The sequence below is a fragment of the Paractinoplanes globisporus DSM 43857 genome (genome assembly GCF_000379645.1).
GTDB lineage: Bacteria > Actinomycetota > Actinomycetes > Mycobacteriales > Micromonosporaceae > Actinoplanes > Actinoplanes globisporus.
In genome coordinates this window covers 1-56,317 of sequence record NZ_KB903334.1, presented here as the reverse complement: position 1 = coordinate 56,317, position 56,317 = coordinate 1, and the positions used below count along the sequence as shown (strand labels likewise).

55 protein-coding genes and 1 riboswitch are annotated in these 56,317 nt (G+C 70.5%); of the genes, 32 read left to right on the top strand and 23 right to left on the bottom strand.

The window, feature by feature from the left end:
* A partial coding sequence (locus A3CQ_RS0141085; RefSeq protein ID WP_026206771.1) for a hypothetical protein occupies positions 1–276 on the top strand: 276 nt, incomplete at its 5' end.
* 5 nt (positions 277–281) lie between these two features.
* On the opposite strand, the gene A3CQ_RS0141080 is transcribed toward A3CQ_RS0141085, so the two are convergent.
* Positions 282–2,186 (bottom strand): APC family permease, encoded by a 1,905-nt coding sequence (locus A3CQ_RS0141080; protein WP_020516802.1) that lies wholly within the window; start codon positions 2,184–2,186, stop codon positions 282–284.
* Positions 2,187–2,438: 252 nt separating this feature from the next.
* Between A3CQ_RS0141080 and kdpF the strand changes: the two genes are divergently transcribed.
* The 8 genes from kdpF to A3CQ_RS0141035 are packed head-to-tail and all read left to right on the top strand — an operon-like array spanning position 2,439 to position 12,180.
* A complete protein-coding gene (gene kdpF, locus A3CQ_RS55840) occupies positions 2,439–2,528 on the top strand; it encodes a K(+)-transporting ATPase subunit F (protein ID WP_020516801.1) in 90 nt (29 codons plus the stop codon).
* Complete coding sequence (gene kdpA / locus A3CQ_RS0141065) at positions 2,528–4,174, top strand: potassium-transporting ATPase subunit KdpA (RefSeq protein ID WP_020516800.1); 1,647 nt, start codon at positions 2,528–2,530, stop codon at positions 4,172–4,174. The genes kdpF and kdpA overlap by 1 nt, the downstream gene beginning before the upstream one ends.
* Positions 4,171–6,285: a potassium-transporting ATPase subunit KdpB gene (gene kdpB, locus A3CQ_RS0141060; protein ID WP_020516799.1), complete on the top strand. Its 2,115-nt coding sequence runs from the start codon at positions 4,171–4,173 to the stop codon at positions 6,283–6,285. Before kdpA ends, kdpB begins: the two co-directional genes overlap by 4 nt.
* Positions 6,286–6,289: 4 nt before the next feature.
* Positions 6,290–7,144, top strand: a complete 855-nt coding sequence (locus tag A3CQ_RS0141055) for a potassium-transporting ATPase subunit C (protein ID WP_020516798.1) — start codon at positions 6,290–6,292, stop codon at positions 7,142–7,144.
* A 1-nt stretch (position 7,145) separates the two neighbouring features.
* The gene (locus A3CQ_RS0141050) at positions 7,146–9,602 is read left to right on the top strand and encodes a DUF4118 domain-containing protein (protein WP_020516797.1); all 2,457 of its coding nucleotides are present in this window, start codon (positions 7,146–7,148) and stop codon (positions 9,600–9,602) included.
* A complete protein-coding gene (locus A3CQ_RS0141045) occupies positions 9,599–10,306 on the top strand; it encodes a response regulator (RefSeq protein WP_020516796.1) in 708 nt (235 codons plus the stop codon). Before A3CQ_RS0141050 ends, A3CQ_RS0141045 begins: the two co-directional genes overlap by 4 nt.
* Positions 10,307–10,312: 6 nt before the next feature.
* Positions 10,313–11,455, top strand: a complete 1,143-nt coding sequence (locus A3CQ_RS0141040; RefSeq protein ID WP_020516795.1) for an NHL repeat-containing protein — start codon at positions 10,313–10,315, stop codon at positions 11,453–11,455.
* Positions 11,455–12,180 (top strand): LamG-like jellyroll fold domain-containing protein, encoded by a 726-nt coding sequence (locus A3CQ_RS0141035; protein ID WP_020516794.1) that lies wholly within the window; start codon positions 11,455–11,457, stop codon positions 12,178–12,180. The genes A3CQ_RS0141040 and A3CQ_RS0141035 overlap by 1 nt, the downstream gene beginning before the upstream one ends.
* On the opposite strand, the gene A3CQ_RS0141030 is transcribed toward A3CQ_RS0141035, so the two are convergent.
* From A3CQ_RS0141030 to A3CQ_RS55835, 3 genes are read right to left on the bottom strand one after another with little or no spacing between them, the layout of a single operon-like run.
* Positions 12,166–12,726, bottom strand: coding sequence for a DUF1707 SHOCT-like domain-containing protein (locus tag A3CQ_RS0141030; protein ID WP_020516793.1), 561 nt, complete (start codon positions 12,724–12,726; stop codon positions 12,166–12,168). The two genes, A3CQ_RS0141035 and A3CQ_RS0141030, sit on opposite strands and share 15 nt — an antisense overlap.
* A gap of 9 nt (positions 12,727–12,735) precedes the next feature.
* Entirely contained in the window at positions 12,736–13,458 is a 723-nt protein-coding gene (locus tag A3CQ_RS0141025) for an ABC transporter permease (RefSeq protein ID WP_020516792.1), read from the bottom strand.
* The gene (locus A3CQ_RS55835) at positions 13,455–14,147 is read right to left on the bottom strand and encodes an ABC transporter ATP-binding protein (RefSeq protein WP_020516791.1); all 693 of its coding nucleotides are present in this window, start codon (positions 14,145–14,147) and stop codon (positions 13,455–13,457) included. Before A3CQ_RS55835 ends, A3CQ_RS0141025 begins: the two co-directional genes overlap by 4 nt.
* A gap of 111 nt (positions 14,148–14,258) precedes the next feature.
* Between A3CQ_RS55835 and A3CQ_RS55830 the strand changes: the two genes are divergently transcribed.
* Positions 14,259–15,368 carry a sensor histidine kinase gene (locus A3CQ_RS55830; protein WP_020516790.1) on the top strand — a complete coding sequence of 370 codons (1,110 nt, stop codon included), beginning with the start codon at positions 14,259–14,261 and terminating at the stop codon, positions 15,366–15,368.
* Positions 15,365–16,027, top strand: a complete 663-nt coding sequence (locus tag A3CQ_RS0141010; protein ID WP_020516789.1) for a response regulator transcription factor — start codon at positions 15,365–15,367, stop codon at positions 16,025–16,027. The genes A3CQ_RS55830 and A3CQ_RS0141010 overlap by 4 nt, the downstream gene beginning before the upstream one ends.
* On the opposite strand, the gene A3CQ_RS0141005 is transcribed toward A3CQ_RS0141010, so the two are convergent.
* The 6 genes from A3CQ_RS0141005 to A3CQ_RS0140980 all read right to left on the bottom strand — a co-directional run bounded on the left by A3CQ_RS0141005 (position 16,008) and on the right by A3CQ_RS0140980 (position 23,417).
* Entirely contained in the window at positions 16,008–16,613 is a 606-nt protein-coding gene (locus A3CQ_RS0141005; protein ID WP_026206769.1) for a LutC/YkgG family protein, read from the bottom strand. The genes A3CQ_RS0141010 and A3CQ_RS0141005 overlap by 20 nt on opposite strands.
* Positions 16,610–18,034 carry a lactate utilization protein B gene (locus A3CQ_RS0141000; protein ID WP_020516787.1) on the bottom strand — a complete coding sequence of 475 codons (1,425 nt, stop codon included), beginning with the start codon at positions 18,032–18,034 and terminating at the stop codon, positions 16,610–16,612. The genes A3CQ_RS0141005 and A3CQ_RS0141000 overlap by 4 nt, the downstream gene beginning before the upstream one ends.
* Complete coding sequence (locus A3CQ_RS0140995; RefSeq protein WP_020516786.1) at positions 18,031–18,759, bottom strand: (Fe-S)-binding protein; 729 nt, start codon at positions 18,757–18,759, stop codon at positions 18,031–18,033. Before A3CQ_RS0140995 ends, A3CQ_RS0141000 begins: the two co-directional genes overlap by 4 nt.
* Positions 18,760–18,773: 14 nt before the next feature.
* Positions 18,774–20,162: a rhamnulokinase gene (locus A3CQ_RS0140990; protein ID WP_020516785.1), complete on the bottom strand. Its 1,389-nt coding sequence runs from the start codon at positions 20,160–20,162 to the stop codon at positions 18,774–18,776.
* Positions 20,159–22,189 (bottom strand): bifunctional rhamnulose-1-phosphate aldolase/short-chain dehydrogenase, encoded by a 2,031-nt coding sequence (locus A3CQ_RS0140985; protein WP_026206768.1) that lies wholly within the window; start codon positions 22,187–22,189, stop codon positions 20,159–20,161. Before A3CQ_RS0140985 ends, A3CQ_RS0140990 begins: the two co-directional genes overlap by 4 nt.
* Before the next feature lie 190 nt (positions 22,190–22,379).
* Positions 22,380–23,417, bottom strand: a complete 1,038-nt coding sequence (locus tag A3CQ_RS0140980) for a LacI family DNA-binding transcriptional regulator (RefSeq protein ID WP_020516783.1) — start codon at positions 23,415–23,417, stop codon at positions 22,380–22,382.
* Positions 23,418–23,573: 156 nt separating this feature from the next.
* Between A3CQ_RS0140980 and A3CQ_RS0140975 the strand changes: the two genes are divergently transcribed.
* The 6 genes from A3CQ_RS0140975 to rhaI are packed head-to-tail and all read left to right on the top strand — an operon-like array spanning position 23,574 to position 29,691.
* On the top strand, positions 23,574–25,079 hold the full coding sequence (locus A3CQ_RS0140975; RefSeq protein WP_020516782.1) for a sugar ABC transporter ATP-binding protein: 1,506 nt from the start codon (positions 23,574–23,576) through the stop codon (positions 25,077–25,079).
* Positions 25,076–26,089: an ABC transporter permease gene (locus A3CQ_RS0140970; protein ID WP_026206767.1), complete on the top strand. Its 1,014-nt coding sequence runs from the start codon at positions 25,076–25,078 to the stop codon at positions 26,087–26,089. Before A3CQ_RS0140975 ends, A3CQ_RS0140970 begins: the two co-directional genes overlap by 4 nt.
* A complete protein-coding gene (locus A3CQ_RS0140965) occupies positions 26,082–27,098 on the top strand; it encodes an ABC transporter permease (protein WP_026206766.1) in 1,017 nt (338 codons plus the stop codon). The genes A3CQ_RS0140970 and A3CQ_RS0140965 overlap by 8 nt, the downstream gene beginning before the upstream one ends.
* Before the next feature lie 18 nt (positions 27,099–27,116).
* Positions 27,117–28,190: a rhamnose ABC transporter substrate-binding protein gene (gene rhaS, locus A3CQ_RS0140960; protein WP_020516779.1), complete on the top strand. Its 1,074-nt coding sequence runs from the start codon at positions 27,117–27,119 to the stop codon at positions 28,188–28,190.
* 5 nt (positions 28,191–28,195) lie between these two features.
* Positions 28,196–28,519, top strand: coding sequence for an L-rhamnose mutarotase (locus A3CQ_RS0140955; RefSeq protein ID WP_020516778.1), 324 nt, complete (start codon positions 28,196–28,198; stop codon positions 28,517–28,519).
* Between the two features lie 5 nt (positions 28,520–28,524).
* Entirely contained in the window at positions 28,525–29,691 is a 1,167-nt protein-coding gene (gene rhaI, locus A3CQ_RS0140950) for an L-rhamnose isomerase (RefSeq protein ID WP_020516777.1), read from the top strand.
* Between the two features lie 22 nt (positions 29,692–29,713).
* Here rhaI and A3CQ_RS0140945 read toward each other — a convergent pair whose 3' ends face one another.
* A complete protein-coding gene (locus A3CQ_RS0140945; RefSeq protein WP_020516776.1) occupies positions 29,714–30,226 on the bottom strand; it encodes a metallophosphoesterase family protein in 513 nt (170 codons plus the stop codon).
* A gap of 425 nt (positions 30,227–30,651) precedes the next feature.
* Here A3CQ_RS0140945 and A3CQ_RS0140940 point away from each other — a divergent pair, with 425 nt between their 5' ends.
* A complete protein-coding gene (locus A3CQ_RS0140940; protein ID WP_020516775.1) occupies positions 30,652–31,239 on the top strand; it encodes a hypothetical protein in 588 nt (195 codons plus the stop codon).
* A 596-nt stretch (positions 31,240–31,835) separates the two neighbouring features.
* Entirely contained in the window at positions 31,836–34,043 is a 2,208-nt protein-coding gene (locus A3CQ_RS0140935; protein ID WP_020516774.1) for a discoidin domain-containing protein, read from the top strand.
* On the opposite strand, the gene A3CQ_RS0140930 is transcribed toward A3CQ_RS0140935, so the two are convergent.
* Positions 34,040–34,849 (bottom strand): substrate-binding domain-containing protein, encoded by an 810-nt coding sequence (locus A3CQ_RS0140930; RefSeq protein ID WP_020516773.1) that lies wholly within the window; start codon positions 34,847–34,849, stop codon positions 34,040–34,042. The genes A3CQ_RS0140935 and A3CQ_RS0140930 overlap by 4 nt on opposite strands.
* 131 nt (positions 34,850–34,980) lie before the next feature.
* Here A3CQ_RS0140930 and A3CQ_RS0140925 point away from each other — a divergent pair, with 131 nt between their 5' ends.
* The 3 genes from A3CQ_RS0140925 to A3CQ_RS0140915 are packed head-to-tail and all read left to right on the top strand — an operon-like array spanning position 34,981 to position 37,817.
* Entirely contained in the window at positions 34,981–36,030 is a 1,050-nt protein-coding gene (locus A3CQ_RS0140925; RefSeq protein WP_211216780.1) for a sugar ABC transporter substrate-binding protein, read from the top strand.
* A 3-nt stretch (positions 36,031–36,033) separates the two neighbouring features.
* Positions 36,034–37,047, top strand: coding sequence for an ABC transporter permease (locus A3CQ_RS0140920; protein ID WP_020516771.1), 1,014 nt, complete (start codon positions 36,034–36,036; stop codon positions 37,045–37,047).
* A complete protein-coding gene (locus tag A3CQ_RS0140915) occupies positions 37,044–37,817 on the top strand; it encodes an ATP-binding cassette domain-containing protein (protein WP_020516770.1) in 774 nt (257 codons plus the stop codon). The genes A3CQ_RS0140920 and A3CQ_RS0140915 overlap by 4 nt, the downstream gene beginning before the upstream one ends.
* 26 nt (positions 37,818–37,843) lie before the next feature.
* Here the strand turns inward: A3CQ_RS0140915 and A3CQ_RS0140910 are convergent, their stop codons facing one another.
* Positions 37,844–38,221, bottom strand: coding sequence for a YybH family protein (locus A3CQ_RS0140910; RefSeq protein WP_020516769.1), 378 nt, complete (start codon positions 38,219–38,221; stop codon positions 37,844–37,846).
* Positions 38,222–38,287: 66 nt separating this feature from the next.
* Between A3CQ_RS0140910 and A3CQ_RS55825 the strand changes: the two genes are divergently transcribed.
* Entirely contained in the window at positions 38,288–39,340 is a 1,053-nt protein-coding gene (locus A3CQ_RS55825) for a helix-turn-helix transcriptional regulator (protein WP_020516768.1), read from the top strand.
* An 11-nt stretch (positions 39,341–39,351) separates the two neighbouring features.
* Here A3CQ_RS55825 and A3CQ_RS55820 read toward each other — a convergent pair whose 3' ends face one another.
* From A3CQ_RS55820 to A3CQ_RS59770, 3 genes are all read right to left on the bottom strand, one after another.
* Positions 39,352–39,597 carry a hypothetical protein gene (locus A3CQ_RS55820; protein WP_157296928.1) on the bottom strand — a complete coding sequence of 82 codons (246 nt, stop codon included), beginning with the start codon at positions 39,595–39,597 and terminating at the stop codon, positions 39,352–39,354.
* Positions 39,598–39,731: 134 nt separating this feature from the next.
* Entirely contained in the window at positions 39,732–40,112 is a 381-nt protein-coding gene (locus tag A3CQ_RS0140895; RefSeq protein ID WP_020516766.1) for a hypothetical protein, read from the bottom strand.
* Between the two features lie 79 nt (positions 40,113–40,191).
* Entirely contained in the window at positions 40,192–40,656 is a 465-nt protein-coding gene (locus A3CQ_RS59770) for a hypothetical protein (protein ID WP_020516765.1), read from the bottom strand.
* 580 nt (positions 40,657–41,236) lie between these two features.
* Here A3CQ_RS59770 and A3CQ_RS0140885 point away from each other — a divergent pair.
* Entirely contained in the window at positions 41,237–44,017 is a 2,781-nt protein-coding gene (locus A3CQ_RS0140885) for an AfsR/SARP family transcriptional regulator (RefSeq protein WP_020516764.1), read from the top strand.
* 8 nt (positions 44,018–44,025) lie between these two features.
* On the opposite strand, the gene A3CQ_RS0140880 is transcribed toward A3CQ_RS0140885, so the two are convergent.
* The 5 genes from A3CQ_RS0140880 to A3CQ_RS0140860 form a co-directional block, all read right to left on the bottom strand.
* Positions 44,026–44,793 carry a hypothetical protein gene (locus A3CQ_RS0140880; protein ID WP_020516763.1) on the bottom strand — a complete coding sequence of 256 codons (768 nt, stop codon included), beginning with the start codon at positions 44,791–44,793 and terminating at the stop codon, positions 44,026–44,028.
* A 5-nt stretch (positions 44,794–44,798) separates the two neighbouring features.
* Positions 44,799–45,377, bottom strand: a complete 579-nt coding sequence (locus tag A3CQ_RS0140875; protein ID WP_020516762.1) for a TIGR03086 family metal-binding protein — start codon at positions 45,375–45,377, stop codon at positions 44,799–44,801.
* The gene (locus A3CQ_RS0140870) at positions 45,364–45,837 is read right to left on the bottom strand and encodes an SRPBCC domain-containing protein (protein ID WP_020516761.1); all 474 of its coding nucleotides are present in this window, start codon (positions 45,835–45,837) and stop codon (positions 45,364–45,366) included. Before A3CQ_RS0140870 ends, A3CQ_RS0140875 begins: the two co-directional genes overlap by 14 nt.
* The gene (locus A3CQ_RS0140865) at positions 45,830–46,165 is read right to left on the bottom strand and encodes an ArsR/SmtB family transcription factor (protein WP_020516760.1); all 336 of its coding nucleotides are present in this window, start codon (positions 46,163–46,165) and stop codon (positions 45,830–45,832) included. Before A3CQ_RS0140865 ends, A3CQ_RS0140870 begins: the two co-directional genes overlap by 8 nt.
* Before the next feature lie 85 nt (positions 46,166–46,250).
* A complete protein-coding gene (locus A3CQ_RS0140860; RefSeq protein ID WP_020516759.1) occupies positions 46,251–47,669 on the bottom strand; it encodes a glycine hydroxymethyltransferase in 1,419 nt (472 codons plus the stop codon).
* Between the two features lie 20 nt (positions 47,670–47,689).
* A riboswitch (ZMP/ZTP riboswitch) is annotated at positions 47,690–47,782 on the bottom strand.
* Positions 47,783–47,822: 40 nt separating this feature from the next.
* Between A3CQ_RS0140860 and A3CQ_RS61395 the strand changes: the two genes are divergently transcribed.
* From A3CQ_RS61395 to A3CQ_RS0140820, 7 genes are all read left to right on the top strand, one after another.
* Positions 47,823–48,182: a TetR/AcrR family transcriptional regulator gene (locus A3CQ_RS61395; RefSeq protein WP_157296926.1), complete on the top strand. Its 360-nt coding sequence runs from the start codon at positions 47,823–47,825 to the stop codon at positions 48,180–48,182.
* 166 nt (positions 48,183–48,348) lie between these two features.
* The gene (locus A3CQ_RS0140845) at positions 48,349–49,014 is read left to right on the top strand and encodes a pyridoxine/pyridoxamine 5'-phosphate oxidase (protein ID WP_020516756.1); all 666 of its coding nucleotides are present in this window, start codon (positions 48,349–48,351) and stop codon (positions 49,012–49,014) included.
* A gap of 23 nt (positions 49,015–49,037) precedes the next feature.
* Positions 49,038–49,691: an HAD family hydrolase gene (locus tag A3CQ_RS0140840; protein WP_020516755.1), complete on the top strand. Its 654-nt coding sequence runs from the start codon at positions 49,038–49,040 to the stop codon at positions 49,689–49,691.
* A gap of 41 nt (positions 49,692–49,732) precedes the next feature.
* Positions 49,733–51,304, top strand: coding sequence for a cation:proton antiporter (locus tag A3CQ_RS0140835; RefSeq protein ID WP_020516754.1), 1,572 nt, complete (start codon positions 49,733–49,735; stop codon positions 51,302–51,304).
* A gap of 96 nt (positions 51,305–51,400) precedes the next feature.
* Positions 51,401–52,222 (top strand): helix-turn-helix transcriptional regulator, encoded by an 822-nt coding sequence (locus tag A3CQ_RS0140830; RefSeq protein WP_020516753.1) that lies wholly within the window; start codon positions 51,401–51,403, stop codon positions 52,220–52,222.
* Between the two features lie 31 nt (positions 52,223–52,253).
* Positions 52,254–52,979, top strand: a complete 726-nt coding sequence (locus tag A3CQ_RS0140825) for an SDR family NAD(P)-dependent oxidoreductase (protein ID WP_020516752.1) — start codon at positions 52,254–52,256, stop codon at positions 52,977–52,979.
* A 4-nt stretch (positions 52,980–52,983) separates the two neighbouring features.
* Positions 52,984–53,817 carry an NAD(P)H-binding protein gene (locus tag A3CQ_RS0140820; RefSeq protein ID WP_020516751.1) on the top strand — a complete coding sequence of 278 codons (834 nt, stop codon included), beginning with the start codon at positions 52,984–52,986 and terminating at the stop codon, positions 53,815–53,817.
* A 132-nt stretch (positions 53,818–53,949) separates the two neighbouring features.
* Here A3CQ_RS0140820 and A3CQ_RS0140815 read toward each other — a convergent pair whose 3' ends face one another.
* Positions 53,950–55,179, bottom strand: a complete 1,230-nt coding sequence (locus A3CQ_RS0140815) for an SLC13 family permease (protein ID WP_020516750.1) — start codon at positions 55,177–55,179, stop codon at positions 53,950–53,952.
* 32 nt (positions 55,180–55,211) lie between these two features.
* Positions 55,212–55,619, bottom strand: coding sequence for an ATP-binding protein (locus tag A3CQ_RS0140810; RefSeq protein WP_020516749.1), 408 nt, complete (start codon positions 55,617–55,619; stop codon positions 55,212–55,214).
* 321 nt (positions 55,620–55,940) lie between these two features.
* Here A3CQ_RS0140810 and A3CQ_RS55805 point away from each other — a divergent pair.
* Positions 55,941–56,317 (top strand): sigma-70 family RNA polymerase sigma factor (locus tag A3CQ_RS55805; RefSeq protein ID WP_020516748.1); only part of this gene is annotated, 377 nt, incomplete at its 3' end.

The window sequence follows — 56,317 nt, the reverse complement described above, 5'->3', positions numbered from 1 at the left end:
GCCGTGCTGGGCGCCGGCGACGGCTTCTACTACGAGGGCTTCCTGCGGGCCGACGCCGCGCCGCCGGTCTACGACGACGCCTCGCTGCGCCACCTGTGGCGATCGTCGGCCCGGCTGCTCGGCTGGGACTACGCCGCGACGAAGAGCGCGGCGAACGGCTCGGCGAACGGCTCGGCGAACGGCTCGGCGAACGGCTCGGCGAACGGCTCGGCGAACGGCTCGGCGAACGGCTCGGCGAACGGCTCGGCGAAGAATGCCGTGAAGCCGGCGGCCTGAGGAGCTCAGCCGACGTGGACGTGCGGGCGCCGCTGCCGATCGGGCTCGGCCTGCCGGAGGATCTCCCGGGTCACCGGGGCCACCTCACCCTGCCCGAAGATCAGGTAGCGGATCACGTTCGCGAACGGGTTGCCCTCGGTCCACTCGAAGTAGATGTGCGGCCGCCGGTGCGAGGTGTCGCGGATCCACAGCAGCAGCGCCGCGAGCGCGCTCGGCACCGACGAGCTGGCCAGCGAGAGCACCCGGTACCGGTGGTGCATGACCTCCCCCCGTACGTGCAGATCGGTCTCGAAATCGGAGGCGTCGGTGACGGTGACCTCGACGAAGATGACGTCACGGTCATCGGCCATGTCGTTGTCGGCCAGGATCTGGGCGATCTTGTCGCTGTACTCGCGGGCATCGCGGCGGTCCGGCTCGTTGGCGACGAGCCGGATCTGCCGGCGGCCGCACTCGCGCAGGAAGCCCAGGGCGACCTCGTCGGCGTCGATGTGGCTGACCCGCAGCTCGAAGGCGCGATAGATCCGGGAGAGCAGCGAGACCACGAGGATCGCACCGATGAAACAGGCCGCGATCTTCACGCCGTCCGGCCGCTCGGCGACGTTGGCGACGGTGGTGTACGCGAAGATCAGCGCGATGATCCCGAACGCGATCCGGCGACCCTTCTGCCCGCGATGGTGGGCGGAGAGGGTCACCGCCGTCGCGGCCGAGGTGATCACCACGAGGACGCCGGTGGCGTAGGCGCCGCCCTGCGCGTCCACGTCCGCGTCGAAGATCCAGGTGATGAGGAACGCGATACCCGTGAAGACCAGCACCATCGGGCGCACGGCCCGGGCCCAGGACGGCGCCATGCCGAACCGCGGCAGGTAGCGCGGCACCAGGTTGAGCAGGCCGGCCATGGCCGAGGCGCCGGCGAACCAGAGAATGGCGATCGTCGAGACGTCGTAGACCGTGCCGAAGCCGCTGCCCAGGTTCTGGTGGGCGAGGTAGGCCAGGGCGCGGCCGTTCGCCGGGCCGCCGGGCTCGAACGCCTCCTGCGGGATGAGCACGGTGGTGACCAGGCTGCTGGTGATCAGGAAGACGCTCATGATCCCGGCGGCCGTGGTGAGCAGCTGCTTCGCGCCGCGGATGCGGGCCGGCAGGTCGCCCTTGATGTGCGGCATGACCGCCACCCCGGTCTCGAAGCCGGAGAGGCCGAGCGCCAGCTTGGGGAAGACGATCAGCGCGATGCCGACCACGAGCAGCGGATTCCCGTGCTGCTGGGTGAGCGCGTCGGTCCAGTTCCCGACGGCGGACGCGTGGGTGATCACCTGCCAGAGCCCGTCGCCGACCACCACGACGTTGAGCGCGAGATAGACGCCGACCAGCCCGACCGCGATCCCGATCGCCTCGGTGAAGCCCTTGAGGAAGACGCCGCCGAGCAGGGCGACGAGCAGCAGCGTGATGATCACCTCGTGCCCGCGCAGGGACGAGGGCAGGAACGGGTTCTCGTCGATGTGGGCGGTGGCGTCGGCCGCCGACAGGGTGATCGTGATGATGAAGTCGGTGGCCGCGAAGCCCAGCAGCACCAGGACGAACAGCTTGCCCTTCCAGAACGAGAGCAGCTTGACCAGCATCGCGATCGAGCCCTCGCCGTTCGGGCTGTCGGCCGCCACCCGGCGGTAGACCGGCAGCGCGCCGAGCAGCGTGACCAGCACCAGCACGAGCGTGGCGATCGGCGAGAGCACGCCGGCCGCGAGCGCGGCGATGCCCGGTTGGTAGCCCAGGGTGGAGAAGTAGTCCACGCCGGTGAGGCACATGACCTTCCACCACGAGTGCGGCTTCTCACCGGGCTGGCTGTGCGGACCTTCGTGGTGCTCCGCTGATTCGTTCAGTCCGGAGAGCAGCCAGTTCCGGAACTCTGTCGCGGTCACGCGGCCGATGTTTTCACCCGGTCAGCGGCTCCGGCCAAGATCGCGCGTCAAAAGCGTGTGAAAAAACGGTGGCGGCTCGTATGCACCGCATTAACACCCCTGTTCGCTTGGCGACGACCGAGATTCGCTGCAACAGCAACGCGAAAACCCCTACGTCCAGGAGCCGAATCTCATGGCTGATCTCGTGTTCGTCGTGCTCACGGTGGTGCTGTTCGCAGCGCTGACCGTGCTGATCCGGGCGGTCGAACGCTGGTGAGCGCCGTCAACCTCATCGGTGGAATCGTCGCCGTCCTGCTGGCCGCCTTCCTGGTGGCCGCACTCCTGTTCCCGGAGAAGTTCTGATGGCCGGCTGGCTCTTCGTCATCACGCTGCTGCTCGCGCTGGTCGCGGTGCACAGACCGTTCGGTGACTACATGTACAAGGTCGTGTCCGGGCGGCGTAACAACGTCGTGGAACGCGGCATCTACCGGCTCGTCGGGGTCGACCCGAGCGCCGAGCAGACCTGGGGTGTCTACGCCCGCAGCGTGCTCGCGTTCTCGGCGGTCTCGATCCTTTTCCTCTACCTGTTCCTCCGGATCCAGGACAAGCTCTGGCTGTCGCTCGGGTTCGCCGGGGTGCCGACGCACATCGCCTGGAACACGGCGGTCAGCTTCGTCACCAACACCAACTGGCAGGCGTACTCCGGCGAGTCGACCATGGGCCACCTGGTGCAGATGGCCGGCCTCGCGGTGCAGAACTTCGTCTCGGCGAGCGTCGGCATCGCCGTGGCGGTCGCCCTCATCCGCGGCTTCGCCGGCCGTAAGACCGGGACGCTGGGCAACTTCTGGGTCGACCTGACCCGGATCACGCTGCGCGTCCTGCTGCCGATCTGTGTGCTGGCCACGCTGGTCTTCATGATCGCCGGGATGGTGCAGAACCTCTCCGGCGGCACCGACGTGACCACGCTGACCGGCGCCACCCAGCACATCACCGGCGGCCCCGTGGCCAGCCAGGAGGCGATCAAGGAGCTCGGCACCAACGGCGGCGGCTTCTACAACGTCAACTCGGCGCACCCGTTCGAGAACCCGACGGCCTGGACGAACTGGCTGCAGATCTTCCTGATCCTCGTGATCCCGTTCAGCCTGCCCCGGGTGTTCGGCCGGATGGTCGGACAGTTGCGCCAGGGCTACGCGATCGTCGCGGTCATGGCGGTGCTCGCCATCGCCAGCATCGCGTTGACGGTCGGCTTCGAGGTCCACGGCGCCGGCACGGTGCCGCAGGCGGTCGGCGCCGCCATGGAGGGCAAGGAGGTGCGGTTCGGGATACCGAACTCGGCCACCTTCGCCTCGGCGACCACGCTCACCTCGACCGGCGCGGTGGACTCGTTCCACGACTCGTACACGGCCTTCGGCGGCATGATGCCGATGATCAACATGATGCTCGGCGAGGTCGCGCCCGGCGGCGTCGGATCGGGCCTCTACGGCCTGCTCATCCTCGCGGTGATCACGGTCTTCGTGGCCGGCCTCATGGTCGGGCGCACGCCCGAGTACATCGGCAAGAAGATCGGTGCCCGGGAGATGAAGCTGGCCTCGCTGTACTTCCTGGTCACCCCGGCACTCGTGCTGATCGGCACGGCGGCGGCCTTCGCCACCGGAAACAATTCGACGGCGCTCAACGTCGGACCGCACGGCCTCTCCGAGGTCCTGTACGCCTTCACCAGCGCCGCCAACAACAACGGCTCGGCCTTCGCCGGTATCACGGTCAACACGCCGTGGTGGGACACCGCGCTCGGCCTGGCCATGCTCATCGGCCGTTTCCTGCCGCTGGTGCTGGTGCTGGCCCTGGCCGGCTCGCTCGCCCGGCAGAAGCCGGTTCCCGAGTCCGAGGGCACCTTGCCTACTCACAAACCCCTGTTCGTCGGAATGGTCGTCGGCGTCACCGTCGTGCTCGTCGCCCTGACCTTCCTCCCTGCTCTCGCTCTCGGACCTATTGCGGAAGGCCTGTCATGACGTTGCTAGCCGAGAAGCCGGCAACCCCGTCGAAGTCGTCGGCCGTCAAGGGCGGCCTGCTCGACCCCCAGCAGCTGTGGAAGTCGCTGCCGGGCGCGCTGGTCAAGCTCGACCCGCGCACCCTGTGGCGCAACCCGGTCATGTTCATCGTCGAGGTCGGTGCGGTCTTCACCACCGTGCTGTCCATCGTGGACCCGAGCGCGCTGGGCTGGATCATCACGGTCTGGCTCTGGCTCACGGTCGTCTTCGCCAACCTGGCCGAGGCGGTCGCCGAGGGCCGGGGCAAGGCGCAGGCCGCCGCGCTGCGGGCCGCCAAGCAGGACGCGGTCGCCCGGCTGCTCAGGGACGGCCGCGAGGTTGCCATCCCGGCGACCGAGCTCAAGCTGGGCGACATCGTGGTGGCCGAGGCCGGCGACCTCATCCCCGGTGACGGCGATGTCATCGAGGGCATCGCCAGCGTCGACGAGTCGGCGATCACCGGCGAGTCGGCACCGGTCATCCGGGAGTCGGGCGGCGACCGCTCGGCCGTCACCGGCGGCACGAAGGTGCTCTCCGATCGGATCGTCATCAAGATCACCCAGAGGCCCGGCGAAAGCTTCGTCGACCGGATGATCGCCCTGGTCGAGGGGGCCAACCGGCAGAAGACCCCGAACGAGATCGCGCTGAACATCCTGCTCGCCGCGCTCACGATCATCTTCCTGCTGTCGGTCGTCACCCTGCAGCCGCTGGCCATCTTCTCGAAGGCGTACAACGCGGCGGCGCCGGACACCACGACGATCAACCAGCACGGCGTCTCCGGCATCGTGCTGGTCTCACTGATCGTCTGTCTCATTCCGACCACGATCGGCGCCCTGCTCAGCGCGATCGGCATCGCCGGCATGGACCGGCTGGTGCAGCGCAACGTGCTGGCCATGTCGGGCCGCGCGGTCGAGGCGGCCGGCGACGTGAACACGCTGCTGCTCGACAAGACCGGCACGATCACGCTGGGCAACCGGCAGGCGTCCGAGTTCGTCCCTGTGGAAGGAGTCGACGCGCTACGGCTGGCCGACGCGGCCCAGCTGTCCAGCCTCGCCGACGAGACACCCGAGGGCCGCTCGGTGGTCGTGCTCGCCAAGAACGAGCACGGCCTGCGCGAACGGGAGCCCGGCCTGATGACCGACGCGACGTTCGTGCCGTTCACGGCCCAGACCCGGATGAGCGGCGTGGACATCGGCGCGCGGCAGATCCGCAAGGGTGCCGCGGCCGCGGTGATGAAGTGGGTCCGGGAGAACGGCGGGCACCCGACCGAGCAGGTCGGCGAGATCGTCGACATGATCAGCGCGACCGGCGGCACCCCGCTGGTGGTGGCCGAGCACGTCGACGGTCAGCCGGCTCAGGCGCTGGGTGTCATCCACCTCAAGGACGTGGTCAAGTCCGGCATGCGGGCGCGCTTCGACGAGATGCGCGCGATGGGCATCCGTACCGTGATGATCACCGGCGACAACCCGCGCACCGCCAAGGCGATCGCCGACGAGGCCGGGGTCGACGACTTCCTGGCCGAGGCCACGCCCGAGGACAAGCTCGCCTACATCCGCAAGGAGCAGGAGGGCGGCCGGCTGGTCGCGATGACCGGCGACGGCACCAACGACGCGCCGGCGCTGGCCCAGGCGGACGTCGGCGTGGCCATGAACACCGGCACGTCGGCCGCGAAAGAGGCCGGCAACATGGTCGACCTCGACTCCGACCCGACCAAGCTGATCGAGATCGTGGAGATCGGCAAGCAGTTGCTGATCACGCGCGGCGCGCTGACCACCTTCTCGATCACCAACGACATCGCCAAGTACTTCGCCATCATCCCGGCGATGTTCGCGGCGGTGTACCCGGGCCTCGACCAGCTGAACGTGATGCGGCTGCACTCGCCGGGCTCGGCGATCCTGTCCGCGGTCATCTTCAACGCGCTGATCATCGTGGCGCTGATCCCGCTGGCGCTGCGCGGCGTGCGGTACAAGCCGTCGAGCGCGAGCGCGCTGCTGCGCCGCAACCTGTGGATCTACGGCCTGGGCGGGGCGATCATCCCGTTCATCGGCATCAAGCTCATCGACCTGCTCGTTCAGTTCATTCCGGGGATCTGAGGACATGAGACTCCCAGCCTGGCTTGCCCAGCACATCGCGGCGCTGCGCGCGCTGCTCGTCATGACCGTCCTTCTCGGACTGGCCTACCCACTCGTGATGGTCGCGGTCGGGAGGATTCCCGGCCTGTCCGACAAGGCGGACGGCTCGCTGGTCGCCCACGGCAGCTCGCTGATCGGGCAGGCGTTCACCGACAAGGACGGCAACCCCGTCGCCAAGTACTTCCAGAGCCGGCCGTCCGCGGCCGGTGACGGGTACGACCCCACATCAACCTCCGCCAGCAACCTCGGGCCGGAGAGCGTGGTCGACACGCTCTCCGACAACCCGGACGACGCCAAGCAGAGCCTGCTGACCCAGGTCTGCGCACGCAGCCTCGCGATCGGCAAGCTCGAGGGCGTCGACGGCAGCCGGCCGTACTGCACCTCCGACGGTGTCGGGGCGGTCCTCGCGGTGTTCTACCGCGACGGGCTCACCGGCCCGATCACCCGGGTCGTCTCGGTCAACCAGACCGGCACGCCGTTCCTCGCCAGCTACAAGGGCGTGACGGTCGAGCCGGCCAAGAACGGCGAGGACTACGTCGCCGAGGGCGGCGTGATCACCCCGATCCGGGGCAACGCGCCGGCCAAGCCGGTGGTCCCGTCCGACGCGGTCACCGCGAGCGCGAGCGGCCTCGACCCGGACATCTCCCCGGCGTACGCGAATCTGCAGGCCCCTCGCATCGCCCGGGAACGGTCGATGACGCTGGACCAGGTACAGAAGCTGATCAAGGAGCACACTGACGGACGGGCGCTCGGCTTCATGGGCGAGCCCGGAGTCAACGTGCTGGAGCTCAACATGGCTCTCGACGCAACCGGAAACTGAGATGGCGCGCGGGGAACTGAGGATCTATCTGGGCGCGGCGCCCGGTGTCGGCAAGACGTACACCATGCTCGAGGAGGCACATCGTCGCGCCGAGCGCGGCACCGACGTCGTGGTGGCGCTGGTCGAGACCCACGGGCGCAAGCACACCGCGGCCATGATCGGTGACCTCGAGGTAATCCCGCGCAAGCGGATCAGCTATCGCGGCGTCGAGCTCGAGGAAATGGATCTCGACGCCGTGCTGGCCCGCAAGCCCGAAGTGGCCGTGGTCGACGAGCTCGCGCACACCAACGTGCCGGGCTCGCGCCACGCCAAGCGCTGGCAGGACGTCCAGGAGCTGCTCGACGCCGGGATCAGCGTGCTGACCACGGTGAACGTGCAGCACCTGGAGTCGCTCAACGACGTGGTCGCCCAGATCACCGGGGTCGAGCAGCGGGAGACCGTGCCCGACGCCGTGGTCCGGGCGGCCGAGCAGGTCGAGCTGGTCGACATGACGCCGGAGGCACTGCGCCGGCGGATGGCGCACGGCAACATCTACCTGCCCGAGAAGATCGACGCGGCGCTGGGCAACTACTTCCGCACCGGGAACCTGACCGCGTTGCGGGAACTGGCGCTGCTCTGGCTCGCCGACAAGGTCGACGACCAGTTGGACAAATACCGCGCGGACCACCGGATCGACGCGACCTGGGAGACCCGGGAGCGTGTCGTGGTCGCGCTGACCGGCGGCCCCGAGGGCGGGACGCTGATCCGGCGGGCCGCGCGCATCGCCGCCCGGAACAAAGGCGCGGATCTCATGGCCGTACACGTCGCAAGAAATGACGGCCTGGCCGGCGCCAATCCCGCGGAGCTCGCCAAACAGCGGGTTCTGGTGGAGAGCCTGGGCGGGACCTACCACCAGGTGGTGGGCTCCGACGTGCCGCAGGCCCTGCTCGACTTCGCCCGCGGGGTGAACGCCACGCAGATCGTGCTGGGCGCGAGCCGGCGCGGCCGGATAGCGCAGCTGTTGTCGGCCGGCGTCGGGGTGACCGTGACCGCGCTGTCCGGCTCGATCGACGTGCACCTCGTGACCCACGACTGGATCCGGAGCGGCTTTTCCCGGCGGGTCCCGCCGGCCCTTTCCCGAACTCGGCGCATCACCGGCTTCGGCCTGGTACTCCTGGGCCTTCCGGCGCTCACGGCGCTGCTGAAGGCCGGTCCGCCGATCTCCCTGACCAACGACATTCTGATCTTCCTGGCCGCCGTCATCGGCATCTCCCTGGTCGGCGGTCTCTGGCCGGCGCTGCTCGCGGCGGTCGCCGGCTCGCTGCTGCTCAACTGGTTCTTCACCCCGCCGATCGGCCGGTTCACGATCGCCGAGCGGGACAACCTGCTGGCGCTGGCCATCTTCGTGGTGGTGGCGCTCGCGGTGAGCTGGGTGGTGGACACGGCGGCTCGCAAGACCCGGCAGGCCGCGCGGGCGTCGGCCGAGGCGCAGACGCTCGCCACCATCGCCGGCGGCGTGATCCGAGGAGAGCGGCTGCTGGAGCGCCTGCGCGAGACGTTCGGGCTCGACTCCGTGACACTGCTCGAGAACGGGCAGATCACTGCGTGCGTGGGTGAGCCGTGCACCGATGCACGCAACGCCGACGCCGAGGTCAAGGTCGACGACGAACACACGCTGCTGCTGCGCGGCCATCCTCTCGACGCCTCCGACCGGCGCATCGTCGAGGCGTTCGCGGCCCAGGCGGCGCTCGCGGTGAAGCAGGAAAGGCTCAGCGCCGAGGCGGCCGCGGCCAAGCCGCTGGCCGAGGCCGATCGCATGCGCACGGCGCTGCTCGCCGCCGTCAGCCATGATCTTCGTACGCCGCTGGCGTCGGCGAAGGCGGCGGTGGCCGGCCTGCTCAGCGACGAGGTCCACTTCGACGAGGCGGACCGCCGCGAACTGCTGGAGACCGCCGACGTCTCGCTCAACCGGCTCGACCGGCTGGTCGCGAACCTGCTCGACATGAGCCGCCTGCAGGCCGGTGCCCTGGGCATGACCATGATCGACGTCGGGCTCGAGGACGTCGTGCCGCGCGCCCTCGACGACCTCGGCGGCACGGTGACCAGCCGGCTGCCGGCCGACCTCCCGGCCGTGCACGCCGACCCGGGCCTGCTCGAACGCATCCTGGTCAACGTCATCGGCAACGCGCTGCGCTACAGCCCCGACGACAAGCCCCCGCTGATCACCGGAAGCACCCTCGGCGACGTCGTCGAGCTGCGCGTGATCGACCACGGCCCGGGCATCCCCGAGGACCGCTGGGACGACGTCTTCCTGCCGTTCCAGCGGCTCGGCGACCACGACAACCACACCGGCGTGGGCCTCGGCCTGGCGCTGTCCCGCGGGCTCACCGAGGCGATGGGCGGCACGCTCACCCCGTCGGCGACTCCCGGTGGAGGTCTCACCATGGTTCTGGCGCTACCGGCGGGAACTCCCGCATGAACCCACGGATTCTCGTCGTCGATGACGAGCCCCAGCTCGTCCGTGCTCTCCGGATCAACCTCAAGGCCCGCGGGTACGACGTGGACACCGCGCCCGACGGCGGCACCGCGCTCCGCCTCGCCGCGCACCGCTCCCCCGACCTGGTCATCCTCGACCTCGGGCTGCCCGACCTGGAGGGCGTCGAGGTGATCAGGGGTCTGCGCGGCTGGACCTCGGTGCCGATCATCGTGCTCTCCGGCCGGGCCGACAGCGCCGACAAGGTCGCGGCCCTGGACGCCGGCGCCGACGACTACATGACCAAGCCGTTCGGCATCGACGAGCTGCTCGCCCGGATCCGCGCGGTCACCCGCCGCCTGCACCCCGCCGGCACCGCCGACCCGGTCGTCACGATCGGCGGCCACCGGGTCGACCTGGCCGCGCGCACGGTCTCGGACGGGGTCAAGCTCACCCCGACCGAGTGGCAGCTGCTGGAGTACCTGCTACGCAATCCGGGCAAGCTGATCGGCCGCCGCACGCTGCTGCACGACGTGTGGGGGCCGCAGTACCAGACGGAGACGAACTACCTGCGGCAATACATGGCCCGGCTGCGCCGCAAGCTCGAGATCGACCCCGCGCACCCGGTGCATCTGCGTACCGAACCGGGGATGGGTTACCGCTTCGACCCCGCCGACGACTCGCATCCTCCCGCGGGGGACGCGCGTTAGCCCGGCGTGCGTATCTCCCAGCATGTCCGCCGCGCCGCCGTCACCGGCGCCGCGGCCCTGGCGGCCTGCGCCCTGGCGCAGCCCGCCGATGCGGCGGTCGGCTCGACCGCACGGATGGCGCCGACCTTCAACGGTTCCGTGTACGCGATCGCGTACCGCGGCGACACCGTCTACGTCGGCGGCTCCTTCACCAGCACCACGGTCGGCGGGCGGGTCGTGTCGCGCGGCCGGCTCGCGGCGTTCGACTCGCGCACCGGCTCGCTGCTCGACTGGCAGCCACGCGCCGACGACACGGTCCGCGCGCTCGCCGTCTCCGGGCCCTCGGTCTATGCGGCCGGGGACTTCGACCACGTCTCGGGCCAGGCCCGCGACTCGCTGGCCCGGCTCGACGCCACCAGCGGCGCGGTCGGCACGTTCGCCCACGGCATCGACGGCAGCCCGCGGGCCCTCGCGGTCGGCAATGGGCGGCTCTACCTCGCCGGCACGATCAGCCGGGTCGACCGCCGGGACCGGGAACGGCTCGCCGCGTTCTCGCTGACCACCGGCCGGCTCGACGACGACTGGACGCCGACCGCGGACGACACGGTCCACTCGCTGGCGTACCGCGACTCGAAGGTCTACCTCGGCGGCGGCTTCCACCGCGTCGACGACGTGCGCTCCACGCTGCGCCTCGCCGCGGTCGACGCCACCAGCGGCGAGCTCGACCGGTCGTTCCGCCCGTCGCCGCCGGCGGTGGTCAACGCGGTCGCGGTCGACGGCGACGGGGTCTACGCCGCGATGGGCGGCCCGGGCGGCCGGGCGGCGGCGTTCGGCCCCTCCGGGCGTACGCGATGGACCCGCACCTTCGACGGCGACGCCCAGGCGATCGCCGTGCTGGACGGCACCGCCTACGTCGGCGGGCACTTCGACCGGGCCTGCACCGGCGGCGCCACCGGCGCGCACGGCACCTGCACCGACGGCTCGGTGTCGCGGGTCAAGCTGGCCGCGGTGCGCGGCGACGGCTCGCTCGCCGACTGGGCGCCGCAGGCCAACGGGGTCGTCGGGGTCCGCACGATCGCGGTCGACCGGGCACATGGGACGGTTGCGGCCGGCGGTGACTTCACGATGATCGGCGGCCGCCCCCAGAGGCGCTTCGCGTCCTTCGGCTGATGCGGCGCGCCCTCCTCGTCGCGGTGGCGCTGGTTCTCGTCGGCGCCACCGGGCCGTCCGCGCAGGCGTCGGCCCCGGTCCCGGCTCCGGCCCCGGTCTTCGTCGTGGAATACACCTTCGACGGCCCGTCTCCGCTGACCGACACCACCGGGCACGGGCACGACCTCACCCCGGTGAGCCGGCACGGCGGCACGTACGACACGGTCGCCCACGGCGCCGGCCGCGCGCTGACGTTCCCGGCGCCCTGCCACGCCGAGCCGTGCCCACGGATCGCGCTGCGCGCCGTGCCGGAGGCCGATCTCGACCCGGGCCGGCGGCCGATCCGCTGGGGCGCGTCCGTGCGGCTCGATCCCGACGAGACGACCAAGGGCGAGAACGTCCTGCAGAAGGGCTACTCGGCCAGCGGCAGCCAGTACAAGCTCCAGGTCGACGGCGTCCAGGGCCGGCCCAGCTGCGTCATGGTCGACGACCGGCGGCCGGCGATCCACGTGGCGCTGAGCACGGCAAGCGTCTCGGACGGGCGCTGGCACACGCTGGAGTGTCGCCGGGCCGGGAGCGATCTGGGGGTCTTCGTCGACGGTCAGCGCCGGGGCGGGACCACGATCCCGGCCGACCTGACCGTGCGCAACCGGATCCCGCTCAGCGTGGGCGGGAAGGGGTCGTTCAGCAACAACGACCAGTTCCAGGGCTCGCTCGACGACGTCTGGGTCTCAATAGGTCAATGAGTACGGCTTGCTGATCACCTGAACCTGGCCGAACCAGGTGGCGATGTCGACCCGCACCTCGGGCGTGCCCGGCACCCGGGGCACCGGCGCGAGCTGCAGGTGGTGGTTGGAGAAGACCACCGGGCCGGTCAGGTCGACCTCGACGCCCTCCGGCACGATGACCGTGACCTGGCCGAACAGGCACAGCCCGGCGATCTCGATCGTGCTCTGGCTGGTGATCACCTCACGCAGGTCGAGCTCGGTCGAGCCGAAGAACGTGCGCAGCCACACCCGCGGCGAGCGCAGGCGCCACCGGCCGCGGCGTTTGCTCTCGCTGAAGATCGTCAGGACGCTGTCGACCGTCTGCGCCGAGCCGACGATCGGCGTGGGTGCGAGATCGGCGGTGGCCCGCTCGATCTCCTGCGTGGTCTCGGCGGCCCAGACCGCACCGACCCGCGCGCTGAACTGCTCGAGCGTCAGCCGGCCCTCACCGCAGGCCTGCTGGAGGATCTCGGCCGCCCGCTCACGCTCGTGATCGGACGGGGGCAGGGGCTGCGGTGAGGTCACGGCTGCACTCTAATGGGTTATGTCCCGTCGCGTGGTGACGCCGATACCCGCCGCCACGAAGACCGCCACGTAAAGGACGAGTACCAGTCCCGCCTGCCACGCCTGCGGCCGGTCCGCCGAGTTCGGCAGGCCGACGAGCGCCTGGCCGAGCGCGAACGGAAGCCATCGGCTCGCGTCGCCGATCAGCTCGCCCACGATCCCCTCGACCAGCGCGAGCCAGCCCAGCGCGGCGGCGACCGCGGCACTCAGGTTGGTGATCAGCGCGCCGACGCCGACTCCGATCGCCGCGAACGCGATGTTCCAGCCGATCCCACCGGCCACGGTCCGCCACAGCACCCCGCTCGCCAGGTCGATCGACAACCCCTTGGCGGCCAGCCAGATCGCGTCGGTGATCAGCGCGGTCGCCGACGCCACCACGCCGAGCACCGCCCCCGCGCCCGCCGCGACGACGAGCTTGGACAGCACCACCCGGTCGCGGTGCGGCCGGGCCAGGAACGTGTCGGTGATCGTCCGGTGCCGGTACTCACCGGCCACCGCCAGGATCCCGATCAGCAGGCCGAACAGCGCGACCAGCCCGACGTGCGCGATCGCCCCGCGCTGCGCGTCGTCGCTCGCCGGGTCGTCCCGCTGCAGCATCAGGCCGCTCACCCCGGCCACGACGATCAGCTGGGCGATCGCGAGCAGCAGCCAGGTGCTCCGCGCGGTGATCAGTTTCCGCAGTTCGGCCCTCATGCCACACCCCCGGTGAGCCGCAGGAACTCCTCCTCGAGACCGGCCATCTCGTCGAGCGGGCCGGTGTGCCGCAGCGTTCCCTCGCCGACGATGACCACCCGGTCGGCGGTCTGCCGCACCTCGGCCAGGACGTGGCTGGAAATGATCACCGTCCGCCCCTCGGCGCCGAGATCCCGCAGCAGGCCACGCAGCCAGGCCATCCCGGCCGGGTCGAGCCCGTTCGCCGGCTCGTCCAGCACCAGCACCTCCGGGTCGCCGAGCAGCGCGGTGGCCAGGCCGAGACGCTGCCGCATGCCGAGCGAGTAGCCGCGCACCCGACGGTCGGCCGCGCCGCCGAGATCCACCTGGTCGAGGACCGTGGCGACCCGGGCGGCCGGCAGTCCCGACTGGTCGGCCGAGATCCGCAGATGCTGACGCCCGGTGCGGCCCGGATGGAAGCCGGTCGAGTCGAGCAGCGCGCCCACCACCCGGCGCGGTTGGGGCAGGTCGGCGTAGCGCCGCCCGCCCACGGTCGCGGTGCCGGCGGTCGGGCGCACCAACCCGAGCAGCATCCGCAGGGTCGTGGTCTTGCCGGCCCCGTTCGGGCCGAGGAATCCGGTCACCCCGGGCGTCATGGTGCAGGTCAGATTTCGTACGGCGGGGACGGCCCCGAACCGTTTCGTGAGTCCTTGGAGCACGACATCGGTCATGGCCCGACTCTGGCCGCCGATGGGCGCCGGGCGAGTCCCCCGGCGGCGTCATCTTCGAGGTACCGCAACGGCGGTATCCCGTGCGGGCGGATCCGGCCGTACCGTGTGGCCATGCGCCACCTGCAGCGGATGGCCGACGCCGGGACCGCGGCGGCGGTGCTGGTGGCCGCGCTGCTGACCACGAACACCGGCCACCACCTGCGCGATCCGCTCGCCGCCGCGCTGGCCGTCGCCGCCTGCGCCCCGCTGGTCGTGCGCCGCCGCTGGCCGTACCCGGCTCTGCTGGTGAGCACGCTCGCGGCCGAGGGCTACCTGGCCCACGTCTCGGGCGGCGGCGGCACGCTGATCCTGGCCGCCCCGCTGATCGCGCTCTACACGGTGGCCGAGCTCGGCCGGCAGCGCCACTCGCTGTGGGTGGCCGGCGCGCTCGTGCTGATGATCGGGGTGTTCCACACCATCGCCAAGTCCGGCCACTGGCTCGGCCCGGAGAACCTCGCGCTCGCGGCGCTCGGCGGCCTGGCGGTGGCGGCCGGCGAGGCGACCCGCAGCCGGCGCGCCTACCAGGCCGAGGCGCTGCTGCGGGCCCGGGAACGGGTCACCGCCGAACGGCTGCGGATCGCCCGCGACCTGCACGACAGCGTCGGCCACCACCTCGCGCTGATCAACGTGCAGGCCGGGGTGGCCGGGCACGTGCTCACCGGCGATCCGCCGGTACGCGAGACGCTCGACCAGATCCGGCAGAGTGCCCGGTCCGCGCTCGACGAGCTGCGCGACGCGGTCGGCCTGCTGCGCACCGACGAGCCGGCCGCGCCGGTCGAGCCGGCGGTCGGCCTCGGCGGCCTGGACGATCTGATCGCCACGTTCGAGCGGGCCGGCCTGCGTATCACCTGCCGTCGGGACGACGACAGCCCGCTGTCGCCGGCGACCGACGTGGTGGCCTACCGCGTGGTGCAGGAGTCGCTGACCAACGCCCGCAAGCACGCCGGCCAGGTCGACGTACGGCTCACGCTGCACCGGCGGGACGCGACGCTGACCGTGGTGGTGGAGAACGACGGCCCGATGGTGGCGCCGCGGGCCGAGTCGCACGGCATCACCGGCATGCGCGAGCGGGTGGCCGCGATCGGCGGTTCGCTGGACGCGGAGCCGCGCCCGCTCGGTGGCTTCCGAGTGTCCTGCCGCCTACCGGCCGGGAATATCGGAAATGCCGGGCACGCCGCATGATCCGGGTAGGTCTGGCCGACGATCAGCCGCTGCTGCTGGCCAGCTTCGCCACGCTGATCGCGTCCACTGAGGACATGGTGGTCTCCGGCACGGCCCGCGACGGCTTCGGGGCGATCGACCTGGCCCGGGCCGGCGAGACCGACGTCCTGCTCATGGACATCCGGATGCCCGCGCTGGACGGTCTCGGCGCGACCCGGCAGATCACGGCCGACGCGCCCGCGGTCCGGGTGCTGATCCTGACCACTTTCGAGATCGACGAGTACGTCTTCGAGGCGTTGCGGGCCGGCGCGAGCGGCTTCCTCGGCAAGAGCGCCGAGCCGCAGGAACTGCTGCACGCGGTTCGCGTCGTGCACCGGGGCGACGCGCTGCTCACGCCGGCGGCCACCCGCAGCCTGATCGCCCGCTATCTCGCGCATCCCGAGCGCCCGGCGACCCCGTCGCCCGAGCGGCTGGCCGCGCTCACCGACCGCGAGCGCGAGATCCTCACGCTGGTCGGCGCCGGGCTGTCCAACGAGGACATCGCGCGGCACCTGGTGGTCAGCCCGCACACGGTGAAGACCCATGTGAACCGCACGATGACCAAGCTGGGCGCGCACGACCGAGCCCAGCTGGTGGTGGCCGCGTACGAGACCGGCCTGGTCACGCCGCCAAGAGGATGACGTGCAGGTTGCGGGGGCCGTGCACCCCCTCGACCCGGTTGAGCTCGATGTCGCTGGTCGCGGAGGGCCCGCTGATCCAGGTGAGCGGCCGGCGCGGGTCGAGCCGGGCGACGCCCTCCGGCACCGACGCCACCACCTGTTCGGGTCGCAGCACGCAGATGTGCAGGTCGGGCAGGAGCGAGATGATCCGCCGGCCCTGATCCGGCGAGGCGTCGAGCACGATGGTCCCGGTCTCCACGATGGCGACCGCGGCCGCCGTCACCACTCCGTCGGTCGCGGCGATCTGCTCGGCGGTGAGCCCGTCGTCCACAATCGCCTCGAGCGCCTCCGGCAGCCAGTCGGTCGGCAACCCCGGCGGTACGACGACGGTCCCCTCGGCGAGGATCTCCAGGATCGCGGCGCTGATGCCCGATTTTTCGGCACTTATCCGGTGGACCACGGCCTTGTAGTCGGTGAGGCGCTCCACCAGCAGATCGAGGTCCACCTTGGCCTCGCCCCGGCGGTAGTCGCGCGGAATCTCCGGCGCGTCGACGCCTGAGCTCAGCGCGGAACGGATTCGGCCGAGGATGACGTCCTTCGAGCTCATCGCGACCGCCACCAATCGCGGAAGGTTTCCTTCGGCGGCGACGGCAGATCCCGGCTGGCCGACCAGCCGTTGAGCGGCGGTGGCAGCCCCCGCCCCCGGCGACCGGCGATCCGGGCGAGTTTGGCCGCGCGCTGGGCCGAGGCGTACAGCTTGGGCCGGTCCATGGTGTAGGCCGCCGCCGCCATCACCGCGGCCTCCGTCCTCGGGTGCGGCGCCTGATTGCGCAGGTGGACCAGGATCGACGGGATGTCGATCTTCACGGGACAGGCGTCGAAACACGCACCGCAGAGCGACGACGCGTACGGCAGGCTCGGGTTGTCGGCCACGCCGGTGAGCTGCGGCGACAGCACCGCGCCGATCGGGCCGGGGTAGACCGAGCCGTACGCGTGCCCCCCGGTCCGCTCGTAGACCGGGCAGACGTTGAGGCAGGCCGAGCACCGGATGCAGTGCAGCGCCTGTCGTCCCACCTCGTCGGCCAGCACGGCGGTGCGCCCGTTGTCGAGCAGCACCAGGTGGAACGCCTGCGGCCCGTCGCCCGGCGTCACCCCGGTCCACATCGACGTGTACGGGTTCATCCGCTCGCCGGTCGACGCCCGCGGCAGCAGCTGCAGGAAGACCTCGAGATCCGACCACTTCGGCACCAGCTTCTCGATGCCCATGACCGTGATCAGGGTTTCCGGGAGGGTCAGGCACATCCGCCCGTTCCCCTCCGACTCGACCACGGCCAGGGTCCCGGTCTCGGCGATCGCGAAGTTGGCCCCCGACACCGCCACCTTCGTCGACAGGAACGTCTCGCGCAGGTACCGACGGGCCGCCGCGGCCAGCACCGGCGGGTCGTCGGTCAGCCCCGGGTCGACGTCCGGCATCGCCTTCAGGAAGATCTCCCGGATCTCCGAGCGGTTCCGGTGAATGGCCGGCACCAGGATGTGGCTGGGCTTGTCGTTGCCCAGCTGCACGATCAGCTCGGCCAGGTCGGTCTCGACCGGGGTTATCCCGGCCGCCTCGAGCGCCTCGTTGAGCCCGATCTCCTGGGTGGCCATCGACTTGACCTTGATGACCCGCCGCTCGCCGGTCTGCCGCACCAGGTCGGTGACGATGCGGTTGGCCTCGTTGGCGTCGGCCGCCCAGTGCACGACCCCGCCCGCGGCGGTCACGTTCTCCTCGAGCTGTTCCAGCAATTCGGGAAGACGGGCCATCGTGTACGCCTTGAGCGCCGACCCGGCCGACCGAAGCTCCTGCCAGTCCGGCAGCTCGGCGATGACCCGCCCGGACTTGCCGCGGATCGTCGTGGTCGCGTGCTGCAGGTTCCGCCGCAGTTGCGAGTTGGCCAGCGCCTTCCGCGCCGCCACCGGGAACGACTCGTCCCCGCGAAGGTGTCCCACGCCGCGCGGCGCCCGCGCGGGCATGCCCAAGAACGTCATGAGGCCTCCGTAGACGCCAGGATCTCGGCGAGATGGACCGTGCGAACCCCGGTGCGCAGCCGGGACAGCCCGCCCCCGATGTGCATGAGGCAGGAGGCGTCCCCCGCGGTGCACACGTCGGCGCCCGTATCGAGCACGTGCCGCATCTTGTCCGCGAGCATCGCCGTCGACGTATCCGCATTTTTCACGGAAAAGGTGCCGCCGAAGCCGCAGCACTGCTCGGCGTCCGGCAACTCCACCAGATCCAGCCCGCGCACGTTCCGCAGCAACCGCAGCGGCTTGTCCCCCACCCGCAGCACCCGCAACGAGTGGCAGGTCGGGTGATAGGTCACTCGATGCGGGAAATAGGCGCCGACATCCTCGACGCCGAGCACATCGATCAGCAGCTCGGACAGCTCAAAGGTGCGCGAAGCCACCGACGTGGCCCGGGCCGCGAGACCCGCATCCGCGCCGGCCACCATGGCGTGCTGATGCCGTACCGACCCGACACAACTCCCCGACGGCGCGACAATGACGTCATAAGGCTCAAAAGTTCGGACATGTCGGCGCACCAGCGGCAACGCGTCCTTCTGGTATCCCGTGTTGATGTGCATCTGGCCGCAGCAGGTCTGCTCCGCGGGAAACACGACCTCGTGACCGAGCCGCTCCAGGAGCAGCACGGTCGCCTTGGCCGCGGCCGGGAACATGGTGTCGGCCAGGCACGTCGCGAACAACGCGATCCGCACCCGCCCACCTCCCCTCAAATCCGCTTGGCGGCCGCCCGCCACGCGGCCGGGTCGCCGCCCGGGGTGTACCGCACGATGTGCTGAGTCTCGCGCAAAACCGTCCGCAGCGCCGCAAGATCTCCGTCGATGACCCCGGCCGCGCGCGCCTGCACGAGCACGTTACCGAGCGCGGTGGCCTCGACCGGCCCGGCCAGCACCGGCAATCCGCAGGCGTCGGCGGTCAGCTGGCAGAGCAACTCGTTGCGCGCTCCCCCGCCGACGATGTGCACGGCGTCGACCTCCCGGCCGGCCAGCTCCTGCGCCTGCTCGACGGCCCGCCACTGGGCCAGCGCGAGACTGTCCAGGATGCACCGCGCCACGACCGCCGGCGACGCGTCTCTCGGCAACCCCGCGGCCGAGGTCACCCGGCCGACCATGTCGCCGGGCGGAAGGAACACCGGCCGGTCAAGGTCGACCACGTGGCGCAGGGCCGGCTCCCGGGAGGCCGCACGGAGCAGATCGGAGATATCCGGTGAGCCCCACTCGCGCATGCACTCCTGCAACGGCCAGAGCCCCATCACGTTGCGCAGGTAGCGGATCGTCCCGTCGACGCCACCCTCGTTGGTGAAGTTCGCCAGCCGTGACGACGAGGTCAGCACCGGCGCGGAGAGCTCCAGCCCCACCAGCGACCAGGTCCCGCACGAGATGTAGGCGAAGTTCGGTCCGGCGGCCGGCACTCCCACCACCGCCGAGGCCGTGTCGTGCGACCCGACCGCCACGACCGGCGTCTCACCGTAGAGCCCGATCGTCGAACCCGGCTGCCGGATCGGCGGGAACAGCGACGGGCGCAGGCCGACATTCGCAATCAAGGGCAAGGACCATTCCCGCGTACGTACGTCGACCAGCTCGGTGGTCGACGCGTTGGTGTACTCGGCGCCCAGCTCCCCGGTCAGCCAGTAGGCCAGCAGGTCAGGTATCAGCAACAGCTGCTGCGCCACCTCGTACTGTGGCGTCCCGAGCGCCGCCACGAGCTGGTACAGCGTGTTGAACGGCAGCTTCTGCAGCCCGGTCACCTCGTAGAGCCGGTCGTCCCCGACGATCTCGGCCACCCGCGCCGGCGCCCCGTCGGTCCGCCCGTCCCGGTAGTGCACCGGGTTGCCCAGCAGCGCCCCCGACGCGTCGAGCAGTCCATAGTCGACCGCCCACGAGTCGATCCCGATGCTGTCCACCGGGCCGGCCGCGGTCAGGCCGTCGAGCACCCCGCGATAGAGCGACAGGACGTCCCAGTGCAGCGTCCCGCCCGCCTTGACCGGCTCGTTCGCGAACCGGTGCACCTCGTCGAGCTCGATCGCGCCGTCCCCGACCCGGCCGACCATGACGCGCCCGCTGGACGCGCCCAGGTCGACCGCGGCGAACGCTCTCATCGCAGAAAGGCCGCGGCGACGCCCGCATCGACGGGGATGTGCAGGCCGGTGGTGTGGGTGAGGTCGCCCGCGGTCAGCGCGAACACCGCGTTCGCCACGTGCTCGGGCAGCACCTCCCGCTTGAGCAGCGTGCGCTGGGCGTAGTACTCGCCGAGCTTCTCCTCGGGCACGCCGTAGACGGCGGCCCGCTGCGCGCCCCAGCCGCCCGCGAAGATCCCGGAGCCGCGTACGACGCCATCGGGGTTGATGCCGTTGACCCGCACGCCGTGGGCGCCGAGCTCCGCCGCCAGCAGCCGCACCTGATGGGCCTGGTCGGCCTTGGTCGCGCCGTACGCGACGTTGTTCGGCCCCGCGAAGATCGAGTTCTTGCTGCTGATGTAGACGATGTCCCCGCCCATGTTCTGCGGGATCATCACGCGGGCCGCCTCCCGGGAGACCAGGAACGAGCCCTTGGCCATCACGTCGTGCTGCAGGTCCCAGTCGGCCTCGGTCGTCTCCAGCAGCGGCTTCGAGATCGACAGCCCGGCGTTGTTGACCACCAGGTCGACCCCGCCGAACGCCAGCACCGCGTCCCGCAGCGACTCGACGATCGCGTCGGCGCTGGTCACGTCGGCCTGCACGGCGATCGCCACGTCCGCACCGCCGATCTCCCCGGCGACGGCGGAGGCGGACGAGAAGTCGCGATCGGCGACGATCACGCAGGCGCCCTCGGCCGCGAGCCGCAACGCGATGGCCCGCCCGATGCCCGAGCCGCCGCCGGTCACGTAGGCGATCCGGGTCGCCAGCGGCTTCGGCTTCGGCATCCGCTGGAGCTTGGCCTCCTCGAGGGCCCAGTACTCGATGCGGAACTTCTCGCTCTCGTCGATCGGCGCGTACGTGGAGACCGACTCGGCGCCGCGCATCACGTTGATGGCGTTGACGTAGAACTCGCCGGCCACCCGCGCGGTCTGCTTGTTGGCCCCGAAGGAGAACATGCCCACGCCCGGGACCAGCACGATCGCCGGGTCGGCGCCGCGCATCGCCGGCGAGTCGGGGGTGGCGTGCCGCTCGTAGTAGCCGCGGTAGTCCTCCCGGTAGGCGGCGTGCAGCTCCTTGAGCCGGGCCTCGACCTCCTCGATCGGCGCGTCCGGCGCGGTGTCCACGACCATCGGCTTGACCTTGGTACGCAGGAAGTGGTCGGGGCAGGAGGTGCCGAGCGCGGCAAGCTCGGGCATCCGCGCCGAGTTGACGAAGTCGAGGACGACCTCGGCATCGGTGTAGTGCCCGACCTGGGGACGGTCGGTGGAGGCCAGTCCGCGAAGAACCGGGAACAGGGCGGCCGCGCGCTCACGGCGTACGGCCGCCTCAAGGGTTTGGTGGATCGCGGGGCCGAAAGGCGCCGGGCGGCCGTGCGCCTGCAGGTAGGCCGCGGCCGTCTCGATGATCTCGAGGGAGTTCGCCTCGCAGGCGGCGCTGGTGGCACCCCACGCGGTGACGCCGTGCCCGCCGAGAATCACGCCGATGGCCTGCGGGTTGGCCCGTTGCACGGCGGCGATGTCGAGCCCGAGCTGGAAACCGGGCCGGCGCCACGGCACCCAGAGGACCCGGTCGCCGAAGATCTCCTTGGTGAGCGCGGGGCCGTCGGCCGCGGTGGCGATCGCGATGCCCGAGTCGGGGTGCAGGTGGTCGACGTGCGCGACGTCGACGAGACCGTGCATGGCCGTGTCGATGCTCGGCGCCGCGCCACCCCGCCCGTGCAGGCAGAAGTCGAAGGCGGCCACCATCTCGTCCTCGCGGTCGACACCCGGATAGACGCCCACGAGCGCGCGCAGCCGGTCGAGCCGCAGCACGGCCAGGCCCTTCTCGGTGAGCGTGCCCAGGTCGCCGCCCGAGCCCTTGACCCAGACCAGCTCGGCGGGCTCGCCGGTGACCGGATCGGTCTCACTGCCCTTGGCCGAGGTGTTGCCCCCGGCGTAGTTGGTGTTGCGCGGGTCGGCGCCGAGCCGGTTGCTGCGCTCCAGAAGCTCACGCACTGCGGGGTTCGTCATGACGCCCTTCACCATCGTGAAACGTTTCAGAGGTTGCAGGCAGATTACGGCCCGGCGGTCTCCCCGGTCAAGAGCGACGGCAGGGCGCGTTCGCCGACCGCTGCTGAACGCCGTGGCACGGCCCGGCCCAGCCACCCACCGTGCGCGATCGGCGCGGAACGGCGGTTCAGCAAGCGTTCCGCGGCGGTGTCTAGCGACTGCGCGGGCGGGGAGCGATCGTCGAGGCCCGCGCCACCAGCTCGGGGGTGAAGAACAGCTGCTGGTGTTCGTGATGGGGGTTGGTGGCCTCGTCCAGCACCAGTTGCGCGGCGGCGCGGCCCAGTTCCTGCCGGGGCTGGCGCACCGAGGTCAGCGGCACGGCCGCGGCCGCCGCGAACTCGATGTCGTCGAAGCCCACGATCGCCAGGTCGTCGGGCACCCGCAGGCCCGCACCGATGACCTGCTGCAAGAGGCCCAGCGCCAGCAGGTCGTTGGCGCAGAAGGCGGCCGTCGGACGGCGCCGGGCCGGCAGTCCGGCCAGGCGCTCGCCGGCCGACCGTCCCTCCGCGACGGTCATCGCCTCGGTCGGCAGGTAGACCAGGTCGTCGGCGGGCAGGCCCAGCTCCTCCCAGACCTCGCGGGCGCCCTGCAGACGCTCGCGCACCTGGCCGATCGACTCGGGGCCGCCGATGAAGCCGACCCGCCGGTGGCCCTGCTCGACCAGATGCTCGATCGCGACCCGGCCGCCGTGCACGTCGTCGACCGCGACCGAGCAGCAGGCGCCGTCGTCGCGCCGGCGGTCGACGATCACCAGCGGCACGCCGCGGCGGGCCAGGTCGTCGAGGTACGGCGCCTCGGGGTTGACCGGCGTGATCAGGATGCCCTGCACCCGCTGCTGGAGCAGGCGGTCGAGGTGCGCCTCCTCGCGCTCGGCGCGACTGTTGCTGTTGCAGATGAACAGGGAAAGGTCGGCGTCCTCGGCGGCGAACTCGATGCCCTGGGCCACGTCGTGGAAGAACGGGTTGGTGCCGTCGAGCATCACGTACGCGAGCGTGCGGCTCGTGCCGGCGCGCAGCTGGCGGGCCGACTCGTTGCGCACGAAGCCGAGCTCGGCCATCGCCCGCTCGACCCGCTCCCGGGTCCGCGCGCTGACCACCTCGGGGCGATTCATGACATTCGAGACCGTGCCCAGCGAGACGCCGGCGGCGGCGGCAACGTCCTTGACGGACGGCGTCCTGCCGTTCAGCACCCGAACCTCCCGTTGAAACGTTGAAGCAGCATCTTACGGTACCCGCCACCTGCGCATCCGCTGTGTTACCGCAACGTTTCCATCCAATGCTTGACATGTGTGATCGCCGCCACCTACGTTAATGAAACATTTCAACTGCGCCCCGGGAGGTGGCTCGTGGCGGAGGCAACTGCCCTGCTCGAGGTCCACGACGTGTCGAAGTCCTTCGGCGCGGTCGCGGCCGTGCAGGGCGTCAGCTTCCCGCTGTACGGCGGCGAGGCGCACGCCCTCGTCGGCGAGAACGGCGCCGGCAAGTCCACGATCGTCAAGATGCTGGCCGGCGTGCACCGTCCCGACACCGGCACCCTGCGGGTGAACGGGGCGGATGTCGAGTTCGCCGGCCCGGCCGACGCCAAGGCCGCCGGAATAGCGGTGATCTACCAGGAGCCCACGCTCTTCCCCGACCTGTCCGTCGCCGAGAACATCGCGATGGGCAACCAGCCCCTGACCCGGCTGCGCCAGATCGACCGCAAGGCCATGCACGCCACCGCCGAGCGCCTGTTCGCCCGGCTCGGCGTGCACCTCGACCCGACCCGGCCCGCGCGCGGCCTGTCGATCGCCGACCAGCAGCTGGTCGAGATCGCGAAGGCGCTCTCCAGCGAGGCCCGCATCCTGATCATGGACGAGCCGACCGCGGCGCTCTCGGCGGTCGAGGTCGAGCGGCTCTTCGCGGTGGTGCGGTCGCTGCGCGACGAGGGCGCCGCGATCCTGTTCATCTCGCACCGCTTCGAGGAGATCACCGAGCTCTGCGAGCGGGTCACGATCATGCGGGACGGCAAGCACGTCGCCACCGAAATGGTCGCCGACCTCAGCGTCGACGACATGATCCGGCGGATGGTCGGGCGCGACCTGAGCGCGCTCTTCCCCAAGCAGGAGGTCGAGCCGGGCGAGGTGATGCTCGAGGTTTCGTCCCTGAGCCGAGCGGGCGTCTTCCGGGACATCTCCTTCGACGTGCGGGCCGGCGAGATCGTCGCGCTGGCCGGACTGGTCGGGGCGGGCCGCTCCGAGGTGGTGCAGGCGGTGTTCGGCGTCGACCCGTACGACTCGGGCATCGTGAAAATCCGCGGAAAGCGCCTCAAACCCGGCAACCCGCGCGCGGCGATGGCCGCCGGCATGGCGCTCGTCCCCGAGGACCGCCGGCAGCAGGGTCTGGTCATGGACCTGTCGATCGAGCGCAACGTGACCCTGCCCCGGGAACGCAAGCTGGCCCGCCTCGGCCTGCTGTTCGGCGGCGCCGAGCGGCGAGCCGCCGCGAAGTGGACAAGGCAGCTGCAGACCAAGCTCGGCCGGCTCTCCGACGCGGTCAGCACGCTCTCCGGCGGCAACCAGCAGAAGGTCGTGCTGGCCAAATGGCTGTCCACCGCGCCGCAGCTGCTGATCGTCGACGAGCCGACCCGCGGCATCGACGTCGGCACCAAGGCCGAGGTGCACCGCCTGATGTCGTCGCTGGCCGCGGACGGGCTGGCGGTCCTCATGGTCTCGTCGGAGCTGCCCGAGGTGCTGGGCATGGCCGACCGGGTCATCGTGCTGCGCGAGGGCCGGGTCGCGGCGGTTTTGAATCGCGACGAGGCGACCGAGGAGTCCGTTATGTACGCCGCGATGGGTCAGGAGGCGGCGGCATGACGCCTCTCGCTATCCAGAAGCCGCGAAAGCCGGCCATGAACTTCCTCAAAACGCGCGAACTGGGCATCGTCCTCGCGCTCGCGGCGCTGATCCTCTACACGACGATCAGCAACCCGCGCTTCCTCTCCGGCCAGAGCATCCGCGACAACCTGCTGAACACCGCGATCCTCGCGGTCATGGCCACCGGCCAGGCGGTGGTCGTGATCACGCGGAACATCGACCTCAGCGTCGGCTCGGTGCTCGGCTTCTCGGCCTTCACGGTCGCCACGATGATGAGCGACCACCAGGGCCTCCCGATGATCGTCGCCATCGTCGTCGGCCTCGCGGTCGGCGCCGTGGCCGGCCTGCTCAACGGCGTGCTGGTCCGGTACGGCAAGGTCCCGGCGCTGGTCGTGACCCTGGGCACGCTCTACATGTACCGCGGCATCGTCTACCAGTGGGCCGGCGGATCCCAGGTCAACGCCGACGAGCTGCCCGCACACTTCCTCAACTTCGCCAACGACAACTTCCTCGGCATCCCGTGGCTCGTGCTCATCGCTCTGACCGTGGTCGGCGGCGCCACCCTGGTGATGCGCAACTACCGGGTCGGCCGCGAGCTGTACGCGATGGGCTCCAGCCCGCAGGCCGCCGAGCTGGCCGGCATCAGGGTCGCCCGCAACCTGCTCGGCACGTTCGTCCTGAGCGGCGCGCTCGCCGGCCTCGCCGGGGTCCTGTTCGCCGCCCGGTTCGGCACGGTCGACGCGTCGGCCGGCACCGGTTACGAGCTGAACGTCGTCGCCGCGGTCGTGGTCGGCGGGGTCGCGGTCTTCGGCGGCAGCGGCACTGTCTGGGGCGCCGGCCTCGGCGCGCTCCTGCTCACCGTGATCAGCAGTGCCCTCGCGGTGCTCGAGATCAACCAGTTCTGGCAGCAGGCCATCGTCGGTGCGCTGATCATCCTGGCCATCTGCGCCGACCGCCTCGTCGCGGTCCGGATAGCCCGCTCGCTCCGGAAGAGGGACGCGCATGTCTGAGACCAGTTCCGGCGTTTCCGGCCGGCCAGACTTGAAACGATTCGCCACCTGGGACACGGCGATCATCGTGCTGACCGTGCTCGTGCTCGTCGTCGCGTCGGTGGTCGTGGACAACTTCGGCACGAGCCGGAACTTCACGTTCATGGTGCTCGACCTGATGCCGATCCTGCTGATCGCGCTGCCGATGACCTTCATCATCGTCACCGGCGAGATCGACCTGTCGGTGGCGAGCACGCTCGGCCTGACCAGCTCGCTGATGGGCTGGTTCTGGAACCACAACCTGTCGATCGAGATGATCATCCCGCTGTGCATCCTGATCGGCGCGGTCGCCGGCGTGCTCAACGGTTTCCTGATCACCGGGCTGGGCCTGCCCTCGCTCGCGGTCACCATCGGCACCCTGGCCCTCTACCGCGGTCTGGCGCTGGTCGTGCTGGGTGACAGCGCGGTCGCCGACTTCCCGTTCAACTACACCGGCTGGGTGACCGGCACGCTCGGTGACGGCAGCATCCCGAACGTGCTGATCCCGATCATCGCGCTCGCCGTGGTCTTCGGGATCGTCCTGCACGCCACCCCGATCGGCCGCTCGCTCTACGCGATCGGCGCCAACGCCCAGGCCGCGCATTTCTCCGGCATCCGGGTCGCCCGCACCAAATTCTGGCTGTACGTCGTGAGCGGCGCCGTCTGTGGTCTGGTCGGCGTGCTGTGGACGCTGCGTTACTCCAGCGCCCGGGCCGACAACGGCGCCGGGCTCGAGCTCGCCGTGGTCGCGGCCGTCCTGCTGGGCGGTGTGTCGATCTTCGGCGGAAAGGGCAGCCTGCCGGGCGTCATCGCCGGCGTGGTGCTGCTGACCGCGCTGCAGAACGCGCTGCGCCTGGAGGACGTCTCCGGGCAGGCGCTGAACATCGTCACGGGCGCTCTGCTCGTGCTGTCCGTCCTGCTTCCCAACATCGTCACCACCGTTCGCGGCAACTGGCAGCGCCGTCGGCTCCGCCAGTCCGCCGCTCGGTAGATCCCGTTTGGAGCCAGCATGTTCCGACACCGCTTGGCCGTCACCGTCTCCGCGGCCTCGATCCTGACGCTCGCCGTCGCCGGTTGTGGTGGCACGACCAAGGAAAGCACCGACAACTCGACCGCCGGGGCGCAGGCCCCGGCGAGCGCGAACCCGAACGCGGCGCTCAAAGAGGGCCTGAAGATCGCGTACCTGCCGAAGCAGTTGAACAACCCGTACTCCGACGTCGAGACCTCCGGTGGTGAGGAGGCGGTCAAGGAGCTCAAGGGTGAGTACAAGAAGGTCGGCCCGAACGACGCGTCCGCCTCGTCGCAGGTTTCCTATATCAACACGCTGATCCAGCAGCAGCAGGACGTCATCGTGATCGCGGCGAACGACCCGAACGCGGTGTGTCCGTCGCTGAACCAGGCGCGGGCGGCGAAGATCAAGGTGGTCACGTTCGACTCGGACGCGTCCAAGGACTGCCGGGACATCTTCATCAACCAGGCCACCACCGAAGGCATCGGCCAGTCCCTCGCGAAGATGGCGTTGGAGCAGGCCGGCGCGAACGGCGGTGACATCGCGGTGCTCTCGGCGACACCGAACGCGACCAACCAGAACTCGTGGATCGCGGTGATGAAGACCGAACTCGCCAAGCCCGAATACTCCAAGCTGAAACTGGTCAAGATCGCCTACGGCAACGACGACGACCAGAAGAGCTTCCAAGAGGCCCAGGGCCTCATGCAGTCGTACCCGAACCTCAAGGTGATCGTCGCGCCGACCACGGTCGGTATCGCGGCGGCCGCCCGGTACATCGGCTCGTCGTCGTACAAGGGCAAGGTCGCCGTCACCGGGCTCGGTCTGCCGAACCAGATGCGGCAGTACGTCAAGGACGGCACCGTGAAGAAGTTCTCGCTGTGGAACCCGGCCGACATCGGCTACCTCGCCGCCTACGCCGGTGCGTCTCTGTCGTCCGGGCAGATCACCGGGGCCGAGGGTGACAAGTTCAAGGCCGGCAAGCTCGGCGACTACACCGTCGGCAAGGACGGCGAGGTCGTGCTCGGCCCGCCCACCGAGTTCACCGCCGCCAACATCGACCAATTCAACTTCTGACCGACATGCCCCGTTACTGCTTCAACCTCCAGGTCCGTCCCGAGCGGATGGCGGAGTACGTGGAGCGGCACCAGTCCGTGTGGCCCGAGATGCAAGCAGCGCTTCGGGCCACCGGCTGGCGCAACTACTCCCTGTTCCTGCGCTCCGACGGCCTTCTGATCGGCTACGTGGAGGCGGACGACCTTGCGGCGTCCCAGGCGGCAATGGCGGCGCTGGACGTCAACACCCGGTGGCAGGCGGAGATGGCGCAGTTCTTCGCCGGCACCACGCCGACCGACGGCTTCCCGCTGCTGTCCGAGGTGTTCCACCTCAACGAAGAAATGATGTGAGAACCATGGCTGACCTGGCCGCAGTGAAGCGAGCGCTCACCGCGCAGCGCATCGAGACCCCGTCCTGGGCGTACGGAAACTCCGGCACCCGTTTCAAGGTGTTCGCCCAGCCCGGAGTGCCGCGCAACCCCGAGGAGAAGATCGCCGACGCCGCCGCCGTGCACCGGTTCACCGGCGTCGCCCCCACGGTCGCGCTGCACATCCCCTGGGACAAGGTGGACGACTACGCCGCACTGGCCCGCTACGCCGCCGACCTGGGCGTGGGCATCGGCGCCATCAACACCAACGTCTTCCAGGACGACGACTACAAGCTCGGCTCGGTCACCAATCCCGACCCCGGTATCCGCCGCAAGGCCACCGATCACCTGCTCGAGGCGATCGACATCATGGACCAGACCGGCTCGCAGGACCTCAAGCTCTGGTTCTCCGACGGCACCAACTACCCCGGACAGGACGACCTGCGCACCCGGCAGGACCGCCTGGCCGCCGCCCTGCGCGAGACCTACGACCGCCTCGGCGAGAACCAGCGCATGCTGCTCGAGTACAAGCTCTTCGAGCCGGCGTTCTACGCGACGGACGTCCCCGACTGGGGCACCTCGTACGCCCACTGCATCGAGCTCGGCAATCGCGCCACCGTCTGCATCGACACCGGCCACCACGCCCCCGGCACGAACATCGAGTTCATCGTCGCGTTCCTGCTCCGCCAGGGACGGCTGGGCGCCTTCGACTTCAACAGCCGTTTCTACGCCGACGACGACCTGATGGTCGGGGCGGCCGACCCGTTCCAGCTCTTCCGCATCATGTACGAGATCGTCCGCGCCGACGCCCTCGACCCGGCCTACGGCATCGCCTTCATGCTCGACCAGTGCCACAACATCGAGCGCAAGATCCCCGCCATCATCCGCTCGGTGATGAACGTCCAGGAAGCGACGGCGAAGGCCCTGCTGGTCGATCGGGACGCCCTGACCGCGGCCCAGAACGCCGGCGACGTCCTGGAGGCCAACTCGGTCTTCATGGACGCCTACAACACCGACGTACGCCCCCTGCTGGCCGAGGTCCGCACCGACGCCGGCCTGGACCCCAACCCGGTCGCGGCGTACAAGCGGAGCGGCTACGACGAGAAGATCATCGCCGACCGCGTGGGCGGCACCCAGGCCGGCTGGGGCGCCTGACGCCTCCAGTCCGCGGGAGTGGTCACCCCAAACCCGTCCGGCGCGGCAGTTCGTGCAGCGTCACCTCATCCAACCGCCCGCCGACGATGGCCGCGGTCATGTAGGTGGCGAACGGCTGCCGCCGCCGATCGGTGGGCGACCCCGGATTGAGCAGCCGCAAACCGCCGGGCGCCGTCGTGTCCCACGGAATGTGCGAGTGCCCGAACACCAGCAGGTCCACGTCGGGAAACCGCTGCGCACACCGCAACTCCCGGCCCGCCGCCGGCCCGGTTTCGTGCACCACCGCAATCCGCAGGCCCGCCAGCTCCGCGTACGCGACCTCCGGCAGCCGAGCCCGCAGCCCGGCCCCGTCGTTGTTGCCGTAACACCCGATCACCCGAGCGGCGCGCCCCTCCAACGCCTCCAGCGCGGCCACGTCAACCCAGTCCCCCGCATGGATCACCACGTCAGCCTCGTCGACAGCCGCCCACAGCGCCGGAGGAAGATCCCGAGCCCGCTGCGGCAGATGGGTGTCGCTGATCAGAACAACCCGCATCCGCCCACCATAGAAGTGGGGCCCGAGTCATCCACAGGCTGTGGAGGTAAAGCGCCTGCATATACGGCCTGCTGGTGACCATGGGCGGAAGTCGTGGACGACCCGCTCCACGTGTAGGAGCCTCGGGCCACGAGGGAAATCCGGGTACAGCTGGATGGCGTTGACGCCGAGCCGGGCCGCGTCGCGGCAGCCGACGTCGCCCGGATCATCCTCGGTCTGGAACGGGCCATCGCTCGCGCCGCATACCTCGTCCTCGGCCGTCCTCGGCGTGGCAGCACCGGTCGGCACAGCCAGGCCATCGAAAGCGCGGCGCGCTTCGGTTCATCGGAGTCGACCGTGGAAGTTTCATCGAGGTCCTCGGCCTTCCGGAAACGTCCGACGCGTCGGACGATGAGCTGCCGATCCCCGTCGCGGACCTGAGCTCGATGGCGTTCAGCCGCCTCCTCGACGCCATCGCCGACGATGACCCCAACATTGACAGCCAGCTGGCGGCGGCCGTGGCACAGATGGCGATGGAACGGGGCATCGGTGACCGCAACAGCTCAATCACGCTGATGGACGGTGCGTCGTTCCCAAGCGGGGAGCCACGGCGAGCGAGGATCGAACGAGTCAACGAGCGACGTCCACCTGCCCGAAACGAAACTCTCGTCGGGACTCTGTTCGAGGGTGACTTCGAGTCGAACACGGCCAAGTTGCGTCTTCCTGGCGAAGGAGTCGTGACCGTCAGTTTCACGCCCGACATGGCGGACGAGATTCAAGAGGCCCTCCGATCGCAGGCTGGCCTGGAAGGATGGGTTGAACTTTGCGACGCTCAGGTGGGTGCCAGACGCATCGCGGATCTCCGGAACCGCCTGAAGGCCTTCGTGGTTGTCCCGTACTCAATCCAGGTCGTCGAGCTTTGGGCGCAGATGCATGCCAGGCTGTCTGGTCATCTGCACAGGGGCGGAACCAACGCTGCCGCCTGCGCGCTTTCGGTAAGCCCGACGCTGCCAGTCGATCGCCAACGAATTTAGCGAGCTCAAGGTCATTCATCCCGACCCGTGACTTTGGCGATCGCCGCGGTGGCCAGCAGACAGATCCGTCGGCCCGGCACGGCACGGCGGGCTGGATCTGGGCCCACCCGCGCCGCGGTAGCCAGCTCGGGGCGGCCGGACCAGGGGCCCGCCCGACCCGGGGCAGCCGGGATGATCGGGAGTACGGGTCAGCGGAAGATGTATTGAACGCCGGAGATGTGGGGAAGCGCTCTCTGCGCGCTCGACGCGAGGTATGTCCGGGATGGAGCTTTTGCTGATCAGCGCCGGAACCGGTTCCGGGGTCTTCGTTATCGATGAACGTCGACGGCGTCGGGGTGGATGAACGGGAAGTTACGGCATGGGGATTGAGCTGGGCGAATGCCCTAAGGGGCAAAAGGCCATCCCGCACGCTTGTGACATCCGCAAGTCCGCGACGGTTATCGATTGGTTCCGGAACCTCGGCCAAGTCTGGACAGGTCGCGGAGCGCCTCCTTAGCGTCGATGACGGGGGAGCGCTCTCCCCGTAAATGTGGAGAGATCGGCTTCCTCGAGGGTGCAAGCAGTCCCCCTTGCAGTTCCCCGCCCAAGGAGAAGCAATGACCATCCCCGTCAGCTCCGCACCTCCGCGGAGACGCTCCCCCTGGCGCCTCGGCGCGATCGGTGGCCTCGTGGCCGCCATCGTCGCCGGGTTCGCCGCTTTCACGACCGTCGGCGCCAGCGCCGCGGAAACCCTGCTCTCGCAGGGCAAGCCGGCGACCGCGTCGTCGACCGAGGCGGCCGGCGCCTACCTCGCCTCCGAGGCGGTCGACGGCAACCTCGGCACCCGCTGGTCGTCGGCGTTCTCCGACCCGCAATGGCTGCAGGTCGACCTCGGCAGCTCGCAGACGATCACCCGGGTCGCGCTGAACTGGGAGACGGCCGCCGCGAAGGCGTTCCAGATCCAGGTGTCCGACAACGCCACCACCTGGACGTCGATCTATTCCACGACGACGAGCACCGGCGGCAACCAGTCGCTGACGGTCAACGGCACCGGCCGGTACGTGCGGATGTACGGCACCCAGCGCACCACCGGCTACGGCTACTCACTCTGGGAGTTCCAGGTCTACGGCGGCGGCACCACCACTCCTCCGACCACGACACCGCCGACCGGGCCGACCGTCCCCGCGGGTGGCTCACTCGGCGCCAACGTGATCGTGTTCGACCCGAGCATGTCGAGCGCCTCGATCCAGAGTCAGGCCGACACGATCTTCCACCAGCAGGAGTCGAACCAGTTCGGCACCCAGCGGTACGTGCTCGCGTTCAAGCCGGGCAGCTACAGCGGGCTGAACATCCAGGTCGGCTTCTACACCTCGGTGATCGGCCTCGGCCAGAACCCGCAGGATGTGCAGATCCACGGCGACGTCACCGTCGACGCGGGCTGGATGGCCGGCAACGCGACCCAGAACTTCTGGCGCTCGATCGAGAACCTGTCGCTCTACCCGGTCTCGGGTGACGACCGGTGGGCGGTCTCGCAGGCCGCGCCGTTCCGGCGGATCGACGTGCACGGCGGCGTGAACCTGGCCCCGAACGGCTACGGCTGGGCGTCCGGCGGCTACATCGCCGACTCGCGGATCAGCGGCACCGAGGGCCAGTACTCGCAGCAGCAGTGGTTCACCCGGAACAGCCAGATCGGGTCGAACTCCAACGCGGTGTGGAACCAGGTGTTCGTGGGCGTGCAGGGCGCTCCGGGGACCAGCTTCCCGAACCCGCCGTACACCACGATCGGCACCACCCCGGTGATCCGGGAGAAGCCGTACCTGTACCAGACCGGCGGCAACTACGCGGTGTGGGTGCCCAACCTGCAGACGAACGCGTCCGGCGTGACCTGGGCGAACGGCAACACGCCGGGCACCAGCCTGCCGCTCTCGCAGTTCTACGTGGCCAAGCCGGGTGACTCGGCGGCGACGATCAACCAGGCGCTCGCGCAGGGACTGAACCTGATCTTCCAGCCGGGCATCTACCACGTCAACCAGACGATCAACGTGACCCGGGCGAACACCGTCGTGCTCGGCCTCGGCTACGCGACGATCATCCCGGACAACGGCGTCACCCCGATGCAGACGGCCGACGTGGACGGTGTGAAGATCGCCGGCCTGCTCTTCGACGCCGGCGCGACCAACTCGGCGAACCTGCTGGTGGTCGGTCCGTCCGGCAGCAGCGCGAGTCACGCCTCCAACCCGACCACGATCCAGGACGTGTTCTTCCGGATCGGCGGCGCGGGCGCCGGCAAGGCCACCAACAGCCTGCTGATCAACAGCAGCAACACGATCATCGACCACATCTGGGCGTGGCGGGCCGACCACGGCACCGGCGTCGGCTGGACGGTCAACACGGCCGACACCGGCCTGATCGTGAACGGGCAGAACGTCACGGCGTACGGCCTGTTCGTCGAGCACTACCAGAAGAACGAGGTGCTCTGGAACGGCAACGGCGGCCGCACGTACTTCCTGCAGAACGAGCAGCCGTACGACCCGCCGTCCAACGCGGCCTGGCGTAGCGACGGCACCGGGTACCCGGCGTACAAGGTGGCCGACAGCGTGACCAGCCACGAGGCGTGGGGCATGGGCAGCTACTGCTACTTCAACGCGAACCCGGCCGTGCACTCGGCGAACGGGTTCCAGGCGCCGGCGAACGGCGGGGTGAAGCTGCACAACATCTTCACCATCTCGCTCGCCTCCGGCACGATCGACCACGTGGTCAACAACATCGGCGCCGCCGCGCAGGCCAGCGCGGTCACGCCGTCGACGGTGACCAACTTCCCCTAAACCGTAATTTCTCCGCTGCCGCGCGGGATCAGGGTCGTCGGGATCCTGATCTCGCGCGGTGGTCCTTTGTCGCCGTCCATCCGCTCGAACAGGGTCTGGGCGGCGGTCCGGCCGATCCGGGCGGCATCCTGGGAGACCACGGTGACGCCCGGATCGAGCAGGTCGGCCAGCGGGAAGTCGTCGAAGCCGACCACGGCCACCCGGTGCTGCCGGCCCAGCCGCCGCAGGGCCCGCACCACGCCGATGGTGATCACGTTGTCGGCCGCGAGGATCGCCGTGGCCGGGTCGGGACCGCGCAGCACCGCCACGGTGGCTCGCTCGGCCGCGGCCGCGTCGCGCAGGTCGTGCACCTCTGGGCCGGCCCGGCCGCCGAGCGCCCGCAGATAACCCCGATACCGGTCGCGCGCCGTCGTCAGCCTGCGCAGATTTCCCAGGTACGCGATGCGGCGGTGGCCCTGGGCGATCAGGTGCCGGGTTGCCGACGCCGCTCCGGCGACGTTCGTGGAGACGATCGTGTCCGCGTTCGCCCCCTCGGCGTGGCGCTCGACGAACACGATAGGTCCGATAAATCGCGACAAGTGCCGTTGGTCGGGCGCCGCGGGCGTCAGAATCAGGCCGTCCGCCCGCCGCCGCGCGAGGGCGACCATCATCTGCTCCCGATCCTCGCTCAGGCTGGCGGTGAGCACCCGGATCCCGTGCGCGTGGGCCTCGTTCTCGACGGTTTTCTGCACCGCGGCCGAGAACGGGTTGGAGACATCCTCGAGCAGCAGCCCGACGGTCCGGGTGTGACGGTCGATCAGCGTCATGTATCGACCTCCGCCAATGATGATCACTGAGCGCAACACTTCGGAAACTCATTGTTGACACAGAAGTGGCCCGGGCGTCTACTCCCAGTCAACGTTGTCTCTCGATCAGGCTAAATCGGTTTGGAGGAGACATGCGCGATCCAACTGCTTCCCACGCCGGAAGGATGGTGGCCGCCGGCTGCGTGATGACGCTGGTGCTCGGCTCGACGGTGGCGTGCAACCGGGGATCCGGTGAGGACGTCGTCGGGCTGATCACCAAGACCGATACGAACCCGTTCTTCGTACAGATGAAAAAGGGTGCCCAGATCGAGGCCAAGAAGGAGTCCCTCGAGCTGCAGACCTTCGCCGGCAAGCAGGACGGCGACAACGAGGCTCAGGTCCAGGCCATCGAAAACCTCATGTCGTACGGCGCCAAGGGTTTTCTGATCACTCCGAACGACTCGAAGGCGATCGTTCCCTCGATCGACAAGGCGCACGAGCAGAAGATGCTGGTGATCGCCCTGGACACCCCGGTCGATCCGCCCAACGCGGCCGACGCCACCTTCGCCACCGACAACTACGAGGCCGGCAAGCTGATCGGCCAGTGGGCCAAGGCGAAATTCGCCAAGGACGGCAAGCAGGCGAAGATCGCGATGCTCGACCTCAACGCCAACGGGGTCTCCGTCGACGTGAAGCGGGACCAGGGCTTCCTCGACGGCTTCGGCATCCCGGTCGGCGACCCCAACAGGATCGGCGACGAGAACGACCCGAGGATCGCCGGGCACGACGTCACCGACGGCGCCGAGGACGGCGGCCGGACCGCGATGGAAAACCTGCTGCAGAAGGACCCGTCGATCAACCTGGTCTACACGATCAACGAACCGGCCGCGGCCGGCGCCTACCAGGCCATCAAGTCGGCCGGCAAGACCAAGGACATCGTCATCGTCTCGATCGACGGCGGCTGCCCGGGCGTCGACAACGTGTCCAAGGGCATCATCGGCGCCACGTCGATGCAGTTCCCGCTGAAGATGGCGCAGATGGGCGTCGACGCGATCGCCCGGTTCGCGGAGGACGGCACCAAGCCGCAGCCGACGCCGGGCAAAGACTTCTACGACACCGGTACCCAACTGATCACCGACGACCCACAGACCGGTCTGGACGCCAAGGACTCCACGTGGGGCAAGCAGAACTGCTGGGGGTGAGACATGGCAACCGCAACCGCTGACTTCGACGTACGCCGGCACGACTCGTTCGGCCTACGCGTCCAACATGCCCTGCACGCCAATCCGGTCCTCGGACCGCTGGCGGTGCTGATTGTCGCGATCATCGCGTTCTCCATCGTCAACGCCCGCTTCCTGACGGCGACGAACCTCTCCCTCGTCCTCCAACAGGTCACCGTAATCGCCACGCTCGCCCTCGGGCAGACGCTGATCATCCTGACCGCCGGCATCGACCTGTCGGCCGGCGCCATCGCCGTCTTCTCCTCGGTCCTGATGGCGCAGTTCTGCACCAAGGCCGGCATGCCCGGCGTGATCGCCTTGGTGCTCGGCCTGGCCTGCGGCACCGCGATGGGCGCGATCAACGGCACGCTGGTGACGAGGATCAAACTGCCACCCTTCATCGTCACGCTCGGCACGCTGACCATCTTCTTCTCGCTGAACTCGGTGGTCAGCAACTCGGAGACGGTGCGCGGTTCGGACATGCCCGGCCTGATGACCTGGACCGGCAACTCGTTCCCGATCGGGAACTTCCACCTCACGTACGGCTCGATCATCATGTTGTTGCTGTTCGCCTACTTCTTCTACGCCCTTTCCCGTACGGCGTGGGGCAAGCACGTGTACGCGACCGGCGACGACGTCGAGGCGGCACGGCTGGCCGGCATCCGGACCGGGCGGGTGCTGTTCTCGGTCTACACCGTGGCCGGCCTGCTCTACGCGATCGGCGGCTGGATCCTCATCGGACGGCTCGCCTCGGCCAGCCCCAACGTCGGCACCGAGTACAACCTCGACTCGATCACCGCGGTCGTGCTCGGCGGCACCAGCCTCTTCGGCGGCCGGGGCAGCGTGATCGGCACCCTGATCGGCGCGCTCATCGTCGGCGTCTTCCGCAACGGCCTGCAGCTGGCCGGCGTCGAGGTCGTCTGGCAGGGCTTCGCCATCGGCCTGCTCGTCCTGATCGCGGTCTCCATCGACCAGTGGATCAGGAAGGTGAAGACATGACCGAGCCTGTCCTGCAAGCAAAGGGCATCACGAAGCGGTACGGCCGGGTCGTGGCGATCGACGGCAGCGACCTCGAGCTCTACCCCGGCGAGATCCTCGCGGTGATCGGCGACAACGGCGCCGGCAAGTCCAGCCTGATCAAGGCACTCTCCGGCGCGCTGATCCCCGACGAGGGGGAGATCTTCCTGGACGGCGCACAGGTCCATTTCCGTACGCCGATGGACGCGCGCGCCGCCGGCATCGAGACCGTCTACCAGACCCTGGCCGTCGCGCCCGGCCTCGACATCGCCGACAACCTGTTCCTCGGCCGCGAGGAGCGCAAGCCCGGCGTGCTCGGCTCGGTCTTCCGCATGCTCGACCGCTCCCACATGCGCGCCGAGGCGAAGCGGCACATGAGCGAGCTCGGCGTCGCCACCCTGCAGAACATCGGTCAGGCCGTCGAGTCGCTCTCCGGCGGTCAGCGGCAGGCCGTGGCGGTGGCCCGCTCGGCGGCGTTCGGCAGCAAGGTGGTGATCCTCGACGAGCCGACCGCGGCGCTCGGCGTCAAGGAGGGCAACCGGGTCCTCCAGCTCATCCGCGACGTCCGCGACCGCGGCCTGCCCGTGATCCTGATCAGCCACAACATGCCGCACGTCTTCGAGGTGGCCGACCGCATCCACATCCAGCGCCTGGGTCGCCGGGCCACCGTGATCACCCCGAAGTCCCACTCCATGTCCGAGGCGGTCGCCATCATGACCGGAGCGGCCGAGCCACCGACCGCGGCCGCCTGATCCTCCGGCGCTCCCCTGGGCTCACCTCACGCCGGGCCCAGGGGATCGTCGAGGACGATGCCCCACTGTCCGTCGGGCCGCCGGCGCGAGAGCACCGTGCCGTTGCCGCCGAGGCGCAGCGGCGTGCCGTCCGGCGCGGTGCCCTCGATCGTCCAGGTCGCCCTGGTCAGGGCGAGATCGCCGGCCTCCAGAGTCTTGCGTACGACGCTGGTCAGTCCCTGCGGGCGGTCCAGCAGCCCGGTCATGGCGTCCCGGATCGCCGGTTTCCCGCGCACGGCCCTGCCCTCCGGCGGGACCACGACCGTGGCGTCGTCCTCGTGCAGCGCCAGGTACGCCTCGAGGTCGCCGCTGCGGAACGCATCCTCGAGCGCCGCGTGCACCGCGGCCGGGGTGTCGATGAACATGCCTTCAGCGTGTGTCCGGCCGGAACGGGGTGGAATCCCAGAACTCTGGGTGGGTACAACGGAGACATGGAGACGGGGACCGTACGGCGCGAGTTGGCCCGGCTGGTGCGGCGCGGCCTGGACCCGCCGGCCTTCGTCCGCTCGGCCGTGCGGGTGCTGCGCCGATCCGTGCCGGCCGACGGCACCTGCGTGATCAGCACCGACCCGGCGACGCTGCTGCCGGTCGGCGAGGTCGTCGACCACGGGCTGCCGGCCGAGGCGCTGCCCCGGCTCAACGAGATCGAGCTGCGGGAGGAGGACTTCAACAAGTTCCACGGTCTGGCCGAGGCGCCGGTGTCGGCGGCCAGCCTCAGTGCGGCGACCGGCGGGGATCTCGAGCGCAGCCTGCGGCAGCGGGAGTTGCGGCGGCCCAGCGGCTTCGCCGACGAGCTGCGCGCGGTCTGCCGGGACGCGACGGGCACATGGGGCGCGCTCACCCTGCTCCGCGAGACCGGCCGGCCGATGTTCACCGACGACGACGTACGGCTGATCGATGTGCTCTCGCCGCTGCTGGCGGAAGGCTTGCGTCGATCGGCGATGCTGGCCGCGGCCTCACAGCCGGAAACGGTCTCGCAGCCGGCCGACGAGGTCGGGCTGCTCCTGCTGGCCGGGGACAACAGCGTGGAGACCACCAATCGGGCGGCCGACCGGTGGCTGGGCCTGTGGGGCGCCGACGCGGAGGCGCTGCCGATGGCCGTGCAGTCCACCGCCAACCAGGCACGAGCCGGCGGCTCGGAAATGTCGGTCGCACGCGCCCGGGTGCGCACACCGGACGGGACGTGGCTGGTGGTGCGCGGCTCCCTGCTCGGCGACGGCCCCCGCGTGGCGGTTCTGCTGGAGCCGGCCCGGCCGGCCGAGCTGGCGCCGATGATCGCCGACGCCTACGGCCTGACCGAGCGGGAGCAGCGAGTCACCGAGCTGGTCGCCCGCGGCTACTCGACGGCCCGGATAGCCGACCGGCTGCACCTGTCCGCGTACACCGTCCAGGATCACCTGAAATCGATCTTCGAGAAGTCGGGCACGTCATCACGCGGCGACCTGGTGGCCCGCCTCTACATCGACCACTACGGGCCGCACTGAACGACGTACGACTACTTCTTCTTCTTGTCTTTCTTGCCCTTCTTCTTGCCCTTCTTGCCGCCGTCGCCGCCGAGCAGCTCGTTGAGCATCATCTGGTCGCGTTCGTCCGCTATGTCGCGAACGGTCTTCGGCTCGGGCACCAGAAACTTGAACATGATCGCGGCGACCACGAGCAGCCAGGCCCACCACGGGATGGCCGACGCGGGACCGAACAGATTGCTGGTCACGGTGTAGGCGTTGTCCAACATCTGGTTCATGACCACTCCTGTCCGTTCCGGCTCGGCCCCCAATATCGGGCGGGCCCGGGCCCGGCCTTAGGAAAGCCGCACGGCTCTCGGCGACGACGACGGCCACCGGTGTCGAGCGACGCCGGTGGCCGGGGATCGGTCGGCTAGAGGGCCACGGGGTAGCCGTGCCACGGACCGTAGTAGTTGGTGCTGCTGCCCGGCTTGTCCTCGACCACCCGGACGTTCGTCAGGTGGTAGGGGTAGAGGTCGTAGCTGGTGCAGTCCGTGCCGCTCGTGTCGGACCCGTAGTACACGTCGGCCGTCTGGTAGGCGTTCGAGCTGTTGTCGTAGAAGCCGGCCCACACCTTGTGGCCGTCGTTCTCCGCGTCGCACACCGTGAAGAAGGTCGCGTCGTACGAGTGTGAGACGAAGTCGTCGCCCTGGTAGACGGTGAACGCCTGGGCGCTGCCGGGCAGCATGAGCACGCCGATGGCGCCGATGCCGACGGCGGTCACGCCGGCGAGCACGCGGTTTCTGATGGTCATTCCAGTTCTCCCTCGTGTCGAGTGGGATTTCCGGCAGGCCGTCGGTGACCGGCCGGGGTCTGTTCCGCGATCGGGCCGGTCAGGACGGCGGCGGGGCGGCGAGTGCCGCGGCGGCGTTGCGAGCCCTCGTCGCGAACGACTGCTTCACCCGGCCCAGCTCGTCGGCATGCTCGGCGATGAGGGCGCGCTGGTGTTCCGCCGTCACCGCGGTCATGGTCGCGAGGTAGCCGATGTCGGCCTTGCACCGGACGTCGGTGCGAGCGGTCGCCAGCTCCGTGTTCGTCGGCTTCCGGGCCCGCCAGCGCTTGTCCCGGGCCGCGCTCGCCGGGTTCGGGTACTGATAGCCGGCCCGTTCCATGCAGGACCGCCAGGCGTCCAGCAGGGCCTTGACCCGCGGATCGGCGCCCGCCCGGGTGGTCGCCTCCTGCTCCAGCCGGGAGACCACCGACGACCCGGATCGGACGTCGGCGCCCGCGGAGAGCTGCCGGGACGCCTCGCCGCGGCAGCCGCCGGACGGGACGGTCCGGCCCCTGACCGTGGGCACCCGGCCGAACAGGACGTCCGCGACGGTGTCGGGGGCGTGTCGTGGTCGCCGGCGGCCTGTTGCGCGGCCCCGACGGCGTCCGTGCTCCACGGGGGCGGGTGGTATCCGTACCGGCCGGCCTGCTCGGGGTCGACCAGCCCGAACCGGTCCGCGCGCCGCGCGGCGATCATGGCGCTGCCGACCGTGAGATCGGTCTCACTCGGGCCCGCCCACCGCACGCCGAAACCGGTCACACAGGCCCGCTCCAGCGCCGCCTGCGCGTGGTCCGAGCGCTTCTGCTCGGCCGGTGTCGGCGAGTATTCGTCCAGCGGCAGGGCCGCGGAGCTGACCTGGTTTTCCGGTGGTAGCCGCAGGGCCGCCCCCGTCTCCGCGGAGCCTCCCGTACAGCCGGTCGCGCACACTGCCACGAACGCCGTGGCGGTCGCCCACCGGCCGATCCGGGCGGCGTTTCGCACGTTCATCGCGCCTCCGTCCCGTTGCCGCCGAAGTGTCGGGAATCGACAGAATCCCTTGCGTCGGTAAAGAGTCCTGGAAGCATCTGGTCGGTGAACTTACGAAAGTCTTATGAGGCTCCCGCGGCGTGACCGCGTTCCATGTGCTGGGCGAGCTCCGGGTCCGGGTGGCGGGCACGGAGCCGCCGTTGGGGCCGCCCAAGCAGCGGGCGGCGCTGGCGGCCCTGTTGGTCGACGCCGGCCGGCTGGTACCCATGGAGGTGCTGGTGGGCCGGGTGTGGGACGACGAGCCGCCGGCCGAGGCGCGTAACGCGCTGTACGCGCACATCATGCGGATCCGCCGGATGCTGACCGCCGGCTCGTGGCGGCTGACCCATCGTGCCGGCGGCTACCTCTTGGACATCGATCCCGACGAGGTCGACCTGCACCGCTTCCGGCGCCTGCTGACTGAGGCTCGAGACCCGGACGGTCCACTCGAGACCCGGGCGGCCCACCTGGCCGAGGCGCTCGCGCTGTGGCGGGGCGACCCGCTCGCCGACCTGTCCGGCGCCTGGGTCGAGCGCCTGCGTGAGAGTTGTCGCCGGCAGCACGTCGAGGCGATGGTGGCGTGGGCGAGGACGGAGCTCGACCTCGGGCACCACGAGGCGGTCGCCACCCGGGCGTCCGGCTGGCTCGGCGAGCATCCGCTGGTGGAGCCGCTGGCCGCGCTGTCGATGCGGGCCCTGGCCGCGGGTGGCCGGGCCGCCGAGTCCCTCGAGGTGTTCGCGACGACGAGGCGCCGGCTCGTCGACGAGCTGGGCGTCGAGCCCGGTGCCGAACTACGGGACGTGCACCGGGCGATCCTGCGGGGCGACCTGGATCCGGTTCCGCCCCCGGCTCTCGCGCCGCGGAACCCGCCGGCCGGGCCGGCGCAACTGCCGATGGACGGGCAGGGCTTCACCGGGCGCTCGGCCGAGCTGCTCAGCCTCGACGAACTGCTGAAGACCGCGGGCGACCAGCCGACCGCGGTACTGATCGCCGTGCTCTCCGGGACCGCGGGCGTCGGCAAGACCACCCTGGCCGTGCACTGGGCGCACCAGGTGGCCGACCAGTTCCCCGACGGCCAACTGCACCTCAACCTGCACGGCTTCGACCCGTCGGAGGCGCCGATCGATCCCTCCGACGCGGTCTGCCGCCTGCTCGACACGCTGGGCGTTCCCCGCGAGAACGTGCCGGCCGAGCTGGACGCGCAGTCCGGTCTGCTGCGCAGCACGCTGGCCGGCAAGCGGGTACTGATGCTGCTCGACAACGCCCGCGACGCCGAGCAGGTGCGACCGCTGCTGCCCGGTTCCCCGGGCAGTCTCGTGCTGGTCACGAGCCGGAATCGACTGCCGGGACTCGTCGTGGGCGAGGGCGCGCATCCGATCGTGCTGGACCTGCTGCCGATGGCCGATGCCCGGCGGCTGCTCACCAACCGGCTCGGCCTGGACCGGGTGTCGGCCAAGCCGGCCGCGGTGGACGGGCTCATCCTGGCGTGTGCCCGGCTGCCGCTGGCGCTCGCCATCGTCGCCGCCCAGGCGGTCATGCGGCCCGCGCTGTCCCTGGCCGACCTGTACGACCAGCTCGGCGACGCCTCGGATGGGCTCGACGGGTTCGCCGCCGGCGACGACGACGGAACCGACTTGAGAGCGGTCCTGTCCTGGTCCTATCGCGCGCTCCGGCCGGCGGCGGCGCGGCTGTTCCGGCTCCTCGGCCTGCACACGGCTCCGGACATCGGCCGGGCCGCCGTGGCCGGCCTGGCCGGTGTGCCGCCCGCCCGGGCCGGCGCGCTGCTGGCCGAACTCACCCGCGCCCACCTGCTCACCGAGCACGTCCCGGGTCGGTACGCCTTCCATGACCTGCTGCGCGTCTTCGCCCGGGAGCTGGCCGGCCAGACCGAGCCGGAGGAGGACCGGCACGCCGCCGTGCACCGGCTGCTCGACCATTACCTGCAGTCGGCGCGAGCGGCGACGCTCCTGCTCTACCCGCAGCGCGAGATGATCACATCACCCGAGCCCCGGCCCGGCGTCACCCCGGAACCGGTGGCGACGGAGAAGGACGCGCAGGCCTGGTTCGCCGCGGAGCGGGCCGGTCTGCTGGCGGCCGTCACGCAGGCCGCGAAGGCCGGCTTCGACACGCACGCCTGGCAGCTGCCGTGGACTCTCACCGCGGTTCTCGACCGGCAGGGGTACTGGCCGGACCTCGCCGCCGTCCAGCTCGTCGCGTTGGAGGCGGCCGGCCGTACCGGCCACCGGATCGGGCAGGTCCACGCCCATCGTGGGCTGGCCCGCGCGTACACCCGGTTGGGTCGTCTCGACGACGCCTATCACCATTTCCACGAGGCGCTGACGCTGTCCAGCCGGCTGGACGACCCGGTCGGGGTCGGCAACGCGCACCTCAACCTGGGCTGGGTGCGCGAGCATCAGAAGCGTTACCGCGAGGCGTCGGCGTACAACCGGCAGGCGCTCGCCGTGTTCCGGGCGGCCGGCCATCGCCCGGGGCAGGCACGCGCGCTCAACGCGATCGGCTGGAACCACGCGCTGCTCGGCGAGCACGACGAGGCGCTCGCCCGCTGCGGCGAGGCCCTCGATCTGAACCGGGAGCTGGGCAACCGGCACAGCGAGGCGAACACCTGGGACAGCCTCGGCTACGTCCGGCACCACCTCGGCGACCATCAGCGAGCGGCCGAGTGCTACCGGCGCGCGGCGGAGCTGTTCCGCCAGGTCGGCGACCGCTACGAGGAGGCGCGCACGCTGGTGCGCACCGGCGACGCGTACGCCGACGCGGGGGCGGCGGAGGCGGCGCACGAGGTCTGGCGGGCGGCGCTGGCCGTCCTCGAGGAACTGGACCACGCCGACGCCGCCCAGGTCCGCGCCAGGCTGCGCCCCTGACGGTCTCCTCACAGGGTGTCGGGGGCGGCGCGGAGGACGGCGATGCGGGCCTCGTCGGCTCGGGTGTGCCAGCGGGTGAGTTCCTTGATCGCGGCGTCCAGCTCGCGCTGGAGGCCGCGGAGATGGTTCTCGGCCGCCAGGTGACCGCGGCCCAGCGCCGCGGTGGAGTGCAAGGTGGGCAGGGCGGGAGGCGACGCGCCGGTTGCCGCGCCCAGGGCTCTCGCGGCGCGGTCGATGGTGCGGCTCAGGGCCGGGATCGACGAGTGCAGGTCGGTGACGAGTTCGCTGAAGCGCTGCCGGGCGAACTCGGCCTCGTGCCACGTCTCCGGCTCGCGATCGGACTTGGGGTTCCGGGCCGGCTTGGTCAGGGCCGCGGCCAGGCGGAAACGCACCTCCTCGCAGTCGTGCAACGCCTTGGCACAGGCGCGCACCGCGACCAGCGTCGTGCGGTAGGCCGGGTCTTCGCGGGTGAGGATCGGCTCGAGCAGACCGTCCATCCGCTCCGCGTACTTCGTGTACCGGGCTGTCGCTGCGGCCAGCCCCTCGCTCGCGGCCTTGCGGGCACCGCGCGCCTGCCGGTACCGCCGGGCCCGGCTCTCGTCGACGCTGAGCAGGCCGCCGAGCAGGCGGTCACGCCAGTCGGTGCCCATCGTGGACGAGTCCGCCTGCCGCGACGCGTCGTCGAAGGCCCGCTGCGCGACCGCCAGCTCACGCTGGGCCGCGCGCAGCAGGGCGAGATGCGGCGCCAGGAGAGTGCGTTCCCGGTCGGTCAGCACCCTTCCTACGGTAGGGGAGCCTTCCAGAACGGGTCACGGCCGATGAAGCCGAGCATTCTGGTCTGGGCGTCCGAGCCGGCGGGCACCTCGACGCGGGGGCCGTACTGACCGGAGTTCCGGATGACCTCCTCCATCGGCTCCATCCCGGCCAGCAGCGTGGCGCAGAGGTCGGGGTCGAGACGGTCGTCCTGGCCGGTCGCGCGGGCGAGGTCCCACGTGTGCATGAAGATGTCGAACGTGTAGAACTGGTCGATCGCGCCGTCCAGGGGCAGGCTGCCGATGTGCGGGTTGGTGAGCTTCTTGTTCGCGGTCTCCGGGTCGTCGAGCAGGGCCTGCACGGCGTCGGAGTGGATCTGCCAGGCGGCGACCGGGTCGTCGTCGGCCGAGGGTCCGTGCGGCAGGTCGATGCCGGCCCCGGCCGACAGGAAGCTGGGGAACCACTCGACCAGGTGGCGCACGACGTCGCGGGCCTGCCAGTCGGGGACCGGGGACGGGACGTCCCAGGACCGGGTACCGCGGACGCGGTCGGTGAAAACTCCGGCGATCTCACGGTGCCGGTCGGCGGGACGGTCAGACAGTGCCATCGAGAAACATCCTCTCCAGTTTCGCGTAGCCTTCGTTGACGCCGACCTCCATGCCGGAGCGCAACCACGCGTCGCGGCCCTCGAAGCTGTCGACCAGCGACCGGGTGCGCAGCCGGGTGCGGCCGCCGCCCAGGTCCTCGAACCAGAGCGTCTCCAGGGCGACGCCGTCGGGCTCAGCCTCGTAGGTGAAGGTCTGCACGATGCGGTCGGGCCGCACCTCGTGGAAACAACCTCGGAACCAGTACTCGGCGCCGTTCTCAGAGGAGACGTACCGCCAGCTGCCGCCGCGGCGCGCCTCCCAGTGGTCGATGCGGGTGGTCATGGCGTCGGGGCCGACCCAGCGGACGAACAGCCCGGGATCGGTGTGTGCGCGGAACAGCTTGTCGGGCGTGGCCGCGAAGTCGCGGACCAGCCAGATGACCGGGAGCCTCTGGTCGGCCTCGATCGTGGTCTCAAACATCGGGTTCCGCCTCCATCTCGGCGAGCAGGGCGTCCAGGCGGCGGTACCGCTGCTCGGCGCGGCGCCGGTGACGCTCGATCCAGCCGTCCATCAGGTCGAAGACCTGAACCTCCAGGTGGACCGGGCGGGGCTGCGGCCCGGCCGGCCGGGTGACGACGCCCGCCTCCTCGAGCACGCGCAGGTGCTTGTAGACGGCCTGCAGGGTCATCCGGTACGGCTCGGCGAGCTGGTTGACGGTGGCGTCGCCCGCGGCGAGCCGGGCCACCATGTCACGCCGGGTCGGGTCGGCGAGGGCGGCGAAGACTCGGGTCAGTGTGTCCGCGGCCATCGGTGCCCCCTTTCAACTTCTTGGTTGAAAGACAAGGTAAAACAATCCCCGGGCACTATCAAGTGCCCGGGGACGAGGAAAGCGATCAGTCCAGGTCGACCTGGGGGTAGAGCGGGAACGGCGCCAGCAGCTCCGTCGCCTGCTTGCTGACCCGGTCGGCCAGAGCCGGGTCGAGGTGGTACTTGGCCTTCGAGCCGTCGGCCGGGGACGTGTTGGCCAGCACGGTGTGGATCAGCTCGGCGATCTGGTCCATCTCGTCGACGCCGAGCCCGCGGCTCGTCAACGCGGGCGTGCCGATGCGGATGCCCGACGTGTACCAGGCGCCGTTCGGGTCCTGCGGGATCGCGTTGCGGTTGGTGACCACGCCGCTGTCGAGCAGGGCCTGCTCGGCCTGCCGGCCGGTGAGACCGAACGAGTGGACGTCGAGCAGCACCAGGTGGTTGTCGGTGCCGCCGCTGACCAGCCGGACGCCGCGCTTGGCGAGGCCCTCGGCGAGCGCCTGGCTGTTGGTGACGATCTGCTGCGCGTACGTCGCGAACTCGGGACGGCGGGCCTCGGCGAACGCGATCGCCTTCGCGGCCATCACGTGCGACAGCGGGCCGCCGAGCACCATGGGGCAGCCCCGGTCGACCTGATCAGCCAGTGAAGGCTGGGCGAGAACAGCGCCGCCGCGGGGACCGCGCAGGCTCTTGTGGGTGGTGGTGGTGACGATGTGGGCGTGCTCGATCGGGTTGAAGTCGCCGGTGAACACCTTGCCCGCGACCAGGCCCGCGAAGTGGGCCATGTCGACCATGAAGGTGGCGCCGACCTCGTCGGCGATCTCGCGCATCTTCGCGAAGTTCACCTTGCGGGGGTAGGCCGAGTAGCCGCCCACGATGATCAGCGGCTTGAACTCACGGGCCGACTCGCGCAGGGCCGCGTAGTCGATCTGGCCGGTGGCCGGGTCGACGCCGTAGCTGCGCTGGTTGAACATCTTGCCGGAGATGTTCGGCCGGAAGCCGTGGGTGAGGTGGCCGCCGGCGTCGAGCGACATGCCCAGCATGCGCTGGTTGCCGAACGCCTCGCGCAACTCGGCCCATTCGGCCTCGGTCAGGTCGTTGACCTGGCGCTTCTCGAACTTCTTCAGGTACGGGACCTCGACGCGGTCGGCCAGGATCGCCCAGTACGCGACGAGGTTGGCGTCGATGCCCGAGTGCGGCTGGACGTACGCGTAGGGGGCGTTGAACAGGGCCTTCGCGTGCTCGACGGCGACCGCCTCGACGGTGTCGACGTTCTGGCAGCCGGCGTAGAAGCGACGGCCGATGGTGCCCTCGGCGTACTTGTCGGAGAGCCAGTTGCCCATGGCGAGCAGGACCGCCGGGGAGGCGTAGTTCTCGCTGGCGATCAGTTTCAGGGACTCGCGCTGGTCGTGCAGCTCCTTGGCGATCGCGTCGGCGATGCGCGGCTCGACGGAGCGGACGACCTCGAGCGCGGAGCGGAAAGCGGTGGATTCAGCGTTGGGCATGGGTCCTCCTTATCACGGTGCAAGGGGGCCCAGGCGCACGGCAGTCGTCATTGGCGACGGGGCCGCTTCCCAATGGTTTTCCCCATCCGAACACGCCAGTCACGGCCCGTCGGTGAGCATACCGGCGTCGAGGGGCCAGTCCACCCCCGTTAGGTGGAGCGACGTGTCCCACAACCGACGGGCGATCTCAGGGTTTCGGGCAGCCTCCGACATCTGCACCAACACCGGCTTTCCGGTGAACTCGCCCCAACCGCCGGGCCCGTAGTACTCCCCGCCACGCACGGCGGGATCGGTGGCGGCACGGACTATCGGTTCCGCTCCTGCCACTTCCCGACCAAGGAGTCGCTCTACGAGGCGATCGTGCTGGCCCGGGTGGAGGAGATCGTCGGCGAGGCCGAGCGGCTGATCGCGGTCGCGCCGGCCGGCGAGGCGTTCTTCCGGTTCTTCGCGTACATGGTCGGTCAGGCGACGGCGAACCGGGGGCTGGCCGAGGCGCTGGCCGGGCGCGGATGATCAGGATCGTGACGGCCGGGCTGCGGCCGTAAATCGGTTGTCCGGCACCGGGCCCGGCCCTAGCTTGGGCGGCGATGGACCTGCCACGAAGCTTCGTCGTCCGGGAGGGTGACTCGCGCCTCCCCAGCCCGTTCTCGCCGGCCGTCTTCGCCCTGATGAGGCGCCGATGACCGAGCCCGTCGCGGACGTTCGGCAGTACCTTCGTGGCCTGCCGGTCTTCGCCGCTGACCTCCCCGGCTTCGACCCGGGCACGGCGCCCGAGCGGCCCGAGGCGCTGTTCGTCGCCTGGCTCACCGCGGCCGTGGCGGCGGGCGTCCCGGAACCGCACGCGATGACCCTCTCGACGATCGGCGAAGACGGCGACCCGTCCGCGCGGGTCCTCATCCTCAAGAACGTCGACGAGCACGGCTGGCAGTTCGCCGTGCACGCGGCGAGCCCGAAGGGGCGGGACCTGACCCGGCAACCCGCCGCGGCTCTGACCTTCTACTGGCCGGCCGTCGCCCGGCAGATCCGCGTGCGCGGCCCGGTCACCGCCGAGACCGCCGACCGCAGTGCCGCCGACTTTCTGGCCCGCCCGGCCGGCTCGCGCGCCGAGGCGTCCATCGGACGGCAGAGCCAGATCCTCGACGACCCGCACGACCTCGACGTCGCCACCAAGGAGGCCGCGCGACGCCTCGAGGAGGATCCCGGGCTCGTCGTTCCCGAGTGGACGCTCTACACCCTGCGTCCCACGGCGGTCGAGTTCTGGCAGGGCGACAAGCAACGCCGGCACACCCGGCTGCGCTACACCCGGACGACCGGCGGCTGGCACCGCGACTTGCTCTGGCCGTAGCACGACGCTGCGAAGATCGGATCATGGTGCTGCCTTCCTCGATCGATGCCGTGGTCTTCGACTGCGATGGCCTGCTGGTCGACACCGAGACCTGCTGGACCCGCGCCGAGACGAAGCTCTTCGCCGAGAACGGGCACGCTTTCGGACTCGAGCAGAAGAAGATCGTCATCGGCCGTACGCTCGACGCCGCCGGCGATGCGATGGCCGACTACTTCGGCCGTCCCGGCGAGGGGCCGGCGCTGGCCGCACGGCTGCACAAGCTCGTCGCGATCGAGCTGACGGCGGGTGCGAACGCACTGCCCGGAGCCCGCGCCCTGGTGTTGAGCATGCGTGGCCGGATTCCGATCGCGGTCGCCAGCAACAGCCCGCGGTCGTTCGTCGAGACCGCCCTCGCCTCCGCGGGCCTCGACGACCTGTTCACCCAGGTGCTCGCGGCCGAGGACGTCGCGCACCCGAAGCCCGCCCCCGACCTCTACCTCGCCGGCTGCAAGGTCCTGGGGGCCGAACCGGCCCGCAGCGTCGCCTTTGAGGATTCCGGCACCGGGGTCGCCTCGGCCCGGTCCGCCGGCCTGTACGTCATCGGGGTGCCGTCCCTGCCCGGCGTCGTCCTGGAGACCGACGCGACCTACCCGTCGCTGGCCGACCCGGAACTCGCCACATGGGCGGCTCGGGTCTGACAGCCGGGCCGCCGTCACCCGCACGCCTTAGCCTGATCATCGTGGACGGCGTACAGCTACTGCTCATCATCGGCGCGGGCATCGCGATCTCGGCGGTCGCCAAGAAGCAGAACGTCGAACCTGGGCTGATCATCGTGGTGCTCGCCGCGGCCGCCTCGTTCATCCCCGGCGTGCCTCGGCTCGAGCTGGACAGCGAGCTGATCCTCGCGGTCGTCGTGCCGCCGCTGCTCTACTCGGCGACCCGGGGCGCGTCGTTCTCCGCGTTCGGCGCCAACCTCGGGCCCGTCGTCACGCTCGGCGTGGTGCTGGTGCTGCTCAACTTCGGCCTGCTCGGCTGGATCGCCGCCTGGATGCTGCCGTCGATCGGCGCCGCCGCGTTCGTACTGGGCGCCGTGCTTGCCCCGCCCGACACGATCACCACGGTGTCGCACGGCGACGAGATCGGGCTGCCGAAACGGGTCACCTCGATCCTCACCGGGGAGAGCCTGGTCAACGACGCGACCGCGCTGACCCTGTTCGCCATCGCGATCGCCGCGGTCCACGGCGAGCACACCAGCTGGGGCCACGGCGCGCTGGAGCTGCTGCGCAACTCGTTCGTCGGCATCGGCATCGGCGGGCTGTTCGCCGTCGTGACGCTGTGGATCCGCAAGCGGCTGGGTAACCCGACGCTGGAGACGTCGCTCGTGCTCCTGGTGCCGTTCACCGCGTACCTGGTGGCCGAGGAGGCGCACGCGTCGGGCATCCTCGCGGTGGTCACGGCCGCGTTCGCGCTCAGCACCAACCTCACCCTCGACCCCCAGCATCAGTACGCCGGCGCCTACCGCACCCGGCTGCAGGAGGAGCAGTTCTGGCAGGTCCTCGACTTCCTGCTGGAGACGTTCGTCTTCGCGTACATCGGCTTCCAGCTCCGTTTCGTGCTCGACGATCTGGCCGACTCCACCGAGCCGGGCCTCGGCCCCACCCTGCTGACCGCCGGGGTGCTGCTGGGCGTGGCGATCGTGTTCCGGCTGGTGGCGGTGTACCTGCTGTTCGGCCGGTACACGCTCAAGGACCGGCTGATCAAGCGCCGCTCCGCGGAGAACGAGCGGTACCGCGCCCGGGTCGAATCCGTACGGCAGCGCCGGAACCAGCGGGGCGGCGAGCCGCTGGGCCCGCCCACCCAGAAGGAGACGCTGCTGGTGGGCTGGATCGGCATGCGCGGGATTCTGACGCTCGCCGCGGCCGGCTCGATCCCCGAAAACATGCCCGGCCGGGACGCGATCCTTGCGATCGCGCTGCTCTTCACGCTGGGCACACTGCTGATCCAGGGCACCACGATCGGCTGGCTGACCCGGCGGCTGAAGTTCGACCTGACCGCCGAGCGGGCCGCGGAGGAGACGATGCGCGAGCGTGGCATGGAGATCGTGTCGAGCACGGCGGCCGAGCGCTTCCCCGACCGCTCCGATCCGCACCCCGACCTGGACGGATGGTTCGAGGCCCAGCGGCTGGCGCTCGGCAAGGCGGTGATGGAGCGGCGGCTGAGCGAGGAGGTCGCCCGCTCCCTGATCGAGGACGTCGACCTGCGGCAGGCGGCCAGCCACACCATGGCCGGCCTGCGGCGGCCCGAGCCGTAGCCGCAGCCAGGGACAACCTGTCCGTGGATAGATCCGGCCTTCCCCCGGTTTCCCGTTCGGGCCAATCTTGAGTGGTCACCACGGGAGGCTGATCACATGGACCGGGCGCAACTCGCCGACTTTCTCCGGACCCGCCGCGAGGCGCTCCAGCCGGAGGATGTCGGGCTGCCGCGCGGGCAGCGCCGCCGCACCGGCGGCCTGCGTCGCGAGGAGGTGGCCGCGCTGTCCGGCATGTCCGCCGACTACTACGGCCGCATCGAGCAGCAGCGCGGCCCGGTCCCGTCCGAGCAGATGCTCGCCGCGCTCGCCCGCGGCCTGCACCTCTCGCTCGATGAACGCGACCACCTGTTCCGGCTGGGCGGGCACCCCGCGCCGCAGCGGATCCTCCGCGAGGACCACATCGGCCCCGGCATGATGCGGATCTTCGACCGGCTCGCGGACACCCCGGCCATGGTGATCTCTCGCCTCGGCGAGACGCTCGCGCAGACCCGGCCGGCGGCCGCATTGGTCGGCGACGAGCGGCGGTACTCCGGCCTCGACCGGTACACGGTCTATCGCTGGTTCACCGACCCGGAGTCGCGCCTGATCTACCCGGTGGAGGACCACCCGACCCACTCCCGGGTCTTCACGTCCCAGCTCCGCGAGGTGTACGCGGTGGCGCCCGGCGGGCGGGCCGGCGAGATCGTCGACGCCCTGCTCAAGGTCAGCCCCGAGTTCGCCGAGGTGTGGGCCGCGCACGAGGTGGGCGTGACCCATCTCGACCGCAAGCGCTTCGTCCACCCCGAGCTGGGCGAGCTCGAGCTCTACTGCCAGACCCTCCTCGACCCCGACCAGTCGCAGGTGCTGCTGGTCTTCACCGCCGTACCCGGTTCGCCGAGCCACGAGAAGCTCCAGCTCCTCGCCGCCGTCGGCGACTGACATTCCGTACCACTCGCAGAAAGGCACCACCATGCCCAAAATCGCCCTGATCACCGGCGGCAACCGCGGACTCGGCCGGGCCACCGCCGAGGCACTGATCGCGGACGGCGTCGAGGTCATCTACACCTACCGGGACGACCCGGGCGAGAAGATCGACGCGGTCGCGCTGAAGCTGACCGTCGGCGACCTCGACTCGTACCCGGCGTTCGTGGAGTCGCTGCGCGAGGTGCTGCGCGACCGGTTCGGCCGCGAGGACTTCGACTTCCTGGTCAACAACGCGGGCGTCGGCATCGGCGGGAAGATCGCCGACTTCCCGGTCGAGGCGTTCGACGAGCTGATGAACGTGCACTTCCGGGGCATGTTCTTCCTGACCCAGGCGCTGCTGCCGGTGATCGCCGACGGCGGCCGGATCCTCAACGTGTCGACCGGGCTGGCCCGCTTCACCGGGGAGGGCATCTATGCCGCGTACGGCTCGGTGAAGGGCGCGGTCGAGGTCTTCACCCGGTACCTCGCCAAGGAGCTGGGCCCGCGCGGCATCAGCGTGAACGTCGTCGCGCCCGGCGCCACCGCCACCGACTTCGGGGGCGGCCTGCTGCGCGACAACGACGCGATCCGCGCCCACGTGAGCGGCCAGATCGCCTTCGGCCGCCTCGGCGAGCCGGACGACATCGCCGGCGTGATGGTCGCCATGCTCGCCGACAATACGAAGTGGATCACCGGCCAGCGCATCGAGGCCTCCGGCGGCATGCTTCTCTAGGAGCATGACGACTGTCGTGTTCGGAGCGCGGGGAAACGTCGGCTCGCAGGTGGTGTCGCAACTGCGGGCCGCCGGCGAGGACGCGCGGCCGACAAGCCGGAATCCGGAGAGTGCGGCCGTCGCGGCCGACCTGACCGACCCGGCCACCCTGCCGGCCGCGCTGGCCGGGGCCGAGCGGGCGTTCCTGTACGCGCACCCCGAGGGGATCGACGGATTCGTACGCGCGGCCCGCGCGGCCGGATTGCGCCGGGTCGTGCTGCTCTCCACGGCCGCGCTGTCCCGGCCCGGCAACGAGGACAGCCCGATCGCCCGGCGGCACCGGGCGGTCGAGGAGGCGATCGAGGCGTCCGGTCTGGAATGGACGTTCGTGCGGGCCGGGATGTTCGCCACCAACACCCGGGCCTGGGCACGCACGATCATCGAGGAGGGCCGGGTGCCACTGCCCTACCCCGAGGCGCAGACCGCGCCGCTGCACGAGGCCGACATCGCCGCGGTCGCGGTCGCGGCCCTGACCTCGGACGGGCACGGCGGACGGGCGTACACACTCTGGGGGCCGGAATCTCTCACCCTGCGCGAGCAGGTCGCGGCGATCGGCGCCGCCCTCGGGCGGCCGATCGGCGTGGAAACCGTCTCCCCCGACGAGGCGCGCGCCGAGATGACCCGCACGATGCCCGGTTTCGCCGCCGACGCGATCCTGCGGGTGTGGGCCGCCGGCCAGGGGCAACCGTCCGCCGTCTCGACCCTGGTTCCCGAGGTCACCGGGCATCCGGCGCGCACGTACGCGGACTGGGCGCGCGACCATGTCGCGGACTTCCGTGTGCCGAAACCGGTTCCGTAACTCAGATTGCTTGCGTGTTACGGAATTCATCGACAAAACTAACTGCGTCGGACGCACCCCGCCGCCGATCCCCCACCGGATCACCTCGGTTTTTCCCCGGACCGATCCCGGCGCGGCGGCGGAGGTGCGCTCCTACACTCCGATCAGCGTCAAGCTCAGCCAGAGCGCGAGCACGCCCGCCACCAGCGCGGTCGGCACGCTCATCAGACCCAGCCGCAGGAAGTCGCGTCCGTCCGGCGCCGCGTCGCGGGTGTGCAGAATTTGCCGCCACAACAGCGTCGCCAGCGAGCCCACGTACGTGAGATTCGGCCCGACGTTCACCCCGATCAGCACGGCCAGCAGCAGCGCCGGATGCGACTCGACAGCCGGCACGAGCACCAGCGTGGCCGGCAGGTTGTTCACCAGGTTGGCCAGCAGCGCGGCCAGTCCGGCGACGGCGAGCAGCTGCCAGAGGCCGTCGCGCTCCGGGACCAGGGCGTCCACCAGCGTGTCGAGGCCGTGCGCGCGGACGGCCAGCACCACCACGCCGAGCCCGAGCACGAAGGCGCAGAACGGCAGGTTCGCCTCCCGCACGAGGGTGCGCGGACCGACGCGACGGGGCACGGCGAGGGCGACGGCCCCGGCCGCGGCAACCCAGGCCGGATGTACGCCGAGCGGCTGCGCCACCGCGAATCCAGCCAGGGTCAACGCGAGCACGATCAGCGCGTACCGAGGCGCGGGCGGATCGCTGCCGTCCGCGACGGGCTCGGCCGGGGCGCTCAGGTCGGACCGGAAGAACCAGCGGAAGACCAGGTACTCGGCGACGATCACCGCCAGCCAGGGCAGGGCCATCACGGCCGCGAACCCGAGGAACGTCAGGCCGCTCGCGGCGAACGCCAGCAGGTTGGTCAGATTGGACACCGGCAGCAGCAGCGAGGCCGAGTTGGCCAGGTGCGCCGACGCGTACGCGGCGGGCCGCGGCCGGGCGCCGGTGCGCGCGGCGGTGGCGAGGACGACCGGGGTGAGCAGCACGACCGTGGCGTCGAGGCTGAGCGCCGCAGTGGTCAGCGACGCGGCCACGAAGACCGCGGCGAGCAGCCGGGACGCCGAATGACGGCTGATCCGGGCGGTCAGCGCGCCGGCGTAGCGGAAGACGCCGTGCTCGCCGGCGAGATGGGCCAGCAGCAGCACCGCCGCGAGGAAGCCGACGGTCGGACCGAGCGCCCGCACCTCGGCGAGCGCGTCCCGCCACGGCAGCACCCCGGTCACCACCACGAGGAGCGCGGCGGGCACAGCAACGACGGCCTCGGGCAGCCCGCGCGGGCGCACGACGGCGAACGCGAGCACGCCGGCCAGCAGCACCGACGAGAGGAGGAGAGCCATCAAGGGCCCCTTCTTACCCGTAGCCGACGGATTCAGCTCGGGAAGCTGGCCCAGATGTGCTTGGTGACCTCGGTGGAGTACCAGCCGACGTCGGCCGCGTAGGTGCGGGTGAGCTGCAGCCCGAGGCCACCGGCGCCGAGCGGGCGGTCGACGGCTATCCGCGGTTCGCCGTCGCGGTCATGGTCGGCCACGTCGATGATCAGCCGATCGCCCTCACGCATCAGCCGTACGACGGTGGGCGGCAGCCCGTGCCGCAGCGCGTTGGTCGCAAGCTCGTTCGCGACCACGGTTATCCGGTCGGTGACGTCGCCGCCGGCCGCCCCCGCCACCGCGTCGCGCAGTTCCGCCCGCAGCACGCGCAGATCGCCGAAAGTCGCCAGCGTCCATCGGCATATCTCGGCGGCCCGCGGGTAGGGAACCGAGTCCGGCAGCGAGGACATGGCGTCCATCTTGCCCGGACCGGCCGATACGACGCACCGTCCGACCAGTTCACGGGGGTCGTCCGACCGGCGAAAGAGATCGGCGGACGGCGATGGCCGTCGAATGATCCCTCTGTATTACTTGTCATCACGCAAAGTCACTCATACTTTCGGCTAGTCTTTTCTCATCCCCTCGGCTAGGGTCTTGGTATCCGAACGGCCTACTGTGCAGGGTCGACGGCGGTCACATCGATCTCCGTCCGCCACTAGATAGGGACACCCGACCGACCGGGTCCCGCAACCGGGACCGGCTCTCCGGAGAGGTGCCAGGGAGGACCAAGCATGAGCGTCACCCAGACGTCGCCGAGTTCGCGCACCACCGTCGCCGGCGCCGACGCGCCGGCCGACAGCGCCGCCGACCTGCTCAACGCGATGGCCGCGATGCCGTCCGGGCACCCGTCCCGGGCGCAGCTGCGCGACAGCGCGATCGAGGCCTGGCTGCCCCTGGCCCGCCACCTCGCCAACCGCTACTCCGGCCGCGGCGAACCCACCGACGACCTCATCCAAACCGCCACCGTCGGCCTCATCAAAGCCGTCGACAAATTCGACCCCGACCGTGGCGTCGACTTCGCCGGCTACGCCATCCCCACCATCATCGGCGAAATCAAACGCCACTTCCGCGACCGCACCTGGAGCGTCCGCGTCCCCCGCCGCCTCCA

Coding starts and splice junctions, on each gene's coding strand:
- A3CQ_RS0140930 (WP_020516773.1), bottom strand. CDS start 34,849: ATGACGCTGATCGACCGTCACACCCGGACCGTCGGGCTGCTGCTCGAG.
- A3CQ_RS0141010 (WP_020516789.1), top strand. CDS start 15,365: ATGATCCGGGTAGGTCTGGCCGACGATCAGCCGCTGCTGCTGGCCAGC.
- A3CQ_RS0141035 (WP_020516794.1), top strand. CDS start 11,455: ATGCGGCGCGCCCTCCTCGTCGCGGTGGCGCTGGTTCTCGTCGGCGCC.
- A3CQ_RS55825 (WP_020516768.1), top strand. CDS start 38,288: ATGGAGACGGGGACCGTACGGCGCGAGTTGGCCCGGCTGGTGCGGCGC.
- A3CQ_RS0140955 (WP_020516778.1), top strand. CDS start 28,196: ATGCCCCGTTACTGCTTCAACCTCCAGGTCCGTCCCGAGCGGATGGCG.
- A3CQ_RS55835 (WP_020516791.1), bottom strand. CDS start 14,147: ATGACCGATGTCGTGCTCCAAGGACTCACGAAACGGTTCGGGGCCGTC.
- A3CQ_RS0140965 (WP_026206766.1), top strand. CDS start 26,082: ATGTCTGAGACCAGTTCCGGCGTTTCCGGCCGGCCAGACTTGAAACGA.
- kdpA (WP_020516800.1), top strand. CDS start 2,528: ATGGCCGGCTGGCTCTTCGTCATCACGCTGCTGCTCGCGCTGGTCGCG.
- A3CQ_RS0140870 (WP_020516761.1), bottom strand. CDS start 45,837: ATGTTTGAGACCACGATCGAGGCCGACCAGAGGCTCCCGGTCATCTGG.
- A3CQ_RS0140910 (WP_020516769.1), bottom strand. CDS start 38,221: ATGTTCATCGACACCCCGGCCGCGGTGCACGCGGCGCTCGAGGATGCG.
- A3CQ_RS0141045 (WP_020516796.1), top strand. CDS start 9,599: ATGAACCCACGGATTCTCGTCGTCGATGACGAGCCCCAGCTCGTCCGT.
- A3CQ_RS0140935 (WP_020516774.1), top strand. CDS start 31,836: ATGACCATCCCCGTCAGCTCCGCACCTCCGCGGAGACGCTCCCCCTGG.
- rhaS (WP_020516779.1), top strand. CDS start 27,117: ATGTTCCGACACCGCTTGGCCGTCACCGTCTCCGCGGCCTCGATCCTG.
- A3CQ_RS0140830 (WP_020516753.1), top strand. CDS start 51,401: ATGGACCGGGCGCAACTCGCCGACTTTCTCCGGACCCGCCGCGAGGCG.
- A3CQ_RS0141025 (WP_020516792.1), bottom strand. CDS start 13,458: ATGAGGGCCGAACTGCGGAAACTGATCACCGCGCGGAGCACCTGGCTG.
- A3CQ_RS55820 (WP_157296928.1), bottom strand. CDS start 39,597: ATGAACCAGATGTTGGACAACGCCTACACCGTGACCAGCAATCTGTTC.
- A3CQ_RS0140970 (WP_026206767.1), top strand. CDS start 25,076: ATGACGCCTCTCGCTATCCAGAAGCCGCGAAAGCCGGCCATGAACTTC.
- A3CQ_RS0140915 (WP_020516770.1), top strand. CDS start 37,044: ATGACCGAGCCTGTCCTGCAAGCAAAGGGCATCACGAAGCGGTACGGC.
- A3CQ_RS0140945 (WP_020516776.1), bottom strand. CDS start 30,226: ATGCGGGTTGTTCTGATCAGCGACACCCATCTGCCGCAGCGGGCTCGG.
- A3CQ_RS0140860 (WP_020516759.1), bottom strand. CDS start 47,669: ATGCCCAACGCTGAATCCACCGCTTTCCGCTCCGCGCTCGAGGTCGTC.
- A3CQ_RS0141050 (WP_020516797.1), top strand. CDS start 7,146: ATGGCGCGCGGGGAACTGAGGATCTATCTGGGCGCGGCGCCCGGTGTC.
- A3CQ_RS0140920 (WP_020516771.1), top strand. CDS start 36,034: ATGGCAACCGCAACCGCTGACTTCGACGTACGCCGGCACGACTCGTTC.
- A3CQ_RS0140865 (WP_020516760.1), bottom strand. CDS start 46,165: ATGGCCGCGGACACACTGACCCGAGTCTTCGCCGCCCTCGCCGACCCG.
- A3CQ_RS0140940 (WP_020516775.1), top strand. CDS start 30,652: ATGGCGTTCAGCCGCCTCCTCGACGCCATCGCCGACGATGACCCCAAC.
- A3CQ_RS0140820 (WP_020516751.1), top strand. CDS start 52,984: ATGACGACTGTCGTGTTCGGAGCGCGGGGAAACGTCGGCTCGCAGGTG.
- A3CQ_RS0140825 (WP_020516752.1), top strand. CDS start 52,254: ATGCCCAAAATCGCCCTGATCACCGGCGGCAACCGCGGACTCGGCCGG.
- A3CQ_RS0140815 (WP_020516750.1), bottom strand. CDS start 55,179: ATGGCTCTCCTCCTCTCGTCGGTGCTGCTGGCCGGCGTGCTCGCGTTC.
- A3CQ_RS0140985 (WP_026206768.1), bottom strand. CDS start 22,189: ATGACGAACCCCGCAGTGCGTGAGCTTCTGGAGCGCAGCAACCGGCTC.
- A3CQ_RS0141000 (WP_020516787.1), bottom strand. CDS start 18,034: ATGACGTTCTTGGGCATGCCCGCGCGGGCGCCGCGCGGCGTGGGACAC.
- A3CQ_RS0140840 (WP_020516755.1), top strand. CDS start 49,038: ATGGTGCTGCCTTCCTCGATCGATGCCGTGGTCTTCGACTGCGATGGC.
- kdpB (WP_020516799.1), top strand. CDS start 4,171: ATGACGTTGCTAGCCGAGAAGCCGGCAACCCCGTCGAAGTCGTCGGCC.
- A3CQ_RS0140895 (WP_020516766.1), bottom strand. CDS start 40,112: ATGACCATCAGAAACCGCGTGCTCGCCGGCGTGACCGCCGTCGGCATC.
- A3CQ_RS55830 (WP_020516790.1), top strand. CDS start 14,259: ATGCGCCACCTGCAGCGGATGGCCGACGCCGGGACCGCGGCGGCGGTG.
- A3CQ_RS0140990 (WP_020516785.1), bottom strand. CDS start 20,162: ATGAGAGCGTTCGCCGCGGTCGACCTGGGCGCGTCCAGCGGGCGCGTC.
- A3CQ_RS0140810 (WP_020516749.1), bottom strand. CDS start 55,619: ATGTCCTCGCTGCCGGACTCGGTTCCCTACCCGCGGGCCGCCGAGATA.
- A3CQ_RS0140845 (WP_020516756.1), top strand. CDS start 48,349: ATGACCGAGCCCGTCGCGGACGTTCGGCAGTACCTTCGTGGCCTGCCG.
- rhaI (WP_020516777.1), top strand. CDS start 28,525: ATGGCTGACCTGGCCGCAGTGAAGCGAGCGCTCACCGCGCAGCGCATC.
- A3CQ_RS0140925 (WP_211216780.1), top strand. CDS start 34,981: ATGCGCGATCCAACTGCTTCCCACGCCGGAAGGATGGTGGCCGCCGGC.
- A3CQ_RS0141055 (WP_020516798.1), top strand. CDS start 6,290: ATGAGACTCCCAGCCTGGCTTGCCCAGCACATCGCGGCGCTGCGCGCG.
- A3CQ_RS0140875 (WP_020516762.1), bottom strand. CDS start 45,377: ATGGCACTGTCTGACCGTCCCGCCGACCGGCACCGTGAGATCGCCGGA.
- A3CQ_RS0141005 (WP_026206769.1), bottom strand. CDS start 16,613: ATGAGCTCGAAGGACGTCATCCTCGGCCGAATCCGTTCCGCGCTGAGC.